Genomic DNA, 56,196 nt, shown 5'->3' with positions numbered 1-56,196 from the left:
GAGCTGACCAACCTCGTCGGCGTGCTGACCTTTCCCGAGGCCGTCAAACGGCTGAGCGCCCACAAGCTGCTCGCCATCGACGAGTTCGAGCTCGACGACCCCGGCGACACCATGCTGGTCACGCGGCTGATCAAGGAACTGATCGCGGCGGGCGTGTTCGTCGCCGCCACCTCGAACACGCTGCCGGACAAGCTCGGCGAGGGCCGGTTCGCCGCGGCCGACTTCCTGCGCGAGATCCAGTCGATGTCCTCGAAGTTCGACGTCGTGCGCGTCGACGGCCCCGACTACCGCCACCGCGGCCTGCCCGACGCCCCGCCGCCGATGTCCGACTCGGAACTGATGAACAAGGCCGCGAACACCCAGGGCTCGACCATCGACGACTTCGACGAGCTGTGCAAAGCGCTCGCCCGCATCCACCCGTCGAAGTACGGCAGGCTCGTCGACGGTGTTTCGGCGGTGCACCTCAAGGACGTCAAGCCCGCGCCGGACCAGTCGGTGGCGCTGCGGCTCGTGGCGTTCGGCGACCGCCTCTACGACCGTGACATCCCGGTGGCGGTGTCGGGGCAGCCGCTGTCGGACCTGTTCACCGAGGAGATGCTGCGCGGCGGGTACCGCAAGAAGTACCTGCGCGCGGTCTCCCGGCTGGTCGCGCTAAGCCGCTGACCAGGCGATGTCCCGTCCCGCACGGGCGTAGAAACGGTGCAGCTCGGCGTCGATCCTCGCCGAGTCGGCGTCGCTGAGGACGACGGACGGATCGGTGTACGGCCACGACTTCACGATCCGGGCGCGCAGCCCTGCCGGTGGATGGTCGTGCCACAACGAGGCCTTCTCCGTCACCGACCTGTCCAGCACGTCGGCGACGTCCGCCGAGGCCCGCCACGCGTCCGCGGCTTCCCGCCACCGCGCCGCACCGGGATGGTTGCGGCGGGCCGTCTCGGCGTTCGCCTGGGTGCCGCGTTCGACGGCCGCGATCGAGCCCATCAGCTGCTCGGCGGACGCGAGGTCGATCATCGACGCCTCGGTTGCCGCCGTGCCCGCCAGCCGGACGGCGAGGGCGTCGGCGCAGTACTCCGCCCGCTGGTGGTCCCGCGCCGCGACCGCGATGACACCGCTGCCGATCAGCAGGAACAACCGCTGCAACAGCATCTGGAACGGCCACATCGCCCGTTCGGCGAGCTGGCCCCACAGAGTGTCGCTGACGAACGCCTCCGACGGCCGCACCAGATCCGCCAGGATCAACGGTGTGCGCACCGCGGGCTGGGTGAGCAGGCCGCGCGCCGGGTCGCCGTTCACGAAGTGCCCGAACTCGTGCCCCAGCACTGCTACCCGCTGCTGGGGCGTGAGCACCCCGAACAACGGCAGGCCGATCGTCAGCGTCCGCTTCCGGAGCCACCCGTGGGTCCCTGCGGACGCGTTGAAGTCGGCGTCGAGCGCTACCCGGTCCGGCATCCGCGTACCTGCTGCCGTCGCGATCCGGTCGAGCAGCGCGAACAACACTGGTGCGTCGTCGCGGTGCAGCTCATGCCACACGTCTTCCGCACTCCACAGCCGGGGCCGCAACGCCCACGCGACCAGGAGTACCGGGATCCCCGCGACGATCGAGAAGAACGACGGGAAGTCCCGCACCACGAGCCATCCGCCCAACAGGGCGAGTCCCGACACGATCAGCACCAGCACCGCGGACAACGCGACCAGAGCGGCGCGGGCCGTCGTCCACTCGGGGCGGGTGGGCGGCGTGCCCTCGTACGCGGCGTACTGCTGAGCGTCGAGTCTGAGCGCGAGCTTCTTCGAATATCCCCCAGGCATGCGCGGGAGTATGACTGATTGGCCAAGTCCGAGTTTGACTACGGCGGCGTTCGAGTATCCACTGGGTGACGAGCGGGAATGATGACGTCCCGACGTCTTCCGGAGGCACCCATGCTGAGTGAAGCCGAACGCCGCTCGCTCGAGGAGATCGAGCAGCGGTTGTTAGCCGATGAACCGAGACTCGCTCGCACCATGAACCGCAAGGTGCGGCCGTGGTTGATTTACGCGCTCCTGCTCGTCTTCGGTGGCCTCACGGTGCTGCTGATGGTGATCGGTGCGTTCGGCCCCGCCTTTCAGTGCCTCCTGGTGACGGCCGGCGTGCTGGTGCTGCAGAGGTACCCGATCCGGTTTCGGTAACCGGAAACTCGCTGGCGCCTGAACGGCACAACCTCGACCATCTGCGGCGTGGGTTATCTGGAAGCGAACGGGCTCGCGTACGCCTTGCCGGACGGCAGAGAGCTGTTTCGGGACGTCTCGTTCAAGGTGAGCGGCGGCGCTGTTGTCGCGCTGGTGGGTGCCAACGGCGTGGGCAAGACGACGCTGCAGCGGATCCTGTCCGGCGAGCTCATCCCCAAGCAGGGCAGTGTGCACGTGCAGGGCGGGCTGGCGGTGATGCCGCAGTTCATCGGCTCGGTCCGGGACGAGTCACTCGTGCGCGACCTGTTGCTGTCCGTCGCTCCTGAAGCGCTGCGACGTGCGGCCGAGGAGCTTGACGACGCCGAGCTCGCGTTGATGGACACCGACGACGAAGCCGCCCAGATGCGGTACGCCAACGCCCTCACCAGCTACGGCGAGGCCGGCGGGTACGACGTCGAGGTCCTCTGGGACACCGTCACCGTCGCCGCACTCGGCCTGCCCTACGACCGGGCACGGTTCCGCGAGGTGCGCACGTTGTCGGGCGGCGAGCAGAAGCGGCTGGTTCTTGAGACGTTGTTGCGCGGCCACGAGCAGGTGCTGCTGCTCGACGAACCGGACAACTACCTCGACGTCCCCAGCAAGCGCTGGCTCGAAGAACGGCTGAAGGCCACCGACAAGGCCGTGTTCGTCATCAGCCACGATCGCGAGCTGCTGGCCAACGCCGCGACGCACGTTGTCACCGTTGAGGCGCACTCCGCGTGGACGCATCCGGGTTCGTTCGGCACCTGGCACGCCGCACGCCACAAGCGCATCGAGAAGCTCAAAGAAGATCATCGTCGCTGGAACGAGGAGCACGAGCGTCTGAAAGAGCTCGTCAGAACTCTCCAGCAGCAGGCGAAGTACTACGAGTCGATGGCGCCCAAGTACCGGGTCATGGCCGCCAGGCTGCAACGGTTCGAGGAGGCAGGGCCGCCGCCGGAGATCGCGCAGGACGAGCAGGTCAACCCGCGGCTCAAGGGCGGGCGCACCGGCATTCGCGCGATCACCTGCGAGGAGCTGGAGCTGACCGGGCTGATGCGGCCGTTCTCGCAGGAGATCTTCTTCGGCGACCGGGTGGCGGTGCTGGGCGCCAACGGGTCGGGCAAGAGCCACTTCCTGCGGCTGCTCGGCGGAGACGACGTGCGGACCAGCGGCGCGTGGAAGCTCGGCGCGCGCGTTGTGCCCGGACTGTTCGCGCAGACGCATCAGCACCCGGAGTGGCTCGGCCGCTCGCTCGTGGACATCCTCTGGCACGGCGAGGGCCGGCGTTCGGGCAAGGATCGGGGCGCGGCGATGTCCGTGCTGAGCCGCTACGGGCTCGACAAGGCGGGTGACCAGCGGTTCGAGAACCTCTCCGGAGGGCAGCAGGCGCGGTTCCAGATCCTGTTGCTGGAGCTGTCCGGGGCCACGTTGCTGCTGCTCGACGAGCCGACGGACAACCTCGACCTCGCGTCGGCGGAGGCGTTGCAGAACGCGCTGAACGACTTCGAGGGCACGGTCGTCGCGGTCACGCACGACAGGTGGTTCGCCAAGTCGTTCGACCGGTTCCTGCACTTCCGGGCGGACGGCAAGGTGTCCGAAGTAGACGAACCGGTCTGGACTTAGAGCTCCCAGGACACGAAGGCGCCGTCGTCGATCGCCCCGCCCGCCTTCTTGTAGGTGGCCTGCGCCGCCGTGTCACCCGCGGCGGTGCCGGTCCACATCGCGTAGCAACCCCGTTCCGTCGCAAGGGATCTCAGGGCCTCCACCAGCGCGGTACCGATGCCGCGGCGCAGGAACGCGTCGTCCACGCCCAGCTCGTAGAGGAACATCTCGGTGCCCTTGTCCGGATGTGTGGTCTCCACGCCGGACACGAAACCGGCCGGCTGGTCGCCGACGTAGGCGATCAGCAGGTGGCTGTGATCCTGCGCCAGGAACCGGGACGTCGCGTCGGGCCGCGGCGGCGCGTCGAACAGGTGCGCGGCGGCGAACACGTCGTCGGGGGAGGCGGCGCGGCGGATCTTCATGATCCCAGGCTAAGCGAAGTTCCCGGCTGCCCCCGGACGTGCGCGGGCCGTCGGCGCGTCAGCGGTCCTCGACGATCGCGGGCAGCTTGCCGTTCTTGACCAGCCTGGTCAGCTCCTCGTGGTCGGCCTCGGTCTGGTCGGCGTAGTCGAACGCGTACTTCGCGAACGCCTCGTCCAGGTCGTCGCCGCCGCCGTTCTGGAAGTACCCGGCGAGCAGGCGGGGATCGAGCGAACGCGTGTGCGCGCGGGCCAGCAAGGCACCTGCGAAGCGGCCGTAGTCGTCGAGGTCGTCGCGCTTCAACGTGGTCGCGTCGATCTCGCCCTTGCGGTTGCGGAACTGCCGCACGATGAACGGACGGCCCTCGATCGTCGTCCAGCCCAGCAGGATGTCCGTCTCGGCCTGCACGAGCCGCGCGCCGTGCACGATGCGCTTGCCCTCGTGCTTGGCGGGCTCGACGTCCAGGAACGGCTGCAGGGCGGACGGCCTGGCTTCCTTGGCCTGCAGCACCAACGCCTCGGAACCGTTGCCGTGCAACAGGATTAGGTAGTTGCGCAGGCCCACGCTGCCGGTGCCCACGACGCGGAACGCCACGTCCGACACGCCGTAGCGCATGATCAGGTTGGTCCGTGACTCGCGCAGAGTGTCCACGTAGGACGGCAGAGCGGCGATCACGGCCTCTTCGGTGGCAGGGGTGACGTCCGTGAAGGTCGGCGGGTTCGTGATGAACCGCCACTTCTCGCCGTCGTGCGCGGTCCACTTCGCGGCGAACCGGGCGCTGGTGTTCTTGCGCGACTTCTCGGCGGCCTTGGAGAAGTCGTTGAGCAGGTCGTCGGCCTTGACCTTCGACAGCGTGGACTCGTCGCCCAGGGCGGTCCACGAGTCCATGAACGGGATCTCGGCGAGGTGCCGGATCGTGCCCCGGTACGCGCGCACGGCGTCCTCGGCGGCGTCACGGCAGCCCTTGTCCGACACGCCACCGGTGCGGCCGGCCAGCACCAGCGAGGCGACGAGCCGCTTGAGGTCCCATTCCCACGGGCCGGGCAGCGTCTCGTCGAAGTCGTTGATGTCCATGACGATCTGGCCCTCGGGCGTGCCGTAGAGGCCGAAGTTCGCTGCGTGTGCATCACCGCACAACTGAGCGTGAAGCCCGGTCGCACATCCGGTCGCGAGGTCGCCGGCCTGGAGCCCGGCGGCACCGCGGAAGAACGCGAACGGGTTGGCGAGCATCCGGCCGACGCGCAACGGGATGAGGTGTTCGAGTCGCCCGGAGTTGCTGGCCCGCATGAACTCCAGCACCGAAGGCCGGTCAGGGGCCAGCGAGGCGGTGCGGTGCGACCTGAAGTCCACAGAGGACCGCAACGCGCGGCCCCGCGCGTAGACCTCGTCGGGCTCAGTCCAAGTGCCCAGCGCCGCGGCTGCCTCAGCTCTCACGCGTTCACCCATAAGAGTCATCATGCCTGCGGCGGACGAACCAGGTGGCTCGTCCGCCGCATTTGTGACCTGGACAGGCGTGAAATCATCCCAAATCGGGACGAACGACCTCCGCGATCGCCTGAACGCCCAAGTCGATCTCGTCGCGCGTGATCACCAGCGGCGGCGCGACCCGCAGCGTCGACGCGTGCGTCTCCTTGCACAGCACTCCTCGCGCGGACAGCGCCTCGGAGGCCGCCCGGCCGACCGGACCGCCCGGCGCGATCTCGACACCGGCCCACAGTCCGCGCCCGCGCACCTCGGCCACCCCGTGACCGACCAGCTTGTTCAGCTCGGCGTGCAGGTAGGCGCCCATCTCGCGCGAGCGCTCCTGGAACTCACCGGTCTCCAGCAGCCGCACGACGGCACGGCCGACCGCGCACGCGAGCGGGTTGCCGCCGAACGTCGACCCGTGCTCGCCGGGCTTCAGCACGCCCAGCACCGCCTTGGCGCCGACCACGGCGGACACCGGCAGGATGCCGCCGCCGAGCGCCTTGCCCAGCGTGTAGAGGTCGGCGCGCACGCCCTCGTGGTCGAGAGCGAACAACGTGCCGGTGCGGCCGAGCCCGGACTGGATCTCGTCGGCGATCATCAGGACGTTGTGCTCGTCGCACAGCCGGCGGATCGCGGCCAGGTAGCCGGCGGGCGGCACGACGACGCCGGCCTCGCCCTGGATCGGCTCGATCAGGATGGCGGCGGTGCGCGGCGAGATCGCGGACTCGACCTCGTCGAGGGCGCCGTACTTGACGACCTTGAAGCCCGGCGTGAACGGCCCGAAGTCGTTGCGCGCCGTCTCGTCGGTCGAGAACGACACGATGGTGGTGGTGCGGCCGTGGAAGTTGGAGCCGGCCACGATGATCTCGGCCGTGCCCTCGGGCACGCCCTTGACCTGGTAGGCCCACTTGCGCGCGACCTTGATCGCGGACTCCACGGCCTCGGCGCCGGAGTTCATCGCGAGCACCATCTCGGTGCCGGTGAGCTGGGCGAGCTCACGGCAGAACAGACCGAACTGGTCGTGGTGGAACGCGCGGCTGGTCAGCGTGACGCGGCCGAGCTGCTCGACGGCGGCGGCCACCAGGGCGGGGTGGCGGTGGCCGAAGTTCAGGGACGAGTAGCCGGACAGGAAGTCCAGGTAGCGGCGCCCTTCGACGTCGGTGACCCACGAACCCTCGCCGTGCGACAGGACCACCGGCAGCGGGTGGTAGTTGTGGGTGCTCCATTCCTCGTCGAGGGCGATGTAGTCAGCGCTAGCCGGATTCATGGTTCCCGCGGTGTGGTGGTCAGCGATGGCGGTCATCCTCCAAGGCTAGGGTCCGGAACAAGCGATTTCGACCGTGAAGCGTTGCGCACTGCCTCAGTTCGTTGCGTAGATTCACCAATCAGTGGTGAGTCCTTGCACAGCGGGCGGAATCGGCGGTGAATCGCTACGGTCTGTTGATGGCGAAGAAGTCGGTTCGTGCAGCCCTGCGCCTCGACGAGGTGGATCTCTCCACGCTCGACCCGGCCGGCCGGCCGATCGGTCCCAAGAGCAAGCGGGAGGCGGCCGAGGACCTCACCGACACCGGGACCGAGCTGGACGGCCTGCAGGAAGCGCTCTACGCGGAGAACTCTCGCGCGGTGCTGCTCGTGCTGCAAGGCATGGACACCTCGGGCAAGGGTGGCGTGGTCAGGCACGTCGTCGGCCTGGTGAACCCGCAGGGCGTGCGCATCGCGTCGTTCAAGAAACCGACGCCCGCCGAACGCCGCCAGCACTTCCTCACGCGGATCAAGAAGGTGCTGCCCGACAAGGGCCGCATCGGCGCGTTCGACCGTTCTCACTACGAGGACGTGCTCGTGCCCAAGGTGGAGCGCCTGCTGACGGCGGCGGAGATCCGGGGGCGCTACAAGGAGATCAACGCGTTCGAGCAGGAACTCGCGGACTCCGGCATCACGGTCGTCAAGTGCTTCCTGCACATCTCGCCAGAGGTGCAGAAGGAACGGCTGCTTGCCCGTTTGGACGATCCGCGCAAGCACTGGAAGTACAACCCGGCCGACATCGACGTGCGCTCGAAGTGGTCGAAGTATCAGGACGCGTACACGCAGGCGTTGAAGAACTGCGCTGACACGCCCTGGTACGCCGTTCCCGCTGATCGCAAGTGGTACCGGAACTGGGCTGTGAGCCGGTTGCTGCTGGAGACCATGCGCGAGATGGACCCGAAGTTCCCGCCGCCCGTCTACGACATCGAGGCCGAGAAGGCCCGGCTGATCTCCGCCGACCCATTGCGCTAGACGCAATCTTCATTGCACCTATTGCCTGACCGCGATGGTCTAGGCCACTGTGGGCTGCGCCGCCGACGAGAGATTCCCGGAGGTGCGGACGTGGGTGTGGACCGGCGACGATTTCTCGGAGCCATGGGCGTAGGAGCTGGACTGCTGATGACCAGAGGAACCGCTGAAGCGGCGCCTGCCACGCGGAGAGTGTTCTTCGGCGCGTACACGACGTGGAGCGGTGGCGCCAAGGGCATTGGCATCGGCACCTACGACACCGTGACCGGGCAGCTGAAGACGACAGGCGTGATCACGGGCGTGGTCAACCCGTCCTTCGTGATCGAGTCGCGCGACGGCCGGTTCCTCTACGCGGTCAACGAGAACACCAAGGGCGAGGTCACCGCGATCAACGCGGGCACGCTCAAGGTGGTCAACAAGCAGGCGACCGGCGGCGCGGACCCGTGCCACCTGACGCTGGACCCGTCCGGGAAGTTCCTGATCACCGCGGACTACTCGTCCGGCTCGCTCAGCGTGTTCCCGGTCAATCCGGACGGCAGCCTCGGCGCGCGCACGCAGAAGGTGCAGCACAAGGGTTCCGGGCCGGACAAGGAACGCCAGGAAGGTCCGCACGCGCACCACGTCGTGTTCGACCCGGCGGGCAAGTACGCGCTCGCGGTCGACCTCGGCGCGGACTCGGTGTTCGTCTACTCGTTCGTCAACGGCCAGCTCAAGCTCGTCTCGACGGCGAAGCTGAAGCCGGGCGCCGGACCGCGGCACATCGCGTTCCACCCGAACGGCAGGACGGCGTACGTCGCGAACGAGCTGGACTCGACGATCGTGTCCTGCGCGTATGCGGACGGGCGGCTGACGCCGGGCCAGGTGCTCAAGACCGCACCGTCCGGTGGCGTGCGCAACTACCCGGCCGAGGTGCTCGTCTCGGGCGACGGGAAGTACGTGTACCTGTCCAACCGCGGGCACGACAGCGTGGCGCACTTCGCGGTCAACGGCCCTGAGCTGTCGCTGGTCGGGCACACGCCGGTCGGCGGCAAGTACCCGAGGCACGTCACGTTCGACCCGTCCGGGGCGTTCCTGTTCGCGGCCAACCAGAACTCGAACAACGTGACGTCGTTCGCGGTGGACAAGGCGACCGGCAAGCTGACGCCCTCCGGGACGCCGCTGCAGACCGCGATCCCGGTCTGCGTGCTGCCCACACGACTGGGTTAATGCTCTTCTAGTCGACCGTCCACACTGGTACTCCAGGCCTCATGGGTCTTATGGCTGGAGTACTCGCAGTCGCTTTGCTGGCGCCCGCACCGATCGCGCCGGAGTACGTCGCACTCGGCGACTCCTACGCGTCCGGGGCGGGCGCTGGTTCTTATGTGGACGGTTCGTGTCGCCGAAGTTCGAACGCCTATCCGGCGTTGCAGAGCAAGGACTTCCCGTCCTTCAAGTTCGTCGCGTGCAGCGGGGCGACCACGAAGTCGCTGAGGTCGCAGTTCCGGGCCCTCACGCCGAACACCACGTTCGTCACGATCACCATCGGCGGCAACGACCTCGGGTTCGTCGACGTGCTGACGACCTGCACGCTCAAGGGCGACGGCGCCTGCTCTTCCCGCGTCGCCAAAGCGGTCGACTTCATCCACTCGCAGCTGCCCGGCCGGCTCGACGCCGCCTACACGACGATCAAGGAGGCGTCGCCGAACGCCCGGCTGGTCGTCCTCGGCTATCCGCGGCTGTTCACGCCGAACGATCAGTGCCGGACGCTGTCCGTCGTCAAACGTGCCGCGCTCAACGATGCCGCTGACCAGCTGTCCGGCGAGATCGCGGAGGCGGCTTCCCGCGCCGGTGCGCGGTACGTCGACGTCAGGGAAACGTTTGCGGACCACGGCGTTTGCTCGCGTGAGCCGTGGATCAACGCGCTGGTCAGTCCGACCGCCGACTCCTACCACCCGAACAGGGCCGGGCAGGCCGCGTACTTCGAGGCGTTGACTTCCGGCCGTAGGTAAGTTCAGACTTACCGTTCGTGGAGACTTACCAAACGGCGTTCGCGGCGCTCGGCGATCCGACCCGCCGCGAGATCTTCACGCTGCTCGTGGCCGGGCCGCGGGCGGTGGGGGAGATCGCCGCCGAGCTGCCAGTGTCGCGGCCGGCCGTGTCCCAGCACCTCAAGGTGCTCAAACAGGCCCGGCTGGTCCGCGTCCAGGCCGACGGCACTCGTCGACGGTATTCAGTCGACCACGTCGGGGTGGCCGCGCTGCGCGACTACCTCGACGACGTCTGGGGTCAGGCACTCGCGAACTTCGCTGCGGTGGTGGAGGAAGAATGACAGAGGTCAGGAGGTCGGTGCTGGTGAACGCCGGCGCGGACCACGCGTTCAAGGTGTTCACGGAGAAGTTCGTGAGGTGGTGGCCGCCGGCGCACCACATCGGCGAGGCGGACCTGAAGGACGTCGTCGTCGAACCGCGTGAGGGCGGTCGCTGGTACGAGATCGGCACCGACGGCGCGGAGTGCGAGTGGGGGTCGGTGAAGGTGTGGGAGCCGCCGTCACGGCTGTTGCTCGCCTGGCACCTCAACGGCGACTGGGACTACGACCCGGACCCGGCGCGCGCCTCCGTCGTGGAGATCACCTTCACACCTGAGGGCTCCGGCACGCGCGTCGAACTGGTGCACAGCGCGTTCGAGCGGCACTTCACCAAGCCGGAACGGGTCCGCGACGGCGTCAGCGGTGAGGGCGGCTGGGGCGCAATCCTGCTCGGCTTCCAGGCGGCCTTCGTGTGATCATGCCCCGGTGAATGTGGCAGGGAGTTCGTTGAGGGAGGTCACGGCCACCCGGTACGTGACGCCGTTCCGCGAGGGCGGGTCGATGCCGGGGCTGGTCGAGGCCGACGACCTGGGTATGTACGTGGTGAAGTTCCGCGGCGCGGGACAGGGCGTGAAGGTGCTCGTCGCCGAGATCGTCGTCGGCGAACTGGCCCGGCGGCTGGGCTTCCGCATACCGGAGATCGTCCTGGTGCACCTCGACCCGGAGCTGGCGCGCGCGGAACCCGACCAGGAGGTCCAGGAGCTGCTGCGGGCCAGTGGCGGCCTCAACATCGGCTTCGACTACCTGCCCGGCTCGTTCGACTTCAACCCGATCGTGCGCGACCCCGGTGTCGAGCTCGCGACGAAGCTGCTGTGGTTCGACGCGTTGGTGCTCAACGTGGACCGCAGCTGGCGCAACCCGAACATGCTGCTGTGGCACCGCGAACCGTGGCTGATCGACCACGGCGCCGCGCTCTACTTCCACTACTCGTGGAGCCAGGAACGCCCGGCCACCAAGGAATACCGGTACGACGCGTCGGATCACGCGATGCTGCCGAACGCGGCGTCGGTGTCCGAAGTGGACGCGGAGATGGCGGACCGGATCACGCCGGAGCTGCTCGCCGAGGTGCTGGCACTGGTGCCGGACGAGTGGCTGGAAGGCGATCCGGCCGAAGTGCGGCAGCGCTACCTGGACTTCTTCACCTACCGCCTCGCCAACCGCGGCTGGGTCGACTCGCTGGAGGCCGCGCGTGCCGCACGTGTTTGAGTACGCGCTGCTGCGGGCGGTGCCGCGGCAGGAGCGGGGCGAGTTCATGAACGTCGGCGTCATCGTTTACTGCGCCCCGTTGGACTTCCTGTGCGCGAAGACCTATGTGGACGGTGAGCGGTTGCGGGCGCTGGACCCGCTGCTGGACGTCGAAATGCTGGAAACCTCGCTGAAGCACCTCACGAACTCGTGCGACGGCACTGCCGACGCCGGTCCGGTGAGCAGGACAACGGTTGGGCAACGCTTCCGCTGGCTGACGGCGCCCCGCAGCACCATCGTCCAGACCTCACCTGCGCATACGGGTTTCACCGACGACCCGTATGCCGAGGTCACACGGCTCTTCGAAGCGTTGGTGCTGCCGCCCAGGTAGGTTCCTCGCAACCTGAACGGACGAACCGCGTCCCTAGGTGCAAAGCGAAACTAACGCGATCGGGGTTGGCGACACATGAGCGCTGGGTATCACCACGGCTACCAGCAGCCGCGGCGTCCCATGCCGCCGCAGCGGCCGATGAAGAAGAAGAGGCGTCCTGGACGCGTCATTCTGGTGCTGCTGCTCGTCCTGGTGCTGGGCACCGTCGGATTCGGTTTCTACGTCGACTCGTCGTTGAAGCGGATCGACGCGCTGCCGGACTACGAGGGCCGTCCCGCGGAGACGCCGGGCACCACGTGGCTGCTCGTCGGTTCGGACGCGCGAGAGGGCCTGACGCAGGAGCAGAAGGACGCGCTCGCCACCGGCGACGCGGCCGGTCGGCGCACCGACACCATCATGATGCTGCACCTGCCGGACAACAGCGCGGCCAAGCCGGTGCTGCTGTCGATCCCGCGTGACTCCTACGTCGCGATCGAGGGCAACGGCCGCAACAAGGTCAACGCGTCGTACGCGTTCGGCGGTCCGCAACTGCTCGTGAAGACCGTTGAAGGCGCGACCGGCGTGCGGATCGACCACTACATGGAGATCGGCTTCGGCGGGTTCTCCGACATGGTCGACGCGGTCGGCGGTGTCGACATCTGCATCGACCAGCCGATCAAGGACCCGCTGGCGGGCATCGACCTGGCAGCGGGCTGCCAGGAGCTCGACGGCCCGCAGGCGCTCGGGTTCGTGCGGACCCGCGCGTTCGCGACCGCTGACCTGCAGCGCGTGCAGAACCAGCGGCAGTTCCTGTCGGCGTTGTTCGAGAAGGTCAAGAGCCCGGCCACGCTCGCGAACCCGTTCCGCGTCATCCCGCTGATGAACGCGGCGGCCGGTTCGGTGTCGGTGAACACCGACGACCACGTGTGGCATCTGGCGAGCGTCGCCTTGAACATGAGCGATGCGACCAGCGGCACGGTGCCCGTCGGGGGAACCCCGACGATCGGCGGCCAGTCGGTCGTGCAGTGGAACAAGGAGAAGGCCTCGCAGCTCTTCGACCTGATCAGCAAGGACGAGCCGGTGCCCGCCGAACTGATCGCCCCTCCGAAGTGATCCCTACGACTTGACGGGCTCGGAAGTGGGCTCCGAGCTGGTCAAACCGGCCTCCTGCGCGATGCCTTCGAGCTCGCGCAGGAGGTCGTCGTAAATAGGCGTCGTTGACATGGTGTTGCCCCCTCTTGCTGATCTTCCCCCGTTCAGGTGACGGGAGCTTACGCCCCTGTACCCGTTCTTCCTGCCCGATATGCCTCAGCGACGCTAAATGTTGGCTAAAGCCACCTTGTGACCAGGCACTATGTGGGCCTGCCACATGTCGATCGCGCCATGTGACGCCTACCGTTTCCGGTCATGTCGAGTGTCACGGGTCACACCGCGCTGGTCACCGGAGCCGCGAGCGGCATCGGCCTGGCCTGCGCCCGCGCGCTGGCGTCGTCGGGTGCCAAGGTTCATCTGGTCGACCTCGATCCCCAGGTCCTCTCGTTCGCTGAAGAACTCGGCGGCGTCGGGCACGTGCTCGACCTGACCGGTTCGGTCGTCGCCTTGCCGGCCGAGATCGACGTCCTGGTCAACAACGCCGGCGTGCAGCACGTCGCGCCCATCCACGAGTTCCCCGCCGAGCGCTTCTCGGCGATGGTCGAGCTGATGCTGGGGGCGGCGTTCCGGCTGTCCCGGCACGTGCTGCCGCACATGTACTCACGCGGCTGGGGCCGGCTGGTCCACATCTCCAGCGTGCACGGGACGCGCGCGTCCGCGTTCAAATCCGCCTACGTCGCCGCGAAGCACGGCCTGGAGGGGTTCTCCAAGGTCGCGGCTCTGGAGGGCGCTCCGCACGGCGTGACCTCGAACTGCGTGGCGCCCGGTTACGTGCGGACTCCGTTGGTGGAGAAGCAGATCGCGGACCAGGCGCGCGTTCACGAGATCTCCGAGGGCGAGGTCTCGTCGCAGATCTTCCTGCAGCGCACCGCCATCAAACGGCTGATCGAGCCTTCCGAGGTTGCCGACGCCGTGTTGTGGTTGTGCGACAACAGTTTTGTCACAGGCACGTCGTTGGCCGTCGACGGCGGCTGGACTGCTCAATGAGGAGTTGTCGATGATCAAGAAAGTGGTAGGCGCATCGCTCATCGGGACAACTGTCGAGTGGTACGACTTCTTCCTCTACGGCTCGGCAGCCGCTCTGGTGTTCAACAAGCTCTTCTTCCCGACCGCGGACCCGTTGACCGGCACGCTGCTCGCGTTCACCACGTACGCGATCGGGTTCCTCGCCCGGCCGTTGGGTGGCCTGGTGTTCGGTCACTTCGGCGACCGGTTGGGGCGCAAGAAGTTGCTGGTGCTGTCGTTGCTGCTGATGGGTGGCGCGACGATGCTGATGGGTGTGCTGCCGACGTACGCGTCGGTGGGCGTGCTGGCGCCGGTGCTGCTGACGTTGTTGCGGCTGGTGCAGGGTTTCGCGCTCGGTGGCGAGTGGGGCGGGGCCGTGCTGATCGTGTCGGAGCACGGTGATCCGGCGCGGCGCGGGTTCTGGGCGTCGTGGCCGCAGGCCGGTGTGCCGTGCGGCAACCTGCTGGCGACCGGTGTGCTCGCGGTGCTGGCGGCGGTGCAGTCGGACGCGGACTTCCTCGCGTGGGGCTGGCGGATCCCGTTCCTGCTCTCCGGTGTGCTCGTGGTGATCGGCCTGTGGATCCGGCTGTCGGTGTCCGAGTCGCCGGTCTTCCTGGCCGCCCAGGAGAAGGCGGCGCAGCGCAAGGCCCCAGAGCCGGAGAAGGCGCCCGCGCTGGAGCTGCTGAAGCACAACTGGCGCGAGGTGCTGATCGCGATGGGCGCGCGGTTCGCCGAGAACGTGTCGTACTACGTGATCACGGCGTTCATCCTGGTCTACGTGGTGACCGGGCTCGGGCTGTCGAAGTCGGTGGGACTCAACGCGGTGCTGATCGCCTCCGCCGTGCACCTGGTCACGATCCCGGTGTGGGGCCACCTCTCGGACAGGTTCGGGCGGCGGTCGATCTACCTGGTCGGTGCGGTCGGCATGGCCGCGTGGATCTTCGCGTTCTTCGCGTTGCTCGACACGAAGGACCCGGTGCTGATCACGGTGGCGACGACGGTCGGCCTGGTGCTGCACGGCGCGATGTACGGGCCGCAGGCGGCGTTCTTCTCGGAGCTGTTCGGGACGCGGGTGCGGTACTCGGGCGCGTCGGTCGGCTACCAGCTGGCGTCGATCGTGGCCGGTGCGCTGGCACCGTTGATCGCGACGGCGTTGTTGCAGGCGTACAAGTCCTCGTTCCCCATCGCGGTGTACGTGTTGATCACGTGTGTGATCACCGTGGTCGCGATCGCATTCGCCCGTGAGACCCGTGGTGCGGATCTGGAGGAACATGACAGGGTTGGGGTGTGACACGACGGCGTGAGGCCGAACTGGCGGCGTTGTTCGAGACCGCGTCCGAGCTCGCGGGCATGCGCGACCCGGACGCGGTTCTCCGCTCGATCGTGCGCAGGGCGCGCAAGCTGCTCGGCACCGACGTGTCGTACCTGTCGATGAACGACCCGGCCGGCACCTACATGCGGGTGACGGACGGGTCGATCTCGCCGTTGTTCCAGAAGGTGCGGCTGGGCCTCGGCGAGGGCCTGGGCGGGCTGGTGGCGCAGACCGCGCGGCCGTACGCGACCTCCGACTACTTCGCGGACGCCCGGTTCAACCACACGAACCCGATCGACTCGGCGGTGCACGACGAGGGCCTGGTGGCGATCCTGGGCGTGCCGCTGAAGCTCGACTCGAAGGTCATCGGCGTGCTCTACGCGGCCGACCGGACCTCGCGGGAGTTCCCGCCGGAGGAAGTCGCTCTGCTGTCGTCGCTGGCCGACCACGCGGCGATCGCGATCGACACGGCGTCGTTGTTCGCGACGATCCAGTCGCACAACGAGGCCATGAAACGGGCAGAGGAGTCGCACGACCGGCTCACGGACCTGGTGCTGCGCGGTGGTTCCTCGGCTGAGGTGGCGGCGGCCGTGGGGGAGTTGCTCGGCGGACCGGTCGAGGTGCTGGAGACGGTGCCGTCGTTGGTCGTGCGGGCCAACGGGCGCGCGGTGCTGATCGACGACGTGTGGGTGTGCGCGGTGCTGGCGGGCTCGGAGTTGCTGGGCGGTATCGCGTTGGCAGGGCGCCCGGATCTGTCGGACGCGGACCGGCGCGTGTTCGAACGGTCGGCGGCCGTGACGGCGTTGTTGTTGCTGCTGCGGCGAACCGTGGCCGAGGCGGAGAACAAGGTCCGCGGTGAGCTCATCACCGACATCCTGGACGGGCGGGATCCGGTGGGCCTGGTGGCACGGGCGCGGAGGGTCGGCGTCGAGCTCTCCGACCCGCACGTGGTGCTGGTGGCGGACGGGAACCTTTCCGCCGCAACGCATTACGCGTCGGTCTGCAGAGGACTTGCCGGATCCCGCGACCGGGATGTCGTGCTGGCGCTGCCTTCGTCCTCCACGGACGTCGCTCGCGATGTCGCGAAGGCGCTGGACGCGACGGTGGGCGCCTGCGGCCCTGTCGTGGGGCCGGTGGCGATCGCGGCGGCGTACGAGGAAGCGCGGCGGTGCCTGAGAGCGTTGCGGCAGCTGGGGCGGGAGAAGGACGCCGCGACGATGGACGACCTGGGCTTCGTCGGCGTGCTGCTGGGCGATCGCGCGGACGTGTCCGGATACGTGCGGTCGGTGCTGGGACCGGTGATCGACTACGACTCCGAACGCGGCACGGAACTGGTGCACACGCTGGAGATCTACTTCCGGTGTGGTGCGAACCTGAGCCGCGCCAAAGCCGAGCTGCACCTCCACGTCAACACGGTCACGCAACGACTGGACAGAGTCACGTCGTTGCTCGGCGACTGGCAGTCGCCGGACCGCGTGCTGGAGGTGCAGCTCGCCCTGCGCCTACTTCGCCTGCAGGGATAGCGGTTCCCTGACCGGCACGGCGTCGCCCGCGGCAGCGTCGGAGTTGCCGAACGGCTTGGCGATCAGCATGTAGACCAGGCCGATGCCGACCACGAGCGCACCGCTGAGGATGACGACGTAGTTGTCGTACCAGGGCGCGTCCGGGGTGCGCGGCCAGACCATGTTGACCATCGCCGCGACGCCGTACGCGAGCGCCAGTACGTTGACGATCAGGCCCCAGCGGCCGAGCGTGAACTCGCCGGACGGCGTCCAGCCCTTGAGCCTGGCCCGCAGCGCCGCGAACACGACCATCTGGAAGCCCAGGTAGATGCCGAGCGTCGCGAACGACACGATCTTGTCCAGCGCGTTCGTCGACAGCATCGAGGCGAACACGATGACCACCGGGATGATGCCGGCGAGCGCCAGCGCGAACGGCGGGATGTGGCGCTTCTGGTTGAACTTCGCCAGCGCCCTGTGCCCGAAGATCATCTTGTCGCGGGCGTAGGAGTAGGTCAGCCGGGAAGCCGCCGCCTGCAACGACATCGTGCAGGACAGGAACGAGATCAGCACGACCGCGATCACGATCTTGTAGCCGACCGGGCCGAACGCAGTGGTCAGAATGCTCGTGACCGGGTCGGCGTCCTCGCCGCTGATGACCTTGCCGAAGTCCGGCACCGCGAGCAGCAGCGACAGGCACGCGAACGTGGCCGCAGCGCCGCCGATGTAGATGGTGCGGCGCATGGCCTTCGGGATGACGCGGCCGGGGTCCTTGACCTCTTCCGCGGTGTCACCGCACGCCTCGAAGCCGTAGTACTGGTAGAGGCCGATGATGCCCGCCGCGAAGAACGCGGGCAGGTAGCTGCCCGACCCACCGGCACCGAAGCTGTCGAAGAGCACTCCCAGACCGTGGATCCGGTTGTCCACCAACAGCCAGATGCCGACCGCGAGCGCACCGACGATCTCCGCGGCGAACCCGAAGATGGCGGCCCAGCTCAGCACCTTGGTGCCCGCGTAGTTGATCAGCGTGGACACCACGATGATCGCGATGGCGCACAGCACGGTGTTGCCGACGTTCGCGGTGTAGCCGAGAAGCGTGGCCAGGTAAGGACCCGCGCCGTAGCTGACGGACGCGATGGTGACCAGCAGGGCGATCATGTAGACCCAGCCGGTCATCCACGCCCAGCGCTTGCCCCACAGACGGCGTGCCCAGGGGTACACGCCGCCCGCGACCGGGTACTGCGCCACGAGTTCGCCGAAGATCAGCGCGACCAGGAACTGGCCGACGCCCGCGACGACGAAGCTCCAGATCATCGGCGGGCCGCCCAGTGCGAGGGCGACGCCGAACAACGTGTACGTGCTGACCACGGGGGAGAGGTAGGTGAAACCCAGCGAGAAGTTCGCCCAGGGACTCATGTCCCGCTTGAACTCCGAGGTGTAGCCGAGATCCTTGAGCCTGTCCTCCGCTGTGGGCGGGTCCTGGAGCGTCGTCATCACGCCTCCTTGATCAGGTCGGCGGCGCGTTCTCCAATCATGAGCACCGTGACCATGGGGTTCACGGTGGGCATGGTGGGGAACACGGACGCGTCGACAACTCGCAGGCCTTCGAGACCGATGACCTTGAGGTCACCGTCCACGACGGACCCGATGGCACAGGTGCCGGCCGGGTGGTAGACGGTGTGGGCCGCCCTGCGGCCGTACTCGGACAGAGCCTCGTCGCTCGTGACGTCCGGGCCGGGGGCGATCTCCCGCTTGAGCCACGACTTCAGCGGTTCCTGTTCCGCGATCTTCCGCGCGATCTTGAAGCCGTCGACCAGGGTCTGCTCGTCGTAGCCGTCGGGGTTGGTGAAGTACCCGAAGTCGAGCGCCGGCTTCTCCGCCGGGTCGCTGGACTTCAGCCACAGCCTGCCCTTGCTGTGCGGCCTGGGGATGTTCGGCGTCATGCAGACCCCGTGCTCCACCTTCGGGTAGCCGAGGCGTTCCGTGTTGGTGGTGAACGGGATCTGGTAGAAGTGGAACATCAGGTCCGGTCGCGGGTCGGACTCGTCGCGCCGGATGAACAGACCGGCGTCGGAGTCCATCACCGAGTTCTCCGGCAACGGTTTCGTGGTCTCCCAGACGATGACCGACTCCGGGTGGTCGAGCAGGTTCTCGCCGACGCCGGGCAGGTCGTGCTTCGGCTCGATACCGATGCCGCTGAGGTGCTCGGCGTCGCCGATGCCCGAGAGCATCATCAGTCGCGGGGTGTCGATGGCGCCCGCACAGAGGAGAACCTCCTTGTCGGCCTCGACGTAGCCCTTGTCGGTGTGCACGCCGATCGCGCGGTTGCCGTCGAACTCGATCCGGCCGGCCCAGGTGTCGAGCAGCAGGGTCAGGTTCCTGCGGCTGCCGAGGATCGGGTGGAGGTACGCGGTGCTCGCCGACGACCGCTGGTTGTTCTTCTCCGGATGGTAGGCGATGGAGAAGAAGCCGACGCCGTCCTCGAAGGGCCGCGCGTTGAAGTCGTCGATCTCCGGGACGTCGACGGCCTTTCGGGTGGCGGCCACGAAGTCCTTGGCGATCGGATTCCGGTCCTTCTCCTCGACCGGGATGATGTTGAGCTGGACCTTGTCGTAGTACGGCCCGAGCGCGTCCCAGGTCCAGCCGTGGCCCCAGTCGTCGAAGTCCTGCGGCAGCGGCTTGAACGAGATCAGCGTGTTGTGGCTGGAACACCCGCCGAGCACCTTCGCGCGGCTGTGCCGGATGTGCGAGTTGCCGCGGGGCTGCTCGACCGTGGGGTAGTCGTAGTCGTACTCGGTCTCGAGCAGGTTGATCCAGTTGCGCAGGGCGAGGATCTTCTCGTCACCGACGTCGGACGGCCCGCCCTCGATGACCGCGACCGTGACGTTCTCGTCTTCGGTGAGTCTCGCGGCGAGCACACAGCCCGCCGTTCCGCCGCCGACGATCACGTAGTCGTACGCGGTCACTGGGAGTCCTTTCGCGCGGAATCAGTACTGCGTGCAAACCAGTTCTGGGCTTGGGGCTTGAGGTTCTGGTAGACGTGCTTGGGCTCGGTGTACTCGTGCAGCCCGGCGGTGCCGAGCTCACGGCCGACACCGGAGCGCTTGAAGCCGCCCCACTCGGCCTGCGGCAGGTAGGGACCGAACTCGTTGATCCAGACCGTGCCGTGGCGGAGCTTCTTCGCGACGCGCTGCGCCTTGTCGAGGTCCTGGCTCCAGACACCGCCCGCGAGGCCGTACTCGGTGTCGTTGCCGAGCGCGATCGCCTCTTCCTCGGTCTCGAACCGTTCGGCGGTGATGATCGGGCCGAACGTCTCGTCCCTGACGAGCTTCATGTCCCTGGTGCAGTCCGCGTAGACGGTGGGGCGGAAGAAGAAACCGTTCCGCAGCTCGGGATCGTCCGGACGCTTGCCGCCCGCCTTGAGGGTCGCGCCCTCCTGCCTGGCGATCTCGACGTAGCTCTCGACCTTGGCGCGGTGCTCGGCACTCACCAGTGGCCCGGACTCGGTGTCCTCGTCGAAACCGTTGCCCAGCTTGATCCTGTCGGCCCGGCGCGCGACCTCGTTCACGAAGTCGTCGTAGATGCTCGTGTGCACGATGAGCCTGGTGCCGGACGAGCAGACCTGGCCGGCGTGGAAGAACGCCGCCGTGAGCGCGTAGTCGACCGCGGTGTCGAAGTCGGTGTCGGCGAAGACGATGTTCGGGTTCTTGCCGCCGAGTTCGAGGGCGACCTTCTTCACCGTCTTGGCCGCGCTCGCCATGATCCGCTGGCCGGTCGCGAGGCTGCCGGTGAACGAGATCAGGTCGACGTCCGGGTGTTCGGACAGCGGCGCGCCGACCTCGGGACCCGTGCCGAGGACGAGGTTCGCGACGCCGTCGGGCAGGCCTGCTTCCCGCAGCAGTTCGAACAGCTTGATGGTGGTGAGCGGGGTGATCTCGCTCGGCTTCGCCACCAGTGTGTTGCCGGCGAGCAGGGCCGGGGCGATCTTCCAGGACACCTGCAGCAGCGGGTAGTTCCAGGGCGCGATCATGCCGCACACGCCGACGGGTTCGTAGTCGACGCGGCTGATGACGTCCGGCGGCGCACCCTGGACGATCTTCGGGTGCAGCAGGCCGGCCAGGCCCCCGTAGTAGCGGAACACGGAGACGACGTCGTCCACGTCGATGCGGCTCTCCACCACCGTCTTGCCGGTGTCGAGCGTCTCGGTGCGGGCGATGTCCTCCTTGTCGCGCTCCAGGAGGTCCGCGACGCGGTTCAGCACGGCGGCGCGGTGTTCGGGGCTGGAGTGCTGCCAGTCGCCGTGGTCGAAGGCGTTTCTGGCCTTCGCGATCGCCTGGACGGCCTGTTCGCGGGTTTGGTCCTCGACCTCGGTGAGAACACTCTGGTCGAAGGGGTTGATGATCTGCCGCACCGGCGACACGCCTCCCTGTTTCGTGTGTCCACGTAGGACACTGGGGTGTAGCCGGTCGCCGGTGGCGGTAAACCGTGACGACCGTCTCTACTTCAAGTTCCTGCGCAGTCGGGTGAAAAGCCGAGCGTTGCTCATTGCCACAACGCCCACGACGTCGTCCGGGTTGTCACCGTCTCGATAGGTCGCGACGAACTTCCTGTCCTCGATGGACCCATCTTCGACGCGAACGTCGTTCGTCGCTCGCCCGATGAACTGAATTCGCACGCCGTATTGATCCGACCAGACGTAACCGCCGTTGGTGTGCGTCGCGACCGTCTCACCCGCGAGCAGGTTGCGGGTGGCGATCTGCGCCTGTTCGGTCGCGGACGTCCAGTGCTCGGCGCGGTGGCCGGCGCAGTTCGCGACGTCGCCGACGGCCACGACGTTCTTCAGGTTCGTGACGCCGCCCGCGTCGCACACGACGCCGTTGTCGACCTTGACCGGTCCGCCGGCGAGCCAGTCCGTCGCCGGGCGCACGCCCACGCCCGCGACGACGACGTCGGCGTTGACATGACGGCCGTCCGCGAGGTTGATTCCGCCATCAACGTTGACTGAATCAACATTGACTCCCGTAATCAACGTTGATCCGTGGTCGCCGTGCAGTTGTCCACATGCGGCACCCATCTCCGCGCCGAGCACGCGCATGAGCGGTGCCGGAAGCGCTTCGATGACGGTGACCTCCTTGCCGAGCGCGCGCGCACTGGACGCGATCTCCGCGCCGATGAAGCCCGCACCGATCACGCCGACGTGCTGTGCGTCGACGAACGCGTCGCGGAGCTTGATGGCGTCGTCGAGGGTGCGCAGGACGTGCGTGTTCGGAATTGTCCGCGGTATACCGCCGGTCGCGATGACGAAGCCGTCGGCCGCGACCGTCGTGCCGTCGCTGAGCGCCAGTTCGTGGGCGGAGAGCAGCCCGGTGGCCTGGACGCCGAGGCGCCAGTCCGCGTCGAGCGCGTCGAGGTCCTCCTGGTCCGCGAGCGGCACCGCCTCGACCTTGCCGAGGAGGAAGTCCTTCGACAGGGGAGGCCGGTCGTAGGGCAGATGCACCTCGTCGCCCACGACGACGAGCCGCCCGTCGAACCCCTGCCGGCGCAGTGCCTGCGCCGACCTCAAGCCGGCCAGTGATGCGCCGATGATCGCGATCGTCCTCACGCCACGTCCTCGTTCACTTCGACATCGACATAGACCTCTCCATCCTGCACAAGGACGGGATAGGTCTTCACCGGTCTTTTGGCGGGGAGACAAGTCGGCTCGCCGGTGCGAAGGTCGAAGCTCGCGGCGTGCAGAGGGCACTCCACGAAGCATCCCTCCAGCCATCCCTCGCTCAGGGAGGCGTCCTGGTGGGTGCACGTGTCGTCGACGGCATACAGAACACCGTCGGCGTTGAACACCGCGATCGGCGCATGAGGGCCGACGATGCGCACCGCCTCTCCCGGGGGCAGGTCCATGAGAGCGCAGGCGCGGATCATCGTCGGCCTCCGTTGCGTTACGCGGCACGCGTTCCGAATGACGCAACACAATGTGCGGCTCGAACGACGCGCCGTCAAGAGGCCAGCAGGTTGTTTTGCCTGCCGGTTACTGTTGCGCGATGAGCAACTCCGACTCGGCAGCTCAGGTGCAGTCCGTCGACAGAGCCATCAGCGTGCTCGAACTACTGGCGCAGGGTGAGGCCGGTATCACCGAAATCGCAGGTGAACTGGGTGTGCACAAGTCCACGGTGTCCAGACTCGTCTCCGTGCTGGAGGCGCGTGGCCTGGTCGAGCAGCTCGGGGAAAGAGGCAAATACGCCATCGGTTTCGGTGTCGTCCGCTTGGCGGGTGCCGCCACCGGCCGCATGGACCTGACCAAACTCGGCCAGCCCGTGTGCCAGACGCTCGCGGACTCCTTCGGCGAGACCGTCAACATCGCCGTGCACGACGCCGGCGTCGCCATCAACATCACCCAGGCCCGCGGCTCCGCGGCCGTCTCGGCCGTGAACTGGATCGGCCAGCGCACGCCCCTGCACGCCACGTCGTCGGGCAAGATCCTGCTCGCCCACCTCGACCTGGACGAACGCAAGCGTTTGGTCTCCTTGCCGCTCGACTCGTACACCGAGAACACCGTTGTGGACGCCGAGACATTGCTGGCCGAACTGGAGCAGGTCGCGGCGCAGGGGTTCGCGGCGTGCTTCGAGGAGCTGGAACTGGGGTTGCACGCGGTCGCCGTCCCGGTGCGGGGGCACCGAGGTGAGGTCGTGGCGGCGATGAGCGCCTCCGGGCCGTCGTACCGGTTGTCGCGGGAACGGGTCGAGCAGATCGTGCCGACGATGTCCTCGGCGGCCGCTGATCTCTCGGCCCAGCTCGGCTATTTCGCGGGCTGATCCCGCCTGGGCTGATCCCGCTGTGGGTGGCGTTCGGCGAGCGTGTCGCCGAACGCCACCGACGACTCGGCGTACTCGGCGTGCGGCTTGCCGTTGCTGCACCAACGTCCTGATTTGCCCGGTTTCACGGGCTTTCGAGCCTGGACGCGCCCGAACGCGGTATTGACACCGGGTCGCACTGGCCGCAACTTGTTGCAGATAGCGGAACAGGTTCTGTTGCGCGCAGCGGCGGCGAAGGGTGTGCGGATGCCTGGACAAGTGCCTCGCGTGGTGCTCGTGGGAGCGGGGATCGTCGGTTGCGCGCTCGCTGACGAGCTCACCGGACGCGGCTTCACCGACGTCACGGTGCTGGACCAGGCGCAGGGGCTCGCGGCCGGCGGGTCGAGCAGCCACGCGCCGGGCCTGGTGTTCCAGACGAACTCCTGCCGCAGCATGACCTCGTTCGCCCGCTACACGGTCGAGAAGTACACGGCTCTGGGCTGTTTCGACCAGATCGGTGGCTTGGAGATCGCCACCAGCCCCGAACGCCTCGCCGACCTCACGCGCCGCCACGGCTGGGCCACGTCGTGGGGTGTGGAGAGCCGGCTCGTCGGGCCGGACGAGGTGGCGGAGCTGCACCCGTTGCTGGATCGGGAGCTCATCCTCGGTGGGTTCCTGATTCCTGGCGACGGGCTCGCGAAACCCGTTGTCGCGGCGGAGGTTCAGGCGCAGCGGGCGGGTGAGCGCGGGGCCCGGTTCGTGTTCGGGCAGAAGGTCGTCGCGGTCGAGACGGCGGGGGACCGGGTCATCGGGGTGCGCACCGAGACGGACACCTTCCCCGCGGACATCGTCGTGTCGTGCGCCGGGATGTGGGGGCCGGTGCTGGGGGAGATGGTCGGGCTGAGCATCCCGCTCGTGCCGATGGCCCACCAGTACGTGTTCACCGGCGACGTGAACGCCAGTGCGGAAGCGCTTGCGCGGCAACCCATCCTGCGGCACCAGGAGGCGGACCTGTACTTCCGCTCGCACGGCCAGGCGCTGGGCATCGGGGCGTACGGGCACCGGCCCATGCCGATCGCGGCCAGGGACATCACCGGGTCGGAGCTGCCGTTCACCAAGGAGGACTTCGAGGCGTCGTGGGAGTCGGCCGTCGAGCTGATCCCGGCGCTGGCCGAGGCCGGGGTGGATCGCGGGTTCAACGGGCTGTTCTCGTTCACCAGCGACGGGATGCCGTTGCTGGGCGAACACCCGCGGCTGCAGGGCTTCTGGGTGGCCGAGGCGGTGTGGATCACGCACTCCGCCGGTGTCGCGAAGGCGATGGCCGAGTGGATCGTCGACGGGCAGCCGGAGCTGGACCTGCACTCCAGCGACCTCAACCGGTTCGAGCAGGTGCAGCTGGCGCCGGACTACGTGCTGGAACGCAGTTGCCAGAACTTCGTCGAGGTCTACGACCTGCTGCACCCGTTGCAGCCCATGGAGAGCCCGCGGCCGATCCGGACGAGTCCGTTCTACGGCCGGCAGCAGGAGCTCGGCGCGTTCTTCCTGGAGGCGTCCGGGTGGGAGCGGCCGCACTGGTACGAGGCCAACGCGGGCCTGCCCGAGGTCGCGGAGGTGCCGGAACGCAACGAATGGGCGAGCCGGTACTGGTCACCGATCTGCGGCGCCGAGGCGTTGGTGACGCGCAGGCGGGTCGCGCTGTTCGACATGACGCCGTTGAAGCGGCTGGAGGTCAGCGGGCCGGGTGCGCTGGAGTTCCTGCAGCGCATGACGACCAACAACCTGAACCGCAAGCCGGGCGCGGTGGTCTACACGCTGTTGCTCGACGAGCAGGGCGGGGTGCGGAGCGACCTCACGATCGCGCGCCTCGACGCGAACACCTTCCAGGTCGGCGCGAACGGCAACCTCGACCTGGAGTGGCTCGCGAAGCACGCGCCGAATGACGTCTACGTCAAGGACATCACGGCCGGCACGTGCTGCATCGGTTTGTGGGGACCGAAAGCACGCGACCTGCTCAACGAGATCTCGCACACGCTGGACGTGCAGAAGGGCTACTTCACCGCGCAGAAGGCGTTCATCAAGAACGTTCCGGTGACCGCGCTGCGACTGTCCTATGTGGGCGAATTCGGCTGGGAGCTCTACACCACCGCGGACATGGGCGCCAAGCTGTGGGACACGCTGTGGGAGGCCGGTCAGAAGCACGGTGTCATCGCGGCCGGGCGTGGTGCGTTCAACAGCTTGCGGCTGGAGAAGGGTTACCGGTCGTGGGGCACGGACGTGACGACCGAGCACGACCCGTTCGAGGCCGGGCTCGGGTTCGCGGTGCGCAAGGACAAGGAGTTCCTGGGCAAGGAAGCGCTGGAGCGCCGTACGTCCACCAAGAAGCTCACCTGCCTCACGATCGACGACCCGCGGCAGGTCGTGATGGGCAGCGAACCCGTTTTCCACCAGGGAGAACCGGTCGGCTACGTCACGAGCGCCGCCTACGGGTACACGACCGGGCTCAACATCGCGTACGCGTGGCTGCCCGCCGGCGTCGACGAGGTGGAGATCGAGTACTTCGGCCAGAAGGTGAAGGCACGCCCGGCTCAGGAGCCGTTGTTCGACCCCGAGATGAAGCGGCTCAGAGGCTGATATGGCCCCCGGGGTGGCCTACGACGCCATCGTCATCGGCCTCGGCGGCATGGGCAGTGCCGCCGCGTACCGGCTCGCCCAGCGCGGCAAGAGGGTGCTGGGACTGGAGAAGTTCACGCCCGCGCACGCGAACGGGTCGAGCCACGGCGGATCGCGCATCACCCGGCAGGCCTACTTCGAGGACCCCGCGTACGTGCCGTTGCTGCTGCGCGCCCACGAGATGTGGGACCAGATCGAGCGCGACAGCGGGCAGCGGATCTTCCACCGCGTCGGCGGGGTCCTGGTCGGCACGCCGGACAGCCGCACCATCAGCGGCAGCCGTGAGAGCGCCGAGCAGTACGGCCTCAAACACGAAATGCTGGACGCGCGACAGATCCGCGAGCGCTTCCCGACGATGCGCCCGGCACCAGACGAAGTCGGGCTCTACGAGGACGGTGCCGGACTCGTCGTGCCGGAGGCGTCCGTGAGGGCTCACCTCGACCTGGCCACCAGAGCCGGCGCCGAGCTGCACTTCGAGGAACCGGTGATCCACTGGGAAGGCGGCAGGGTCACCACGGCGCGTGCGACCTACGAGGCAGAGCACGTCGTGGTGTGTCCCGGACCGTGGGCGCCGGAACTGTTGCGGGACCTGCGAATCCCGTTCGGGATCGAACGTCAGGTCCAGTTCTTCTTCACCCCGGAGGAGAACCTCCGGGACCACCCGGTCTACATCTGGGAACGCGACGGCACCTTCTACGGCTTCCCCGAGCTGGACGGCGCCGTGAAGGTCGCGATCTTCGGCAACGGCGACATCTGCACGCCGGAGACCATCGACCGCACGGTCCACGACGACGAGATCCGGGCGATCGAGGACTTCATGCGAACGGTGATGCCCGGCATCGCGGGCACTTTCCAACGGGCCGCTACCTGCACGTTCACCAACACCGCGGACGGGCACTTCGTCATCGCGAAACACCCCGGACACGACAACGTGACTGTGGCGTGCGGCTTCTCCGGGCACGGCTTCAAGTTCGTGCCCGTCGTCGGCGAGATCCTGGCCGACCTCACGATCGACGGGGCCACGCGGCACCCGATCGCACTTTTCGACCCTGCTCGCTTGAGAGGCGGAGCATGACCGGCAGCCTGATCTCGACCCTTGAGGGCCGCTACTACACCGATCCCGCGATCTTCGAGCGGGAGCAGGCGAACATCTTCGAGAAGATGTGGTTCTGCGCGGTCAAGTCGGGCGACCTCGCCGGCCCCGGTGACTTCCGCACCGTGCAGGTCGGCCGCGAAAGCGTGCTCATCGCGCGGGACCGCGGCGGCAAGCTCAACGCGTTCCTCAACGTCTGCCGGCACCGCGGCGCGCGCATCTGCGTCGACGAGGCGGGCAGCGTGAAGCGTGCGTTCCAGTGCCCGTACCACGCGTGGACCTACGCGTTGGACGGCAAGCTGATCGCCGCGCCGAACCTCACGTCGATGCCGGACGTCGACCGCGTGGAGTACGGCCTGACGAAGGTGCATCTCCGCGAATGGCTCGGCTACGCATGGGTGAACCTCGCCGAGGACCCGCCCGGTTTCGAGGACGACGTGCTGAGCGCCGTGACGGAGCGTCTCGGCTCGCTGGAGGGCATCGACGGGTACGAGATCGACCAGTTGTCCGTGGGCAAACGAATCGTCTACGACGTCAAGGCCAACTGGAAGCTGATCATCGAGAACTTCATGGAGTGCTACCACTGCGCGACGATCCACCCCGAGCTGACCGAGGTGCTGCCCGAGTTCGCCGACGGCTACGCGGCGCAGTACTACGTCGGGCACGGGGCGGAGTTCGGTGACGACGTCAAAGGCTTCACCGTCGACGGCGGCGAGGGCTTCGGAAAACTTGCGTCGTTGGAAGAAGAACGCGACCGGAAGTATTACGCCATAACCGTCAAACCGCAGGTGTTCATCAACCTCGTGCCGGACCACGTGATCCTGCACCGCATGTACCCGGTGGCGGTCGACCGGACCGTCGTCGAGTGCGATTGGCTCTACGCCAAGGAAGTGGTCAACACCGGGCGTGACGTCTCTCGCTCGGTCGAGCTGTTCCACCGGGTGAACGAGCAGGACTTCGAAGCCTGTGAGCGTTGCCAGCCCGCGATGGCCTCCCGTGCTTACGCGCGCGGCGGAGTGCTGGTGCCCTCAGAGCATCACATCGGCGGGTTCCACGACTGGCTCGTCCAGAAACTGGAATCAGCCGACTAGGGGATCGACTGGTCACCCGTGCACGCGAAAGCTTGCACGGGTGATGGAGCAGACGGACTTCTTGCTCCCGGACGGGGAGCACGACCTTCTCCGCCGCATCCGGCAACTCGCCGAGCGCGCGGAACGGACGGCGCACAACCGGTCCAACTTCGTCGGACCGCCGCCGTCGCAGGAGCACCTGGACATCCTCGCGGAGATCAGAACGCTCTCCGAGGAGATGACCACGGGCACGTCCAGCACGGGAAGACGGGCCGAGGCATTGCCCCGGCCCGCCAGACCCGCGGACGATCTCATCGTCCCGGGGAAGATGTGACGGTCAGCGGCGCTGGCCGCGCACCATCTTGACGAGACCCTTCATGGTCTCCTCCAGCCCGGAACCGAACGGGTTGTCGTGCACCAGATAGGTCCAGGTCGAACTCGGGCGCTTCACCCCGGCGTCGGTGAGGTCGAAGCCGTCATCCGTGATCTTGGCGGCTTCGTAGGAGTCACCCGCCTGTTCCCACGACTCCGGCACGATCTTGTTGAACGCGGGAATCGCCTCGCGGTGGAACTCGTCCAACGGGTTCTGCCGCGCGAGCGCGCGCAGGTGGATGCCCTCACGCAGGTCTGACAGGAACGTCAGGTGGTGCGTCCACAGGTCGTCGAGGTAGAAGAGCGTGATCTTGCGCGCGGCCTCGGCGGCGACCTCGTCGGACGCGCCTTCCTTGGCGCCGAGCTTCTCGAACGCCGCGTCCGTGCGCAGCACCACGTCGCGGTGCTTGAGCAGCAGCTGCCGCTGGTGCTCGATCAGCTTGTTGTAGCGCCAGGTGTTGCGGTGGATCTCCAGGTTCACGCCCTCGGCCACGCGCTGCGCGTGCTCGAAGGTGTGGATCAGGCCCTTGTCGTTGACGCGGCCGTCGGAGTCCACATCGGACGGGTCCTCGGCGTCCGGCGCGTACTGGGTGATCAGCTCGTCCTGCATCGACGAGAAGAACACCGAGCCGCCGGGGTCGCCCTGACGTCCGGCACGGCCGCGCAGCTGGTCGTCCAGGCGCGACGACGAGTGGCGCCCGGTGCCGATCACGTACAGGCCGCCCAGCTCGGCGATCCGGTCGTGGTCCTCACCCTCGTGGCCACCGAGACGGATGTCCGTACCACGACCGGCCATCTGCGTGGAGACGGTGATGCGCTGGTACGAGCCGGCGTCGGCGATGATCGACGCTTCCTCGGCGTCGTTCTTCGCGTTCAGGACCACGCACTCGAGCCCGGCGTCGCGCAGCTTGGAGGAGATCCGCTCGGACTCCGCGACGTCCAGCGTGCCGACGAGGATCGGCCGCCCGGTCTCGTGAGCGGTCTTGATCTCCTCGACGATCGCGTCTTCCTTCTGCTCCAGCGTCGCGTAGAGGCGGAAGTGCTCGTCCTCGCGGATGTTCTCCTTGTTCGGCGGGATCACGAGCACCTCGAGCTCGTAGAACTCGCGCAGGGTCTCCGCGACGGCGACCGCGGTACCGGTCATGCCGCAGCGCGTCGGGTACCGCCCGAGCAGCGCCTGGACCGTCATCGAGTCGAGGATCTCGCCCGACTCGGTCGTCTGGACGTTCTCCTTGGCCTCGACCGCGGCCTGCAGGCCGTCCGGCCACCGCTGCAGCTTGGCGATGCGGCCGCGGGAGTCGTTGATCAGGTGCACCTTGCCGTCACGCACGATGTAGTCGACGTCTCGGTGCAGCAGCACCTGCGCGTGCAGGGCGACGTTCACCTTCGACAGCGTGGAGGTGACGTGCTCCTGCGAGTACAGGTCGATCTCGCCGAGAGCGCGCTCGACGGCCTCGGAGCCGGCGCCGGTGAGGAAGACGTTGCGCTCTTCGTCGTCGATCTCGTAGTGCAGGTTCTGCCGGAGTCGCTTCACGAGGTCCGCGATGACGGGGTCGGCGGCCTCGGAGCTGGTCGAACCGGCGAGCACGAGCGGCACGCGGGCCTCGTCGACGAGCACCGAGTCGGCCTCGTCGATGAGCGCGACCTGCTGCTCGGGCACGATCAGGTCCTCCGGCCGGGTGGCGATCCGGTCGCGCAGGACGTCGAAGCCGATCTCGCTGACCGGCGCGTACGTGACCTCGCACTGGTAGGCCTCGCGGCGCTCCTCGGCCTTGGAGCTGCCGTTGATCCAGCCGACCGTGACGCCGAGCAGCCGGTACAGCGGACCCATCCACTCCGCGTCGCGCTGGGCGAGGTAGTCGTTGACGCTGACCACGTGGACGCGCTTGCCCTTGATCGCGAACCCGGCCGCGGCCATGGCGCCCGCGAGCGTCTTGCCCTCACCGGTGGCCATCTCGACGACGAGCCCGCTGAGCATGCCCAGCGCACCCAGCACCTGCACGTCGAACGGACGCTGCCCGATGGCGCGCTCGGCGGCCTCACGCGTGAGGGCCACGAGCTCGGTGTCGTCGCTCTCCTCACGCAGCTTCTTGGCGTGTGCCGTCAGCTCCTCGTCGCTGAACGCTTTGAACGCGTCAGCGTGTTTCTCCACGTCCTTGAGCAGTGCCTGGAACGGGGCGAGGTCGACTGAGCCCGGTTTCTGCGCGAACCTGCGCATCCGCTGCTTGAAGCGCGCCATGAGAGTGGTCACGACGCAGCAACGTACGGCATCGCCTCAGGGTTCCGCAGAGGTCTTGACTGTGAAGGCCCGATTTGTCTCTTGGGTCGGGCCTTCACAGCCTCTGATCAGGCCCGTTCCGGCTGGTGCGTCTCCGGCAGCTTGATCACCGACACGAGCGTGCACAGGCCCATGACCAGCAGGAACGCCGAAACCGACATCGACGTCCCGGTCGCGCCCAGCAGTGCCGTCATCACGAACGGCGTGCCGCCGCTGACCAGGATCGACGCCAACTGGTACGCGAGAGAGGCGCCCGAGTACCGCACGTGCGGCTCGAACAGCTCACCCAGGTAGGCGGCGATGGGTCCGTACACAAGAGAGGACGCGATGCCTCCGACCGTGGAGGCGACGAACAGCAACAGCAGCGAACCGGTGTCCACGAGCAGGAAGTACGGGAACGCCCACACGATCAGGCCGATCGTGCCCGCGATGATCAGCGGACGGCGGCCCAGGCGGTCGGACAGGTGCCCGGCGTAGAGGATCACCGGGATGCTCACGAGCGACGACAGCAGGCTGACGACCAGCACCGACTCGCGGGACAGGCCGAGCGTGGTGGTGGCGTAGGACAGGACGCCCGCGATCGACACGTAGAAGATCGCGTTCGAGGCGAACATCAGGCCGGCGCCGAGCAGGATCGGCTTGCGGTGCGTGCGCAGGGCCTCCTTCAGCGGTGCCTGCACCACGGCGGGTCCTGACGCACGGCGTTCCTGCAACTCGCGGAAGACCGGACTGTCCTCGACCTTCAGTTGGATGAACAGCACCACGGGGAAGAGGAGCGCGCTCGCCAGGAACGGGATGCGCCAGCCCCACGCCGCGAACGCCTCCGGCGAGAGAGAGGTGGTGGCGCTGATGAAGGCGACGTTGCCCAGCAGCACGCCGATCGGAACACCGGCCTGGCCGAACGTGCCCGCGAAGCCGCGCTTCTTCGGGCCCGCGGACTCGGTCAGCAGCAGCACGACGCCACCCCACTGCCCGCCGACCGCGATGCCCTGCAGGAAGCGCAGCAGCACCAGCAGCAGGGGAGCGCCGACGCCGAGGGACGCCGTGGTGGGCAGCAGACCGATGAGGAACGTCGCCGCCGCCATCAGCCCGAGGCAGATGACCAGCGCCGGCTTGCGGCCGACCTTGTCGCCGACGTGACCGAAGACCAGGCCGCCGATCGGGCGGGCGATGAAGCCCGCCCAGAACGTGCTGAACGACAGAAGCAGCGCCACGATCGGCGTTGCCTCGGGGAAGAACAGTTTGGGGAACACCAGTGCCGCGGCTGTCGCGTAGATGAAGAAGTCGTACCACTCAAGACTCGAACCAACGAGTCCGGCTGCCATCAGCCTGCGTAAGGTCTTCTGCTCCGTAGGGGCGACGCTGACCACGGATTCTCCTCACCACGTGTCGATGAACGGGCGTTTCTTCCCTTGGGGGCGGGAAGTTGCAGGGGCCAGCGCCGTGGCGATCCAACGGCGGGTGTCGGCCGGGTCGATCACGTCGTCGATCTCGAAGACCGAGGCGACGTTCAGGGCTTTGCCGTGCTCGTAGGCCATCGCGACCATCTGGTCGTAGCGCTGCTTGCGCTCGTCCGGGTCTTCGATGGCGTCGAGCTCGCGCTTGAACCCGAGCTTGACGGCGCCTTCCAGGCCCATCGGGCCGAACTCGCCGGTGGGCCAGGAGATGGCGAACTGCGGGACTTTGAGGCTGCCCGCCGCCATCGCCTGGGCGCCCAGGCCGTACGCCTTGCGGAGCACGACGAGTCCGAACGGGACGGTGATGTTGGCGCCCGTCACGACCATGCGGGTCAGGTGGCGGACGGTGGCGGTGCGTTCGGCGTCGGGGCCGACCATGAAGCCCGGGGTGTCGCACAGGGAGACGATCGGGATGTCGAACGCGTCCGCGAGCTGGAGGAAGCGGGCGCACTTGTCGGCGGCGTCGGCGTCGATCGCGCCGCCAAGGACGGTGGGGTCGTTGGCGATCAGGGCGATGGGGCGGCCCTCGACGCGGATGAGGGCGGTGACGACGGCCTTGCCGAAGCCGCCGCGGAGTTCGAGGACCGAGTCGGTGTCGGCGAGGGTGGTGATGAGGGCTCGGATGTCGTAGGCGCGGAGGCGGTTTTCGGGGATGGCGTGGCGGAGGAGGCGTTGGTCCGCGCACGACCACTCCTCCGCAGGCCCTTGGAAGTAGGCGAGGTACTTCTTGGCGACCTCGACGGCTTCCTCCTCCGATGCCACCGCGATGTCCACCACGCCGTTGGGCACCTGCACGTCCATCGGGCCGATGTCCTCGGGCCGGAACACGCCCAGCCCGCCGCCCTCGATCATCGCCGGGCCGCCCATGCCGATGTTCGCGCCCTCGACGGCGATGATCACGTCGCACGTGCCGAGCAGCACCGCGTTGCCCGCGAAGCAGCGTCCCGCCACGACGCCCACCAGCGGCACCTGGCCGCTGAGCCGCGCGAACGCGTGGAACGAGCCGCAGTCGAGGCCGCTGACCATGCTGTGGTCGGTGTCGCCGGGCCGTCCGCCGCCACCTTCGGCGAACAGCACCACCGGCAGGTTCTCCTGCTGTGCCAGGGCGAACAACCTGTCCTTCTTCTGGTGGTTGCGCATGCCCTGTGTGCCGGCGAGCACGGCGTAGTCGTAGGACATCGCCACGATCCGTTGGCCGTTCACGACGCCGATGCCGGCCACCATGCCGTCGGCGGGCGTGCGTTCGATCAGCTCTTCGAGAGACCGGCGCTGACGCTGGGCGGCGATCGCGAGGCCGCCGTACTCGACGAACTCGGAGCACAGATCCGCGATGTTCTCCCGTGCGGTCCGGCCACCCAGGGCGTGCCTCTTCGCGGCGGCGTCGGGCCGGGAGAAGTCGTGTCGCGTCAGCACTTCCGCCAGGTCCGGGCGAACGTGCCCCGGATCCACCCGAACAGCCTCCTCAGTGGACTCGCCAACTCCGGAAGCGAGTACCTGGCCCTCGGCGACCGTGTCACCGACGGACACCAGCACCTCCCCGGACACCCGGACGACGTGCTGCATCTTCATCGCTTCCAGCACCACGGAGTCCGCGGACACCGCGACCACCGTGCCCGCCAGAGGCGCCCGCATGCCCTCGGAGGGCTCCTCGACCACGAAATCCGTCGTCGCACCCACGATGTCCCTGGTCAGCAACGTCCGAAGGAATTCCAGGTTCGTCGAGACACCCTCGACCCGGAACTCGCCCAACGCCCGCCGCGCCCGGTTCAGCGCGACGTCCAGGTCCTCGCCGTGCACCACGAGCTTCGCGAGCAACCCGTCGTACCGCGTCCCGACCCGATAGCCGACGTACCCGTGCGTGTCGACGCGAACACCAGGCCCCGAGGGCAGCCCGAAGGCCGACAGCGTGCCGCCAGAGGTCTGGTTCAGGCGCACCTGCACGGCCGCACCGCGGTCAACGGGCGTGTAGTCCACGTCGCCGCCCCACGCGAGCAGCAGTTGAGTGCGCACGAGGTCCACACCGGACACCATCTCGGTCACGGTGTGCTCGACCTGAAGCCGCGGGTTGACCTCCAGGAACGCGAACGAGTCGCCGGACACCAGGAACTCCACCGTGCCGACGCCGGTGTAGCCGACGGCGGAGGCGATGGCGGCGGCCGCCTCGTGCAGAGCCTTGCGCATCAACGGTTCCAGCAAAGGTGCGGGAGCGATCTCCACGACCTTCTGGTGCCGCAGTTGCAGCGAGCAGTCGCGGTCGCCGATCACCGAGGTCCCGACCAGCTGCACCTCGATGTGCCGGGCGGAGGGCATCAGTCGTTCGAAGTAGACGTCGCCTGCGCCGAACGCCGCCAGCGCCTCCGCCCGGCACGCCTCGACGGCGCTGTCGAGGTCCTCTGGCGCGTACACCGCCCGCATGCCCTTGCCGCCACCACCGGAGACCGCCTTCACCATCACGGGGAACTCGCCCGGCCGTGCGTCCAGCACCGGGATCCCCAGCGACGCCGCCAACTCCCGTGCTCGCCGCTTGTCACCGAGCAGTTCCAGAACGTCAGCGGAAGGTCCGACGAACGCGAGCCCGCGCTCCGAACACGCCCGTGCGAACGAGGCGTTCTCGGACAGGAATCCCCACCCCGGATGCACGGCCTGGCACCCCTCGGCGGCGTCCAGGAGCTGCGGAATGTCCAGGTAGGGCGAGTCTCCGCGCAGTGCGACGGCACGGTCCGCGAGCGTCACGTGCAGGGCGGAAGCGTCGTCCTCCGCGTACACCGCCACGGTGCGAATTCCCAGGTCAGCCGCAGCGCGCAGGACGCGGACAGCCACCTCACCCCGGTTGGCGACGAGCAGCACGGCGAACCTCCTGAGCGACCGCTTAGTATGTGACGGCGGTCGCATGTTGCCATCTGGAGTGAACGGAAGTCCATACGGAACCGATCGTGGGGTTGAGGCGTCAACGGAACGCTTCGCCGCATTCGGGCGATTCAGTTGGCAGACTTCCCCGCAAACATGCGAAGGGCTTCAGGAGGCCGCAGTGGTGTTCAAGAGGATGATGCGCGCGTTCGGCGTGGGCGGGCCGACTGTCGACACGGTGCTGACGAACCCGAACGTCAGGCCGGGCGAGGTGCTGTCCGGTGAGGTGCGCATCGCCGGTGGCGACCACCCCGCCGAGATCGACCACGTCACGCTGGCGCTGCTCACCCGCGTCGAGGTCGAGAGCGGCGACAACGAGTACAACACCAACATGGAGTTCCACAAGTTCTCCGTGGGACAGCGGATCATGGCGCAGCCGCACCAGAACCTCTCGCTGCCGTTCCAGATCCCGGTGCCGTTCGAGTGCCCGCTCAACGTCGTGGGCGGGCAGCAGCTCGCCGGCATGCAGCTCGGCCTGCGCACCGAGCTCGAGGTCCGCGGCGCCGTCGACCCCGGTGACCTCGACCCGATCTGGGTGCACCCGCTGCCGTCGCAGGACGCCGTGCTCCAGGCGTTCGGGCAGATGGGCTTCCGCTTCACCAAGGCGGACAACGAGCGCGGCCGCATCCACGGCGTACCGCAGCAGCTGCCGTTCTACCAGGAGATCGAGTTCTACCCGCCGCCGCAGTTCGCGGGCCGCGTCAAGCAGGTAGAGCTGACCTTCGTGACGACGCCGGGCGAGCTGCACGTGATCCTGGAGGCCGACAAGCGCGCGGGTCTGCTGCGCGCGGGTGGCGACGCCTACGGCCGTTTCGCCGTGTCGCACCAGCAGGCCGCCGGCACCGACTGGACCGCGACGATCAACCAGTGGATGAGCCAGGTCTCCGGCAGCCGCTGGTAGTCATCGGCACACGGGCGTACCACTCGGCGATCTCGAGCTGCGGATCTTGCCGAGTGCCGGGATGATTTTCCGTGAGATCCCCGAGCGCATCGGGGTGTAGCGGGAGGAGGCGTCCGTGACCATCGAGAGCATTGTCGGCGCACTCATCATCGGTCTGATCCTGGGCTTGCTCGGCAAGTTGTTCGCACCTGGCAAGCAGGCCATCCCGATCTGGCTGACCTTGCTGGTCGGCATCGCGGCGGCGTTCATCGGGTCGTGGATCGCCAGGCTGCTCGGCGTGCAGGACACGCCGGGCATCGACTGGATCGAGGTGATCGTGCAGATCATCGTCGCGGCGGTCGGTGTTTCGCTCGTGGCGGGGATGTACGGCCGCAAGTCGGTCCGTTAGCCGGCGGGTCGCACCATCCTCAGGACGAGGTCGGCGTACAACGCGCCGATCTCGTCCGGGGTGCGCTTCCCGTCCGGCCGGTACCAGCGCGCGACGTCGATGCACAGCGACAGCACGGCGAGGGTCGCGCCCTTCAGGTCCGGCACGTCGAACACGCCCTCCGCGACGCCGTCCGCGATGTAGGACCGCATCCGCTGCTCGATCTGCCTGCGCAGCTCCGCCACCTCCGCGTGGTGTTCCGCCGAGAGCGCGCCGAGCTCGTACTGCACCACCCGCGCCGTCGTGTGGAACTCCGCGTGCCATCCCGCGAACCCCGCCACCGCGTTCCTCAGCCGGTCCGTCGCGTCGCTGCCCTCGATGCCGGACAACAGCGTGAGCGAGGTCTGGTGACCGACGAGCGAGATGTTGAAGAGGAGCTCCTCTTTGGACCGGTAGTGGATGTACACGGCCGCCGGTGACATTCCGGCCAGAGAGGCGATGTCCCGCGTCGTCGTGGCGTGGTATCCCTTGCCTGCGAACGCGTGCACGGCGGCGATGAGCATGCGGCGGGCGGCGTCCGGGGTGACGGTGCGCCACATCTCGTCGAGCAGCGCGAACTCGTCCAGTCCGGTCGTCGTCATGGTGCCGCTCCTCGCGTGTTGACAGGTGATGGATCGTACTGCACGCTAAGCGGGCGCTTAGCGCTAAGCAACCGCTTAGTATGGAGGTAAGTCGTGCAGCGGACGCTGTTCAACGAGGATCACGCCGCGTTCCGGGAGTCGGCGAAAGCGTTCGTCGAGCGCACGATCACGCCGAACGTCGAGAAGTTCATCGAGGAGCGGGTGATCGACCGCGACGTCTGGCTGGAGGCCGGTCGTCAGGGCCTGCTGGGCCTCGAGATCCCCGAGGAGTACGGCGGCAGCGGCGCGAACGACTACCGGTTCAACACGGTGTTCGCCGAAGAGCTGTGCCGGGTCAACGCCGCGGTCGCGTCGTCGCTGGGCATCCACGGCGACGTCGTGGCGCCCTACCTCGTCGACCTGTGCACCGAGGAGCAGAAGCAGCGCTGGCTGCCCGGCATGTGCACCGGTGAGATCAAGACCGGCATCGCGATGACCGAGCCCTCCGGTGGCTCCGATCTCGCCGCGCTGAAGACCAACGCCGTGCGTGCCGGTGACGACTGGATCCTCAACGGCTCCAAGACGTTCATCACCAACGGCTACACCGCCGACATGATCGTCGTGGCGGCGCGCACCGACCCCTCGAAGGGCGCCCGCGGCATCACGCTGTTCGCCGTCGAGACCGGCATGCCCGGCTTCGAGCGCGGCCGCAAGCTCGACAAGGTCGGCCAGCACCCGTCCGACACCGCGGAGCTGTTCTTCTCCGACGTGCGGCTCTCCGCCGAGCACATGATCGGCGAGGAGGGCCAGGGCTTCATCTACATGATGGAACGCCTGCCGCAGGAGCGGATCGGCGGCGCCATCTCGAACCTGGCGCACGCGCAGGGCGTCTTCGACGAGACGCTGGAGTACGTCAAGGAGCGCAAGGCCTTCGGTCAGGCGATCGGCAAGTTCCAGCACAACAAGTTCCTGCTCGCCGAACTGCGCACCAAGCTGGACGTCTCGCAGGCGTTCATCGACAACCTGACCATGCAGCACGTCAACGGCGAGCTGACCGCGGTCGAGGCGGCGCAGGCGAAGTACTGGAGCGCCGACGTCGAGAACGAGGTCATCGACGCCTGCGTGCAGCTGCACGGCGGCTACGGCTACATGACCGAGTACCGCGTCGCCCGCGCCTGGATGGACGCCAGGGTCACGAAGATCTGGGCCGGCTCCAACGAGATCATGAAGGAACTCATCGGCCGCGACCTGGGCCTGTAAGGGGTGTTTTGTGGCTGAAGCAGTCATCGTCTCGACCGCCCGCTCGCCGATCGGCCGTGCGCGCAAGGGTTCTCTAGTGTCCTTGCGGCCGGACGACCTGGCCGCGCAGGTGATCTCCGCCGCGTTGAAGGACGTTCCGGCGTCCGAGATCACCGACCTGCACCTCGGATGTGCCGAGCCGCAGGACGAGCACGGCCAGAACATCGCGCGCCGCGTCGCCGTGCAGCTGGGTTACGACAACCTGCCCGGCACGACCGTGAACCGGTTCTGCGCGTCTTCCGTCCAGACCGCGCGGATGGCCTTCCACGCGATCAAGGCGGGGGAGGGGCACGCGTTCATCTCGGCCGGTGTCGAGTGCGTTTCCCGCTACATGCACTCCGGTGCGCCGTCGTTCAACCCGTTGTTCGACGAGGCCCAGCAACGGACTCAGGACACGGCCGCGTCCAACGCGCCGTGGACCGACCCGCGGCTGGACGGCAAGCTGCCGGACTACTACATCGCGATGGGGCAGACGGCCGAGAACGTCGCCACGCAGATGGGCATCTCGCGGCACGACCAGGACGAGTTCGGCGTGCGGTCGCACAACCTCGCGGAGAAGGCGATCGCGGACGGGTTCTTCGCCCGCGAGATCACTCCCGTCGTGCTGGCTGACGGAACCGTCGTGTCGGCTGACGACGGTCCCCGTGCCGGCGTCACGTACGAGGCTGTTTCCGCCCTGAAGCCGTCGTTCCGGCCCGAGGGCACGATCACGGCCGGCAACTGCTGCCCGCTGAACGACGGCGCTGCCGCTGTCGTGATCATGAGCGACGTGCGGGCGCGGGAGCTCGGGCTGACTCCGTTGGCGCGCATCGTTTCCACTGGCGTTTCCGGGCTGTCGCCGGAGATCATGGGTCTTGGGCCCGTGGACGCGACACGTCAGGCGCTGGGTCACGCCGGTCTGTCCATTTCGGACATCGACCTGGTGGAGATCAACGAGGCGTTCGCGGTCCAGGTGCTCGGCAGCCAGCGTGCGCTGGGCATCGACATCGACCGGGTCAACGTGCACGGTGGTGCGATCGCGCTGGGCCACCCGTTCGGCTCGACCGGTGCGCGGATCATGACGACGTTGATCAACGGCATGCAGGCCCGTGACGCGCAGTTCGGCCTCGAGACGATGTGCGTCGGCGGCGGTCAGGGCATGGCGATCATCCTGGAAAGGCTTTCGTAGTGGGCATCCTCGACAAGTTCAGGCTCGACGGGAAGGTCGCGATCGTCACCGGGGCCTCGTCCGGCCTGGGTGTGGCGTTCGCGAAGGGTCTCGCAGAGGCGGGCGCTGATGTCGTGCTGGCCGCTCGTCGTGCGGACAAGCTGAAGGAGACGGCCGCGCTGGTCGAGGCCGCCGGACGTCGTGCGCTGGTCGTGCAGGCCGATGTCTCGCAGCCCGACGACTGCCGTGAGGTGGCGCGTGCCGCCGCCGAGTTCGGTGTCGTGTCGGTGCTGGTGAACAACGCCGGTGTGGCGTCGGCGGTGCCGGCGTCGCGGGAGACGCCGGAGGAGTTCCTCGGCGTCATGGACGTGAACCTCAACGGCGCGTACTGGATGGCTCAGGCCGCTGCCGCGGTCATGAAGTCCGGTGGCTCGATCATCAACATCTCCAGCGTGCTGGGGCTGGTCACCGGCGGTATCCCGCAGGCCGCGTACTCGGCGTCGAAGGCCGGTCTGCTGGGTCTGACGCGGGATCTGGCGCAGCAGTGGACCGGGCGCAAGGGCATCCGCGTCAACGCGATCTGCCCTGGGTTCTTCGAGTCGGAGATGACCGACCAGTACCCGCCCGGCTATCTGGAGAAGATGCGGGCCGCATTGCCCGCCGGGCGCATCGGCGACCCGGAGGAGCTGGCCGCGGCCGTCGTCTTCCTGGCCTCGCCCGCCGGTGGGTACGTGACCGGCGAGACGCTCGTCGTCGACGGTGGCGCGATCATCGTCTGATCATGCGGATTTAGTCGTTGGACACGTCCGGGACGATCAGCACGTGATTTCGCTGGACCACGTGCTGGTCGTCGACGTGGAGTCGACGTGTTGGGAAGGATCGCCGCCGCCCGGTGAGGTGTCGGAGATCATCGAGATCGGGATCTGCCCGGTCGAGGTGAGCTCCGGGGTCCGGGGCGAGCGGCGCAGTGTGCTGGTGCGGCCCACGCGGTCGTCCGTGAGTCCGTTCTGCACTCAGCTGACCACGCTGACGGCGGCCGATGTCGTCGGCGGTGTCTCGTTCGCCGAGGCGTGCGCGGTGCTGCGCAAGGAGTTCCGGTCGGACCGCCGGGTGTGGGCTTCCTACGGCGACTACGACCGCAAGATGTTCGAGCGGCAGTGCAAGGACCTCGGCGTGGGCTATCCGTTCGGGCCGCGGCACGTCAACGTCAAGACGTTGTTCGCGCTGGTGCACGCGTTGCCGCGCGAGGTCGGCATGGCCGAGGCGGTGCGGCTCGCCGGGAAGAAGATCGACGGCACGCACCACCGCGGCCACGACGACGCCTACAACATCGCGGGCCTGTTCGCCGACCTGATCAGAAAGTGATCACGTCGGCCGTGTCCGGGTTCGCCCTGCCCCGCAGCACGGCCTGCCACACGTCGATCAGCTCGTCCGGGCCGCTGTGCCGGGCGATGCCGACCCAGTCGCCCGCCTGGGCGGTGAAGCCCCGCCACGCCTCGCCGAAGCGCTCAGCGAGCCCGGCGGAGCCCCAGTCGGCGGTGCGCTTGCGGAGCTGGTCGGGTGCGAAGAAGAACTGCGAGCGCGCGTCCTGCGAGGCCGCCTGGTGGGTGAGGCCGATCGAGATGTCCTTCACCAGCGCCTCGCCGAGGCGGTCGTGCAGGGCCGAGCGCACGTCCGCCGAGCCGCTGAAGTCCAGGTACACGGTCGGTTCGACGTCCACGGCGGCGTCGTAGGGGAGCACGGTGTCGTAGAGGCCCAGGCTCTTCGTGAATTCCACGTTGCGCGGCGAGGTCAGGCCGACCAGCCGCACGCCCTTGTCCCGCAGGCATTGCGCGGTGCCGAAGGCGGTCTTGCTGGAGGCGGAGGAGATCACGACGGTCCTGGCGCCGTAGCAGTCGTTGTCCACCAGTTGGTCGGCCAGCAGGAACGACGTCATGAACAGCGGCCGGTACAGCACCTGCAGGTCTTCCAGCCGCGGGTCGTACGCGGGGTCGCTGGTGGTGATCAGGTAGCTGTTGTAGACGGACGGCAGGTCGGTGCGGTGCTCGGCGGCGTCGACGAAGCCGGACGAGGTCAGCTTCGGCCGCACCACGAGGTGGCTGGACATCGGCAGGTAGCCGTAGACGCGGGTGCCGGCGGGCAAAGCGTCCACAGTGGACTCGACCACGTCGGCGAAGCCCCACAGCGGGATGACGCCGCGGCCCTCGGCGGTGGTGGGGAAGAAGCGCCAGTAGCCGATGACGTCGCCGATCACGCCGTAGGTGACGTTGTTGGCGGTGAGGCCGACGCGGTCCACGCGGAGCAGCACCTCGCAGTCGTCCAGCTCTGGCAGCCCCGGCAGTTCGTCGTGCAGCACATCGGTTTTGGTGAGGTCGTCGCGGTCGACGACCACGGTCCAGCGACTGATCATTGCCTGGATTCTCCTTGGTCGGGAGGTACGCTCCGGTCGTGACCGTGCCTGAAAGACTGATCGACGCCGCCACCCGCCTGTTCGCGGACAAGGGGTACGAGCGGGTCGCCGTGCAGGAGATCGTGGAGCGCGCCGGTGTCACCAAAGGCGCGATGTACCACTACTTCGGGTCGAAGGACGACCTGCTGCACGAGATCTACGGGCGGTTGCTGCGCTTGCAGACCGAGCACCTGGAGAAGATCGCCTCGGCGGACGGGCCGGTCACCACGCGGCTGCGCGAGGCGGCCATCGACGTGATCGTCACGAGCATCGACGACTTCGACGCCGCCAAGGTGTTCTTCCGCTCGATGAACCACCTCTCGGCCGAGAAGCAGCGGGAGGTGCGCGCGGAACGGCGGCGCTACCACGAGATGTTCCGCGGCCTGGTCGAGGAGGGCCAGCAGGACGGGACCTTCCGCGCCGACGTGCCGGCCGACGTCGCCACGTACTACTTCTTCGGGTCGCTGCACCAGCTGGGCACGTGGTACCGCCCGGACGGGGAGATCCCGGCCGGGCGGCTGGCGGAGCACTACGCGGACCTGCTGATCCACAGCCTCAAAACCTGATCCACTCGGGCCTGCTCCACTAGGGAACGATCACGCTGACGATCTCGGCGACGCACGCGGGCTTGTCGTTGCCCTCGATCTCGACGACGACCTTGGTCACCAGCTGCTTGCCCAGCGAGATGTCCGTGATGTCCAGCAGCTCGACGCCCGCGCGCACCCTGGCGCCGACGAGCACCGGCTGCGGGAAGCGGACCTTGTTGCTGCCGTAGTTCACGCCCATCTTGATGTTCTTGACGGTGTAGACGTCCCGCACCAGGAACGGCACCAGCGACAACGTCAGGTAGCCGTGCGCCACCGGACCGCCGAACGGGCCCTTCTTCGCTTTTTCGACGTCGATGTGGATCCACTGGTGGTCCAGCGTCGCGTCGGCGAACAGGTTGACCTGCTCCTGCGTGACCTCGTGCCACTCGCCGAACCCGAGGTGCTCGCCCTTCGCGGCGACCAGCTCGTCGATGTTCTCGAAAGTGCGCATGGTCCTCAGTCCTTCGGTCCGCCGGCGACGTAGATGACCTGGCCGGACACGAACCCGGCACCCTCGCTGACGAGGAACGACGCGGTGTGCGCGATGTCCTCCGGCTGGCCGACGCGCGCGACCGGGATCGCCTGCGCCGCACCGGTGAGGAAGTCCTCGAACGGGATCTTCATGCGCTCGGCGGTCGCCTTGGTCATCTCGGTGGCGATGAAGCCGGGCGCGATCGCGTTGACCGTGACGCCGAACTTGCCGAGCTCGATCGCGAGGGTCTTGGTGAAGCCCTGCAGACCGGCCTTGGCGGCGGAGTAGTTGGCCTGGCCGCGGTTGCCGAGCGCGGACGTGGAGCTGAGGTTGACGATCCGGCCGAAGCCTTCCTTCGTCTGGTGCGCCTGCACCGCCTTGCTCATCAGGAACGCACCGCGCAGGTGCACGTTCATGACCGTGTCCCAGTCCGCGGCGGACATCTTGAACAGCAGGTTGTCGCGCAGCACGCCGGCGTTGTTGATCAGCACGGTCGGCGCGCCGAGCTGCTCGGCGACCTTCTCGACCGCGGCGTTGACCTGCTCCTCGTCGGCGACGTCGACCTTGAGGCCGATGGCGCGCCCACCGCTCGCGACGATCTTGTCCGCGCCGTCGAGCACGCCCTGCTCGTCGAGGTCGAGCAACGCGACGGCCAGGCCGTCCGCGGCGAGACGCTGCGCGACCGCGGCACCGATGCCACGTGCCGCGCCGGTGACGATGGCAACCCTGTCGGCCACGGGTCCTCCTTCGATGGGGGATGGTGAGCTAAGCAAGCGCTTAGTAACGTACCTATCAGTCCGCTTGACGTCCAGCGCTGCGCGGACGACCATACCGACTGGTCGGAATGTTGCCTAGAAGTTGCCCCAGATGGTGTTACCGCAAGGAGGCAGGTGCCCGTGGAACTCACCGGCAAGGTCGCGCTCATCACCGGCGGATCGAACGGCATCGGTGCCGCGTCCGCCCGGCGCCTGGCTTCGCTGGGCGTACGTGTCGTGGTCGCGGACGTAGACGCTGACCAGGGCAAAGTCGTGGCCGAAGAGGTCGGTGGCGTGTTCGTGCGCTGCGACGTGACCCAGCCTTCGGACTCCGCCGACGCGGTCGCACTGGCCGTGCGCGAGTTCGGCGGGCTGGACATCGCCTTCCTGAACGCCGGCATCGGCACCGGGTGCTCGTTGGGCGACGACTTCGACGTGGAGACCTACCGTCGTGCGATGGCCATCAACCTCGATGGCGTTGTCTACGGCGCGCACGCCGCACTGCCCGCGTTGCGGGCTTCCGGCGGCCAGATCATCGCCACGGCCTCGATGGCCGGCCTCATGCCGATGCCCGGCGACCCCGTCTACGGCGCCAACAAGGCCGCCGTCGTCGGCCTGGTCCGGTCATTGGCAGGGGCCTGCTCGGATGTCCGGGTGAACGCGCTGTGTCCCGCGTTCGCGGACACCAACATCATCACGCCGCTGCGGTCGACGCTGGAGGACATCGGCATGCCGATCCTGCCGGTGTCCGCCGTGGTGGACACGTTCATGTCCATTGTGGAGGGTTCGGGCACGGGCGAGGCGTGGTTCGTGCAGTCCGGACGCGCCTCTGAGCCGTTCGGCTTCCGGAACCCGCCCGGGCCGCGCGCGGCCGACGGCTCGCGCATCGACGCGGCCAAGAAGGACCCCATTTCCATCGCGCTCAAGGAGAGCTGACGTGCGTGCCATCCAGATCACCGAGTTCGGTGGACCCGAGGTGCTCCAGCAGGTGGAGCTGCCTGACCCCGTGGCGGGCGAGGGCGAGGTGCTGATCAACGTTTCGCGGGCAGGCCTCAACTACGCGGACACGCACCAGGCGGAGAACTCCTACCTGGCGAAGATGGAGTTGCCGCTCGTTCCCGGCGGCGAGGTCGTCGGCACCACCGCTGATGGTCGTCGTGTGGTGGCGCTGACGAAGAACTCCGGTGGGTATGCGGAGAAGGCTGTCGCGCCCGCGTTGACGACGTTCGAGGTGCCGGACGGCGTTGACGACCTGACCGCGCTGTCGTTGGTGGTGCAGGGGGCCACGGCTTGGTTGTTGCTGCGCAAGTCCACTCATCAGGAGCCTGGTGAGTCCGTTGTGGTGCACGCCGCCGCTGGTGGTGTGGGGACGATCGCCGTTCAGCTGGCCAAGTTGTGGGGGGCTGGGCGGGTCATCGCTACCGCTTCTTCTGATGACAAGCGGAAGCTGGCGTTGGATCTCGGGGCTGATGTCGCGATCGACTCGCGTGCGTCGGACATGACTGCGGCGTTGATCGAGGCCAACGGTGGACGGCGGGTCGATGTCGTGCTGGACATGACTGGAGGGGCTACCACTGATCAGTCGTTGGTGGCGTTGGCTCCGTTTGGGCGGCTTGCGTTTTATGGGATGGCCTCGCGGGAAAGGCCGAAGCCGGTTGACCTCGGGGCGTTGCTGGTGCACTCCACGACCGTTGCGGGTATGTGGCTGCCGCACGCTTTGAGGGTTCGGGATGCGGAGCACGGGACGATTGCGCATCGGGCCATGGCTGAGTTGTTCGGGCTTGTGGTGGATGGGAAGTTGAAGGCTGTTCCCGGTGGGGAGTACGGGATGGGGGAGATTCGGCAGGCGCACGAGGACCTGCGGTCTCGTCGGACTGCTGGGAAGTTGGTGCTTGATCCGTCTCGGTGACGTCGAGGCTCCGCCCCGGACCCCGCCAATCTGATCAAGGGCCGGTCCCGCGCCGTCAGCGGGTTGATGGCACGCCTGTCGCGTTGGGTGGCGGCACGTTGCGCAGGTGCAGCGGGACCGCCCCCACCGGAACCTCGCGTTTCAAGCGTTAAAGACGCCTCGGCTTCGCCGTCGGGCATGCGAAAGGGGCGGTCCGCTGTGCGGGCCGCCCCTTTCGGGTGGTGCTGGTGCTACTCGGAAAGCTCTGCCAGCTGGGCCTTCACCTTGGCCAGCTCGGCTTCCAGCTCCTCCATGCGGGTGCGGTGCTGGTCGCGCGCCGCCTCCAGCACGGACTCGATGCCTTCCGCGATGTCCTCGTGCAGCTCCTTGGCCGCCTTGGCCACGGCGATGGCCGGGATGACGAGGCCCGACACGACGCGTTGCGTGCCGTGGACCAGGTCTGCCTGCCACTCGCCTTCGGCGGTACCGGTCACCGTGAGCGTGAGCTCCACGGTGCGGGTCTTCTTCGCCGTGCTCTTGGCGCGGGCGGCCGGCTTCGGCTTTTCGGCCTTGGGCGCCTCGGCGGCCGGAGCCTGCTTCGGAGCCTCTGCGGGCTTCGTTGCCTCGGCCTCGGGGGCCGACGCCGGAGTTGCCTCCACGACGGTCTCCTCGACTGCCTGCACCTCGGTGAGCGTGTCCGACACGATCAGGTTTCCTCTCTGCGCAACGACGTGACCCCGCGCACAATCCTAGAACACATGTTCGATCACGCGTGAATGGGGTCGACGCAGAGCCTAGTCAGTACGGCGGGAGCTGCACGCGCCACTGCCGTTCGACGTCCAGGACGCCGGGCACGGAAAGCAAGGTCGGGATGGCCCGGACCTCCACTGTGCCGGTCACCACGCCCAGGGCCTCCAGGACCGTGTCCACGACCAGGCCTGCCTCCCGCAGGTCGTTCAGGACGCGCGGGAGGCTGCCTTCGGTCACGGAGACCATCACCTGGTCCACCGAACCTGTCATGGCGCCTGGACGAGCCCGGTGCCGATGTCGGTGGAGGACAGGGGGAGGCGCAGAGCGGTGCCGGCCAGGCGGGCCCAGAGTTCGAAGCCGCGGGCGCCGGTGCGTTCGGCGATCAGGACTGCCACGCCTGCCACGTGCGGGGTCGCCATGGAGGTGCCGCGCAGGCGGGAGTACTTCTGGGGGAGCTTGAACGACGAGTAGACGTCCACGCCGGGGGCGCAGATGTCGATCTGGCCGATCCTGTCCACCGAGCCGGACGAGAACGACGCGATGGCGCGGTTCACGTCGATCGCGGCCACCGCGATGATGGAGGGGCAGCGGGCGGGGTGACCCACCGGTGCCACGCGGACCGGACGCGTGGAGGCGTTGCCCGCGGCGGCGATGATCAGGGTGCCCTTGGCCATGGCTCGCTGGGCCACGGTCTCGTAGATCTGCGAGTACGGCGTGCCGGCGGGGACGTCGGCGCCCAGGGACATCGAGATGATCGCGCAGCCGTTGGCGACGGCCCAGTCGATGCCCGCGAGGATGCCGCCGTCGGAGCCGGAGCCCGCGTTCGACAGCACCTTGCCGGCGAAGATCTCGGCCTCGTACGCGACGCCGTAGCCGGGCAGGGTGGCGGGCTTGCGCGGGCCCGCCGACGTGCCGATGCAGTGCGTGCCGTGGCCGTGGCCGTCCTGCACGTCCTCGCCGGTGATGAACGACTTCACGGTGATGGCGCGGCCCGCGAAGTCCGGGTGGTTCTGCTCGAAGCCGGTGTCCAGCACGGCGATCTTGACGCCCTTGCCGGTGGCCGTGCTGACGTCCGCGCCGACCGCCTGCAGGCCCCAGGTCGTCACGGACTCGTCGGCCGCGGCCTCTGGTTCGTCCTCGGCTGGTGCGGCGAACGCGTGCACGACGCGCTCCGGTTCGACGATCTGCACCGGGCCAGGGCGCTCGGCGGCGCCGTTCAGCTCGGCCAGCAGGTTCGGGTCGGCGGACACGACCGCGACGCCGAGTTCCGGGAAGACCTGCACGGCCTCCGGGTCCAGATCGCCGCTGTTCGGGTCGAACCCGGCGATCGCGCCGAGCTCGGCCATCCCCTCTTCGATGGCGTCTTCCTGCAACAGCACCAGGAACCGGCCGGTGGTCTCCACTTCCGCGGGTTCGGTCATGACGATTCGCCCCTACTCTCCGTCTAGCCCTACTAGAGAGTCGTCATCCGGCGGCACTTGTTTCAGGCCATTTGCCGTCTGCGCTGAAAGAATTCACCGATTGGCTCAACGTACTTGGCCGCGATGGGCCCCAGGATCGCCATCAGCAGCACGTACGCGGTGGCCAGCGCGGCGAGCCGGCCGTCCACCTGACCAGACGCGACGGCCAGGCCGGCGATGACGATGGAGAACTCGCCGCGCGCCACGAGCGCCACGCCCGCGCGCATGCGGCCCATCTTGCCGATGCCCTGCCTGCGCGCCGCCCACCAGCCGGTGATGATCTTCGTGAGGGTGGTGACGGCGGCCAGCGCCACGGCGATTCCAAGAACAGGTGGAATCGACCTCGGGTCGGTGTTCAGCCCGAACACGACGAAGAACATCGCGGCGAACAGATCGCGCAGCGGTTCCAGCAGACGCGTCGCGTTCTCGGCGGTCGACCCGGAGATCGCGATGCCGAGCAGGAACGCGCCGACCGCGGCGGACACCTGCAGCTGCGAGGCGATGCCGGCGACGAGCAACGCCGAGCCGAGCAGCTTGAGCAGGAACACCTCGTGGTCCGGACTGTCCACAATGGCCGAGATGAACCGGCCGTACTTCAACGCCACCACCAGAACCACGGTGATCGCCAGCAACGAGATGCCGACCGACGTGAGCCCGCCGACGAAGCTCACCCCCGCCAGCACCGCCGTGAGCACCGGCAGGTAGACCGCCATCGCCAGGTCCTCGAACACCAGCACCGACAGCACGACCGGCGTCTCGCGGTTGCCGAGACGGCCCAGGTCGCCGAGCACCTTCGCGACGATGCCGGACGACGAGATGTAGGTGACGCCCGCCATCGCCAGCGCGCCGACCGTGCCCCAGCCCAGCAGCAACGCCGCGATCGCGCCCGGCGCGGCGTTCAGGACGAGGTCCAGCACGCCCGCCATCCAGGACTTCTTCAGGCCGGTCGTGAGCTCGGACGCCGAGTACTCGAGGCCCAGCAGCAACAGCAGCAGCACCACGCCGATCTCGCTGGCGATGTGCGTGAACTCCTCGATCCCGTGTAACGGCACGAAACCGCCGGAGCCGAACGCGAGACCACCGATCAGGTACAGCGGGATGGGCGAGATGCCGATCCGACGGGCGACGCGGCCTAGCAGTCCGAGGCCGAAGAACACCGCGCCGAGCTGGATCATGGCCATAGTTGTCTCGTGCACTGTGCTTAACCGCCGTGGAGGATCTCAGCGGCGGCGTCGAGGCCCTCCGCGGTGCCGACGACGACAGCGAGGTCACCGTTCTCGAAGATGAAGTCGGGGCCGGGCGACGGATGCACGTTGCCCGAGCGCACGACGGCCACGATGGACGCACCGGTCCTCGTGCGCAGGGCGGTCTCACCGAGCGAGTGGTTCGCGAACGCGGTGACCGGCAGCTGACGGGTCGTGACGCCCGTGATGTCGCGGTGCTCCTCCCGCAGGTGGGCGACGAGCTGCGGCGCGCCGAGCAGGCCCGCGAGCGTGTTCGCCTCCTCCGGGGAGAGGGGTATCGAGGCGGCGCAGGAGTCGGGATCGCTCGCTTTGGAGAGGATCAGCTCGAACCTGCCGTCCCGGTAGGTGATCACACCGACGCGGCGTCCGGCGCGGATCATGAAGTCCTGGCGCGTCCCGATACCCGGCAAGGGCGTGATCTCTACGTTCACAGGGATCATGATACGTGGATGTCTCTGCCAGTACGCCCAGTGCGACGCGGGTGGGTGGTGCGCGACCGCGTGCCCGGCCCGGACGTCGACGAGTTCGCCGAACCCGGTCAGGTGATCGGAGCGCTCGCCAGAGCCCCGCACGGCACGTTGCTGGCCGTTCAGCACCCCCATCGCACGCCTGCCGCGCTGGCTGCGGGCACCGGGCTGCTCGACGCGCTGCCGCACGCCCGTGCCGAGCTCGCGGCGTTGATCCGGCGGGCGTACCGCGAGGTGGCCGACGTCGTCGCGCCGTACCGGGTGGACGGACCGGACGGGACGGCGTGCGGGCTGCTGTGCCTGGTCGACCCGGACGCGATCGCGCACACCGAGGACGTCTACCCGGACGTGGTCGCCGAACGCGGGCAGGTGCTGGCCTCGCTCGGCATCGCCACGAGCGCCGCCATGCTGATCCCGATCACGGAGTTGAACTCTTCTGGCTACGACGGCCTGACGTCCTTGGTGCTCGGGATCGACGACGAGCCGGCGGTGTCGCTTGTGGACTCCGGCGGGCGCAGGCACTGGGTGTGGCTCGTCGGGCCGGGCGCCCGACAGGACGCGTTCCTCGAAGCGGCGGGCGCGCATCCGTTGCTCGTGGCGGACGGCAACCACCGGGTCGCCGCGGCGCGTTCGGCCGGGCTGTCCGGGTTGCTCGCGCTCGTCACGTCCGGGCCGGGGTTGCGGGTCGGGCCGATCCACCGCGCGATCGTCGGCACCGGGTTGGGTGCGTCCGATCTGGTGACGGCGTGGGAACGGGTCGGGCTGACGGTGTCGTCGTTGCCGTACGTCGTCGACCCGGAACCGGGCGTGGTCGTGGTGCGCTGCGCCGACGAGGTGCTGCGGGTCGAACTTCCTGCGGGGCAAGGGATCGACCACGCCGTCGTGGAGTCGTTGCTGCTGGGGGAGGCGCTCGGGCTGGATCCGGAGAGCCCGTGCGTGCGGCCGGTCACCGATCCGTCGGCCGAGGCCGAAGCGGTGCTGCTCATCGCACCGGTACCGCTGAAAGAAGTGTTCGAGGGTTCGAAAATGCCGCGCAAGAGCACTTATTTCACGCCGAAACCGCGCAGCGGGCTGCTGCTCGCGGACCTGACACCGTAGGACCCTGTCAGGCGGGTTCGTTCGGCCCTGTCGAACGAACAAACCCGGGAACAGACTTCGGGAACACGGTCACCCCGAGGCCCCTGGAGAACTGCATATGCGCTACGAGCCGTCACCCTCGTTGCCGCCCCCTCAATCCAAGATCGGGCTTGTGCACGTCAAGCACCTGAGGGCGATGACGGCTGCGTTGCGTGCTGTCGACTACCGCTACGGAGGCGGGGCTTGCCGCACTCAGGTGCAGGCCCTGTTGTCGTGGTGTGACAAGGCGTTCGCGCACTCGGCCAGTGCCGTGGTGCGCAGCGAGTTCCGTTGCGCCATCGCGGAACTGCACGCGCTCGCCGGCTGGACCGCTTTCGACGCCGGGCTCGGTGGGTCCGCGCATCGCCACTTCCATCTCGCCCTGAACTTCGCCCAGGACGGTGATCTGGTGGCGAACATCCGCTATCGGATGGGGCGGGTCCACCTGCACCACGGTGGACCCGCCGAAGCGCTCGGCATGTTCCGGCTCGCCGGGCTTGTCGCGAACAGTCATCACACGAACGCGATCCTGGCCGCGAACCAGGCGTGGTGCTACGCCGAACTGGGGCAGCGGGTGCCCGCGCTGGCGTTGCTGGGACGTGCGCACGACGAGTTCACACGCGCGCATGTGGACGATGCCGCGCCCTGGGCGGCCTTCTTCGACGTGAACGATCTCGCGGGCATCACCGGCACCGTTTACACGGCTCTCGCGCGCACGGTCGACGAGAGCTTCGCGCGGCCGGCGATCACGTCGTTGCGTCAGGCGGTGACCGGGTATCGCGACGACATGGCTCGCAGCCGGACGTTCGCCCTCATCGCGTTGTCGCTCAACCATCTCGTGGAGGGCGATGCGGACGAAGCGGCGGCCGTCGCGGGGCTCGCCGTGGCGCAGACCGGCGACATGATGTCCGCACGCACGCGCAAGAAGCTCGAACCGTTGCACGCGGAAGCGGGCAGACGCAGAGCGACCACGCTGAGAGAACTCATCACGCCGTTGCTGGCGGCTCCGGAGTACGCGGCGTGATGAGCGCACAGACCCGGTGGTTTCCGGCGATCCCGGGTTCGTTGCCCGAGATCCGGGCCTTCGTGCGCAGTCTCGCCGGGGAGTCAGGCCTGCACGGTGACGACGCGCGTGACGTGTTGCTGGCGGTGTCCGAGGCGGCGGACAACGCGGTGCAACGCGCGGGTGCGTCCATCGTCGGGGTGACGTGGGAGCCGCGGGATCACGCGGTGTTGCTGACCATCGAGGACGACGGCGTGTTCGACCACGGCGGCGGCACCTCCGCCCGTCCGCTCGGGCTGCGGCTGCTGTTCGGCATCGCCGACGAGGTGCAGGTGCGGCCCGGTAAACCGACCTGGCCGGGCACGGTCGTGCGAGCGCTCGTGCGGGTCTGGTCGCGTGCGGGCGTCCCGGATCTGCCCGCGCCTCCGGGGCGTCCGCGCGTGCTGCTCGTGGACGGCGACCGGTTCTCCGGCCAGTCGCTGGCCGCGTTCCTGCAGGCCGAGGGCTACGACGTGACGCTCGTGACGACGGTCGGGGCGGCCGGGGCGGCGTTGGACAGCCCACCCGCACTGGCGATCGTGGACCTGCTGACGTCTCATGGCGAGGGGACCAGGTTCGCGGCCGTCGCGCGGACGTTCGGAGTGCCGGTCGTAGCCGTTTCGGCGATCGAGCCGGCCACGCATCTTGCCGATGCTTACCTGCCGAAACCGGCGCACCCGCTCCGCGTGCTCGCGGCGGTGCGGGACCTGCTGTCTCCAGATCCGTGAGGCACCCACGATGGATCCCGAATCAGGCTTGCTGGAGGTGCGGCGCCGGGGCGCGGTGGTGACGCTCACCGGCGAGGTCGATCTGACCACCAGCGATCTGCTGCGGTCGGAACTGGCCCTGGCCTGCGCCTTCGGGGATGCCGCGGGGGACGTGGTGATCGACTTCAGCGACCTGACGTTCATCGGGTCGAGCGGCCTGCACGTGCTGATCGAGACGGCGACGCTGCTCGGGCCGCGGCGGCTCGTGCTGCTCGGCGGCGGGTGGGCGGCCTACGTCGTGAACCTGCTCGGCCTCACCCTGCGGTACCCCAACATCGTGGTCGACCACTGATGTCCACTGAGGACGCTGCGGTGTGCGACGCGGTATCGCGCTAATGTCGATCGCATGGCGGTACGAGCGATCAGGGGAGCCACGCAGATCGACGCGGACTCGCGCGACCTGCTGCTGGAAGCGACGGCCGAGCTGGTGCGGGAGGTCCTGTCCGGCAACAGTCTCACCACCGACGACCTGATCAGCGTCGTCCTCACCGCGACACCCGACCTGACATCCGAGTTCCCCGCCTACGCGGCACGCCAGGCGGGCCTCTCGGACGTGCCGCTGCTCTCCGCCACGGAGATCGCGGTCCCCGGCGCCATGCCCCGCGTGATCCGGCTGCTGGCGCACGTCGAAACAGACCTGCCGCGGTCCTCGATCAAACACGTCTACCTGCGCGGGGCGGCGGCGTTGAGGACCGACCTCAACCACTGAACGCGGCGCTGATCGCCTCGATGTGCCGGTGGTCGGTGCCGCAACAGCCACCGAGCACCGTCAGCTGGGGGAACCGGCTGTTCAGACTTCGGCAGTCGGCCGCGAGTTCCCCGGGATCGCCCCGGTCGAGGACCTCCGCCTCGTCGAGCTCCGCGTGGCTGAGCTTCGACGCGTTGGCCCTGATCCCGCGCACCCGCCCGATCCACGGTGCGGCGGGGTCCAGGGCCGGCGCGATGTGCGTGGGATGCACGCAGTTGACCATGTAGTAGGCCGGATAACCGCCGGTGTCGCGGTCGACCGCCTCGATCGCGGCGCCCAGCGGTACGCCGGTGGGCAGCCTGCCGTCGGTCTCCAGCGTGAACGAGATGACCACGGGCACTTCCGCCTCGCGTGCGGCGTCGGTGATGCCGGTGGCCTCCGGGACGTTGGTCATGGTGAGGGCGCTGACCAGGTCGGCGTTGGTGTCGGCGAAGGCGCTGATCTGGTGGGCGTGGTAGGCGCGGGCCTCCTCGCGGCTCATGACCGTCTCGGGGTGGTAGCCGTCGTGACGCGGTCCGACGCACCCGCTGATGACGACGGTCGCGGCGAACCGGCGCCGGACGTCGAGCAGCAGGTCGACAGCGGCCCGGTCGACCGCGGCCAGGCGCTCCAGGTCGTACCCGCTTCTGGCGCCCCAGTCCGGGTTCGCCCGCCACGTGACGGTCTCGAGCACGATGCCCACGCCGTCACGCTCGGCGATGCCCGCGTACCGGTCGAAGTAGCGCGTCAGCAGCGACCGGCCGTCGGGGTCGTCGAGCAGCGGGAACGCGGCGAAGTCGGGCAGGTCGACGCCGTCGTCGAAGACGAGCGTGGTCTCGATGCCGCCGTCGGTGAGGAACAGATCGGCGCTGAGCTGGGGCAAGGTCATCGCACGGCCTCCGGTTCCCGGCCACACAGTGTGCGCCAGGAACCGGAGCAGCGCGCGTCGTCAGGCGCTGAAGTCCTTGCCGGGCAGCCACCCGTTGGCGATGTCGGTGACGCGCCACCGCGGCACGGTCAGCCTGATCGTGCGAATCGGCGTGGCGAGGAACGGCCCCACCTCGGGCACCTTGGTCACGAGCAGCCGCCGCGCGGCCTCGTCCTCGGCCCCCTCGACGATCTCGGCCGTGGCCCGCGCCTGCAGGAACGGCTCCATCGGCGACCCGGTCGACACGACCAGCGCGACCTCCGGGTTCTCCTTGATCGCCTTGAGCGTTCTGCCGCGCTCTTCGAGGACGAGCACGAGCGTGTGCGGGCCGTCCTCGGCGAAGTAGACGCCGCCCACCCACGGGCCGTCCGAGCCGGCCGTGGCGAGGAACATCGACTTGTGCGCGGCGAGCGTGCTGCGCAGCAACGCCTCGACGGCGGGGTCACGTTCGATGGTGGTCATGGTGCCTCCAGGGGGATCGGGTGATGCGCACACCAGATCGGCCGCGGTGACGCACGCCTGTTGGGGATTCCACCGATCGATACCGCCGCCGAGTCGTGGACGGTCAGTCTAGGCGCTGGGTGACGACGAAGTTCGTGCCGTGGAGCGGTTGTCCGACAGGCGTTTTGGCCCACGCGGCGATTCGTTCGGCATTGCCACCGCTGAGGTCGAACAGCGCGACGATCTCAGGCACCTGTGGCCGGGGGATTGCGCATGTCAGAACCGTCTCACCTGTTGCGGTTTCGTCCTCGTTCCCCGGAATGTTGGGGTTGATGTCCCACCGCCCGATCGCAACGACCCAGTCTTCGTCCGGCGAGGTGCTTTCGGGCCAGGACGCCTCGACGGTCAGGTAGTAGCGGATCTCCTCCAACCCATGCGGGTCGTCCTCGATCGTGAACTCGTCATAGAGGTAGGCGTTGCTGCCGCAGAGCGCATATGCGTCAAGCAACATCCGCATGTCCTTGATGACCTCGGCTCGTTCAAGTGAACTGAGGCCGCGCTCCTGCGTGTTCATGTGTTCACGAGAGTCGCGGTTCAGCTTGTCCGCGTGGCCTCCGATGGCGACAAGCGGGTTTCCCCACTCAACGAGCCGTCGATGCTCATGCTTGGTGGGCTCGACCTCTCCAAACCCCTCGGCCACTGCCGCGCGGAGTTCATGGGCCTCCGTGGCGAGCTCGGCAGCGACGGCCGTTCGAACTGGCGCCGGCACGGCTGACAGGGCGTTGTCCAGATCGCAGAGTGCTTCGTGGAGGAGCAGCTTCACGCGCTCATACCAAATACTGTGCGTGCCGCTCAACAGACCTGCGCGGGCCTCCACAGCCGCCAGTGCATCGAGATGAGCGGTTGGGTAGTGGTCGGTCGAGAAGTCACCGTCTTTTCTGGTGTCCCACACGCTGACGGGGACCGTCGCACAGGCTGAGACGCGGTTGAGCGCGTCCACGATCGGATTGGCGAGTTCCGCGGTTTCGACGCTGGTCACAGTGGACGACGACACGCCTTCCGGTGCTTGGTGGGTAGCGAGGATCTGCACTTTGCCGCGGTTCGGGTGCTGCGAGTAGATCGTCACGAGGATGCCCATTCAGCCCGCGTCCCAGAACGAAGGCACGGGTGATCGCAAAGCTCGACAGGATTGGAGGCGGTGGCGAGGGCGCAGTCCGACGCTCCGTGCCTCGTGAGAGTTCAGCGGTGGTTCAGGTCCGATCCCGAACTCCGTGCTGCGCTGGCAGCTTACGTCGACTCTGGCGCGCTGATCAGCGCTGCGAA

The 56,196-nt window shown here is 68.1% G+C and carries 57 protein-coding genes (1 of these 57 cut by a window edge); 33 read left to right on the top strand and 24 right to left on the bottom strand.

Annotated features, from left to right (window positions below):
- On the top strand, positions 1-663 hold the 3' portion of the coding sequence (gene zapE / locus SK803_RS16435) for a cell division protein ZapE (RefSeq protein ID WP_319966868.1). The gene continues 324 nt to the left of window position 1, outside the view; the window shows 663 of its 987 coding nt (coding positions 325-987); its start codon lies off the left edge, out of view; it ends in the stop codon at positions 661-663.
- On the opposite strand, the gene SK803_RS16430 is transcribed toward zapE, so the two are convergent.
- The gene (locus SK803_RS16430; protein WP_319966867.1) at positions 652-1,806 is read right to left on the bottom strand and encodes a M48 family metallopeptidase; all 1,155 of its coding nucleotides are present in this window, start codon (positions 1,804-1,806) and stop codon (positions 652-654) included. The two genes, zapE and SK803_RS16430, sit on opposite strands and share 12 nt — an antisense overlap.
- Positions 1,807-1,917: 111 nt before the next feature.
- On the opposite strand from SK803_RS16430, the gene SK803_RS16425 reads away from it, so the two are divergent.
- Both SK803_RS16425 and SK803_RS16420 read left to right on the top strand, forming a co-directional pair.
- Positions 1,918-2,163, top strand: a complete 246-nt coding sequence (locus SK803_RS16425) for a DUF3040 domain-containing protein (RefSeq protein WP_319966866.1) — start codon at positions 1,918-1,920, stop codon at positions 2,161-2,163.
- A gap of 48 nt (positions 2,164-2,211) precedes the next feature.
- A complete protein-coding gene (locus SK803_RS16420) occupies positions 2,212-3,807 on the top strand; it encodes an ABC-F family ATP-binding cassette domain-containing protein (RefSeq protein ID WP_319966865.1) in 1,596 nt (531 codons plus the stop codon).
- On the opposite strand, the gene SK803_RS16415 is transcribed toward SK803_RS16420, so the two are convergent.
- From SK803_RS16415 to rocD, 3 genes are all read right to left on the bottom strand, one after another.
- Positions 3,804-4,208, bottom strand: a complete 405-nt coding sequence (locus SK803_RS16415) for a GNAT family N-acetyltransferase (RefSeq protein WP_319966864.1) — start codon at positions 4,206-4,208, stop codon at positions 3,804-3,806. The two genes, SK803_RS16420 and SK803_RS16415, sit on opposite strands and share 4 nt — an antisense overlap.
- Positions 4,209-4,266: 58 nt before the next feature.
- Positions 4,267-5,652 (bottom strand): DUF2252 domain-containing protein, encoded by a 1,386-nt coding sequence (locus SK803_RS16410; RefSeq protein WP_319966863.1) that lies wholly within the window; start codon positions 5,650-5,652, stop codon positions 4,267-4,269.
- 73 nt (positions 5,653-5,725) lie between these two features.
- The gene (gene rocD, locus SK803_RS16405) at positions 5,726-6,976 is read right to left on the bottom strand and encodes an ornithine--oxo-acid transaminase (protein ID WP_319966862.1); all 1,251 of its coding nucleotides are present in this window, start codon (positions 6,974-6,976) and stop codon (positions 5,726-5,728) included.
- A 140-nt stretch (positions 6,977-7,116) separates the two neighbouring features.
- Between rocD and SK803_RS16400 the strand changes: the two genes are divergently transcribed.
- The 11 genes from SK803_RS16400 to SK803_RS16350 all read left to right on the top strand — a co-directional run bounded on the left by SK803_RS16400 (position 7,117) and on the right by SK803_RS16350 (position 16,835).
- Complete coding sequence (locus tag SK803_RS16400) at positions 7,117-7,947, top strand: PPK2 family polyphosphate kinase (RefSeq protein ID WP_319966861.1); 831 nt, start codon at positions 7,117-7,119, stop codon at positions 7,945-7,947.
- 147 nt (positions 7,948-8,094) lie between these two features.
- Positions 8,095-9,150, top strand: a complete 1,056-nt coding sequence (locus SK803_RS16395) for a lactonase family protein (protein ID WP_319966860.1) — start codon at positions 8,095-8,097, stop codon at positions 9,148-9,150.
- 50 nt (positions 9,151-9,200) lie between these two features.
- Positions 9,201-9,932 (top strand): SGNH/GDSL hydrolase family protein, encoded by a 732-nt coding sequence (locus SK803_RS16390; protein WP_319966859.1) that lies wholly within the window; start codon positions 9,201-9,203, stop codon positions 9,930-9,932.
- Between the two features lie 17 nt (positions 9,933-9,949).
- Positions 9,950-10,252, top strand: a complete 303-nt coding sequence (locus SK803_RS16385) for an ArsR/SmtB family transcription factor (protein ID WP_319966858.1) — start codon at positions 9,950-9,952, stop codon at positions 10,250-10,252.
- The gene (locus tag SK803_RS16380; protein WP_319966857.1) at positions 10,249-10,704 is read left to right on the top strand and encodes an SRPBCC family protein; all 456 of its coding nucleotides are present in this window, start codon (positions 10,249-10,251) and stop codon (positions 10,702-10,704) included. The genes SK803_RS16385 and SK803_RS16380 overlap by 4 nt, the downstream gene beginning before the upstream one ends.
- 31 nt (positions 10,705-10,735) lie before the next feature.
- Positions 10,736-11,494, top strand: a complete 759-nt coding sequence (locus SK803_RS16375) for a HipA family kinase (RefSeq protein ID WP_319966856.1) — start codon at positions 10,736-10,738, stop codon at positions 11,492-11,494.
- Positions 11,478-11,864, top strand: a complete 387-nt coding sequence (locus SK803_RS16370) for a DUF3037 domain-containing protein (RefSeq protein ID WP_319966855.1) — start codon at positions 11,478-11,480, stop codon at positions 11,862-11,864. The genes SK803_RS16375 and SK803_RS16370 overlap by 17 nt, the downstream gene beginning before the upstream one ends.
- Before the next feature lie 75 nt (positions 11,865-11,939).
- Complete coding sequence (locus SK803_RS16365) at positions 11,940-12,956, top strand: LCP family protein (protein ID WP_319966854.1); 1,017 nt, start codon at positions 11,940-11,942, stop codon at positions 12,954-12,956.
- Positions 12,957-13,250: 294 nt separating this feature from the next.
- Complete coding sequence (locus SK803_RS16360; RefSeq protein WP_319966853.1) at positions 13,251-13,982, top strand: 3-hydroxybutyrate dehydrogenase; 732 nt, start codon at positions 13,251-13,253, stop codon at positions 13,980-13,982.
- A gap of 10 nt (positions 13,983-13,992) precedes the next feature.
- Positions 13,993-15,291: an MFS transporter gene (locus tag SK803_RS16355; protein WP_319966852.1), complete on the top strand. Its 1,299-nt coding sequence runs from the start codon at positions 13,993-13,995 to the stop codon at positions 15,289-15,291.
- On the top strand, positions 15,288-16,835 hold the full coding sequence (locus SK803_RS16350) for a helix-turn-helix domain-containing protein (RefSeq protein ID WP_319966851.1): 1,548 nt from the start codon (positions 15,288-15,290) through the stop codon (positions 16,833-16,835). Before SK803_RS16355 ends, SK803_RS16350 begins: the two co-directional genes overlap by 4 nt.
- Here SK803_RS16350 and SK803_RS16345 read toward each other — a convergent pair.
- The 5 genes from SK803_RS16345 to SK803_RS16325 form a co-directional block, all read right to left on the bottom strand.
- Entirely contained in the window at positions 16,815-18,305 is a 1,491-nt protein-coding gene (locus SK803_RS16345; protein WP_319966850.1) for an APC family permease, read from the bottom strand. The genes SK803_RS16350 and SK803_RS16345 overlap by 21 nt on opposite strands.
- Positions 18,305-19,777, bottom strand: a complete 1,473-nt coding sequence (locus SK803_RS16340; protein WP_319966849.1) for a GMC family oxidoreductase — start codon at positions 19,775-19,777, stop codon at positions 18,305-18,307. The genes SK803_RS16345 and SK803_RS16340 overlap by 1 nt, the downstream gene beginning before the upstream one ends.
- Positions 19,774-21,231 (bottom strand): aldehyde dehydrogenase family protein, encoded by a 1,458-nt coding sequence (locus SK803_RS16335; protein WP_319966848.1) that lies wholly within the window; start codon positions 21,229-21,231, stop codon positions 19,774-19,776. Before SK803_RS16335 ends, SK803_RS16340 begins: the two co-directional genes overlap by 4 nt.
- Positions 21,232-21,309: 78 nt before the next feature.
- Positions 21,310-22,413 carry an NAD(P)/FAD-dependent oxidoreductase gene (locus tag SK803_RS16330; RefSeq protein ID WP_319966847.1) on the bottom strand — a complete coding sequence of 368 codons (1,104 nt, stop codon included), beginning with the start codon at positions 22,411-22,413 and terminating at the stop codon, positions 21,310-21,312.
- Complete coding sequence (locus tag SK803_RS16325) at positions 22,410-22,730, bottom strand: bifunctional 3-phenylpropionate/cinnamic acid dioxygenase ferredoxin subunit (RefSeq protein WP_319966846.1); 321 nt, start codon at positions 22,728-22,730, stop codon at positions 22,410-22,412. The genes SK803_RS16330 and SK803_RS16325 overlap by 4 nt, the downstream gene beginning before the upstream one ends.
- Before the next feature lie 119 nt (positions 22,731-22,849).
- Here SK803_RS16325 and SK803_RS16320 point away from each other — a divergent pair, with 119 nt between their 5' ends.
- The 5 genes from SK803_RS16320 (at position 22,850) to SK803_RS16300 (ending at position 28,766) form a co-directional block, all read left to right on the top strand.
- Positions 22,850-23,620 (top strand): IclR family transcriptional regulator, encoded by a 771-nt coding sequence (locus tag SK803_RS16320; protein ID WP_319966845.1) that lies wholly within the window; start codon positions 22,850-22,852, stop codon positions 23,618-23,620.
- 246 nt (positions 23,621-23,866) lie between these two features.
- The gene (locus SK803_RS16315; protein ID WP_319966844.1) at positions 23,867-26,230 is read left to right on the top strand and encodes a GcvT family protein; all 2,364 of its coding nucleotides are present in this window, start codon (positions 23,867-23,869) and stop codon (positions 26,228-26,230) included.
- A gap of 13 nt (positions 26,231-26,243) precedes the next feature.
- A complete protein-coding gene (gene solA, locus SK803_RS16310) occupies positions 26,244-27,344 on the top strand; it encodes an N-methyl-L-tryptophan oxidase (protein WP_319966843.1) in 1,101 nt (366 codons plus the stop codon).
- Positions 27,341-28,453 carry an aromatic ring-hydroxylating oxygenase subunit alpha gene (locus SK803_RS16305; protein ID WP_319966842.1) on the top strand — a complete coding sequence of 371 codons (1,113 nt, stop codon included), beginning with the start codon at positions 27,341-27,343 and terminating at the stop codon, positions 28,451-28,453. Before solA ends, SK803_RS16305 begins: the two co-directional genes overlap by 4 nt.
- Before the next feature lie 43 nt (positions 28,454-28,496).
- Positions 28,497-28,766, top strand: a complete 270-nt coding sequence (locus SK803_RS16300; protein WP_319966940.1) for a hypothetical protein — start codon at positions 28,497-28,499, stop codon at positions 28,764-28,766.
- Positions 28,767-28,769: 3 nt separating this feature from the next.
- Here the strand turns inward: SK803_RS16300 and secA2 are convergent, their stop codons facing one another.
- From secA2 to SK803_RS16285, 3 genes are all read right to left on the bottom strand, one after another.
- Positions 28,770-31,055 (bottom strand): accessory Sec system translocase SecA2, encoded by a 2,286-nt coding sequence (secA2, locus tag SK803_RS16295; protein WP_319966841.1) that lies wholly within the window; start codon positions 31,053-31,055, stop codon positions 28,770-28,772.
- A gap of 95 nt (positions 31,056-31,150) precedes the next feature.
- Positions 31,151-32,452, bottom strand: coding sequence for an MFS transporter (locus tag SK803_RS16290; RefSeq protein ID WP_319966840.1), 1,302 nt, complete (start codon positions 32,450-32,452; stop codon positions 31,151-31,153).
- A 9-nt stretch (positions 32,453-32,461) separates the two neighbouring features.
- Entirely contained in the window at positions 32,462-35,386 is a 2,925-nt protein-coding gene (locus SK803_RS16285) for a carboxyl transferase domain-containing protein (RefSeq protein ID WP_319966839.1), read from the bottom strand.
- Positions 35,387-35,567: 181 nt separating this feature from the next.
- On the opposite strand from SK803_RS16285, the gene SK803_RS16280 reads away from it, so the two are divergent.
- The gene (locus SK803_RS16280; RefSeq protein WP_319966838.1) at positions 35,568-36,347 is read left to right on the top strand and encodes a sporulation protein; all 780 of its coding nucleotides are present in this window, start codon (positions 35,568-35,570) and stop codon (positions 36,345-36,347) included.
- A 115-nt stretch (positions 36,348-36,462) separates the two neighbouring features.
- Positions 36,463-36,735, top strand: coding sequence for a GlsB/YeaQ/YmgE family stress response membrane protein (locus SK803_RS16275; protein WP_319966837.1), 273 nt, complete (start codon positions 36,463-36,465; stop codon positions 36,733-36,735).
- Here SK803_RS16275 and SK803_RS16270 read toward each other — a convergent pair.
- Positions 36,732-37,355: a TetR/AcrR family transcriptional regulator gene (locus tag SK803_RS16270; RefSeq protein ID WP_319966836.1), complete on the bottom strand. Its 624-nt coding sequence runs from the start codon at positions 37,353-37,355 to the stop codon at positions 36,732-36,734. The two genes, SK803_RS16275 and SK803_RS16270, sit on opposite strands and share 4 nt — an antisense overlap.
- A gap of 93 nt (positions 37,356-37,448) precedes the next feature.
- Between SK803_RS16270 and SK803_RS16265 the strand changes: the two genes are divergently transcribed.
- Genes SK803_RS16265 through SK803_RS16250 form a run of 4 tightly spaced genes read left to right on the top strand, consistent with a single transcriptional unit; the run spans position 37,449 to position 41,145 of the window.
- Positions 37,449-38,594, top strand: a complete 1,146-nt coding sequence (locus tag SK803_RS16265; RefSeq protein WP_319966835.1) for an acyl-CoA dehydrogenase family protein — start codon at positions 37,449-37,451, stop codon at positions 38,592-38,594.
- 10 nt (positions 38,595-38,604) lie between these two features.
- Positions 38,605-39,801 (top strand): acetyl-CoA C-acetyltransferase, encoded by a 1,197-nt coding sequence (locus tag SK803_RS16260; protein ID WP_319966834.1) that lies wholly within the window; start codon positions 38,605-38,607, stop codon positions 39,799-39,801.
- Entirely contained in the window at positions 39,801-40,559 is a 759-nt protein-coding gene (locus SK803_RS16255; protein ID WP_319966833.1) for an SDR family NAD(P)-dependent oxidoreductase, read from the top strand. The genes SK803_RS16260 and SK803_RS16255 overlap by 1 nt, the downstream gene beginning before the upstream one ends.
- A gap of 43 nt (positions 40,560-40,602) precedes the next feature.
- Positions 40,603-41,145: a 3'-5' exonuclease gene (locus SK803_RS16250; RefSeq protein WP_319966832.1), complete on the top strand. Its 543-nt coding sequence runs from the start codon at positions 40,603-40,605 to the stop codon at positions 41,143-41,145.
- Here SK803_RS16250 and SK803_RS16245 read toward each other — a convergent pair.
- Entirely contained in the window at positions 41,135-42,190 is a 1,056-nt protein-coding gene (locus SK803_RS16245; RefSeq protein WP_319966831.1) for a DUF2855 family protein, read from the bottom strand. The two genes, SK803_RS16250 and SK803_RS16245, sit on opposite strands and share 11 nt — an antisense overlap.
- A 38-nt stretch (positions 42,191-42,228) precedes the next feature.
- Here SK803_RS16245 and SK803_RS16240 point away from each other — a divergent pair, with 38 nt between their 5' ends.
- On the top strand, positions 42,229-42,795 hold the full coding sequence (locus tag SK803_RS16240) for a TetR/AcrR family transcriptional regulator (RefSeq protein WP_319966830.1): 567 nt from the start codon (positions 42,229-42,231) through the stop codon (positions 42,793-42,795).
- Positions 42,796-42,814: 19 nt separating this feature from the next.
- Here SK803_RS16240 and SK803_RS16235 read toward each other — a convergent pair whose 3' ends face one another.
- Both SK803_RS16235 and SK803_RS16230 read right to left on the bottom strand, forming a co-directional pair.
- Positions 42,815-43,267 (bottom strand): MaoC family dehydratase, encoded by a 453-nt coding sequence (locus SK803_RS16235; protein WP_319966829.1) that lies wholly within the window; start codon positions 43,265-43,267, stop codon positions 42,815-42,817.
- Positions 43,268-43,272: 5 nt separating this feature from the next.
- On the bottom strand, positions 43,273-44,025 hold the full coding sequence (locus SK803_RS16230; RefSeq protein WP_319966828.1) for an SDR family oxidoreductase: 753 nt from the start codon (positions 44,023-44,025) through the stop codon (positions 43,273-43,275).
- A gap of 153 nt (positions 44,026-44,178) precedes the next feature.
- Here SK803_RS16230 and SK803_RS16225 point away from each other — a divergent pair, with 153 nt between their 5' ends.
- On the top strand, positions 44,179-44,979 hold the full coding sequence (locus SK803_RS16225; protein ID WP_319966827.1) for an SDR family NAD(P)-dependent oxidoreductase: 801 nt from the start codon (positions 44,179-44,181) through the stop codon (positions 44,977-44,979).
- A gap of 1 nt (position 44,980) precedes the next feature.
- A complete protein-coding gene (locus SK803_RS16220; RefSeq protein WP_319966826.1) occupies positions 44,981-45,952 on the top strand; it encodes a quinone oxidoreductase family protein in 972 nt (323 codons plus the stop codon).
- Between the two features lie 230 nt (positions 45,953-46,182).
- On the opposite strand, the gene SK803_RS16215 is transcribed toward SK803_RS16220, so the two are convergent.
- The 5 genes from SK803_RS16215 to SK803_RS16195 all read right to left on the bottom strand — a co-directional run bounded on the left by SK803_RS16215 (position 46,183) and on the right by SK803_RS16195 (position 49,816).
- Positions 46,183-46,635, bottom strand: coding sequence for a DUF6319 family protein (locus tag SK803_RS16215; protein ID WP_319966825.1), 453 nt, complete (start codon positions 46,633-46,635; stop codon positions 46,183-46,185).
- A gap of 94 nt (positions 46,636-46,729) precedes the next feature.
- On the bottom strand, positions 46,730-46,951 hold the full coding sequence (locus tag SK803_RS16210) for a hypothetical protein (protein ID WP_319966824.1): 222 nt from the start codon (positions 46,949-46,951) through the stop codon (positions 46,730-46,732).
- Positions 46,948-48,102: a S8 family serine peptidase gene (locus tag SK803_RS16205; RefSeq protein ID WP_319966823.1), complete on the bottom strand. Its 1,155-nt coding sequence runs from the start codon at positions 48,100-48,102 to the stop codon at positions 46,948-46,950. The genes SK803_RS16210 and SK803_RS16205 overlap by 4 nt, the downstream gene beginning before the upstream one ends.
- A 62-nt stretch (positions 48,103-48,164) precedes the next feature.
- Complete coding sequence (locus tag SK803_RS16200; RefSeq protein ID WP_406601541.1) at positions 48,165-49,322, bottom strand: cation:proton antiporter; 1,158 nt, start codon at positions 49,320-49,322, stop codon at positions 48,165-48,167.
- Positions 49,323-49,342: 20 nt separating this feature from the next.
- Positions 49,343-49,816 carry a cation:proton antiporter regulatory subunit gene (locus tag SK803_RS16195; RefSeq protein WP_319966821.1) on the bottom strand — a complete coding sequence of 158 codons (474 nt, stop codon included), beginning with the start codon at positions 49,814-49,816 and terminating at the stop codon, positions 49,343-49,345.
- 18 nt (positions 49,817-49,834) lie between these two features.
- Here SK803_RS16195 and SK803_RS16190 point away from each other — a divergent pair, with 18 nt between their 5' ends.
- The 5 genes from SK803_RS16190 to aroH all read left to right on the top strand — a co-directional run bounded on the left by SK803_RS16190 (position 49,835) and on the right by aroH (position 53,486).
- Positions 49,835-50,950, top strand: a complete 1,116-nt coding sequence (locus tag SK803_RS16190; RefSeq protein ID WP_319966820.1) for a DUF1015 family protein — start codon at positions 49,835-49,837, stop codon at positions 50,948-50,950.
- A 151-nt stretch (positions 50,951-51,101) separates the two neighbouring features.
- Entirely contained in the window at positions 51,102-51,992 is an 891-nt protein-coding gene (locus tag SK803_RS16185; RefSeq protein WP_319966819.1) for a hypothetical protein, read from the top strand.
- Entirely contained in the window at positions 51,992-52,738 is a 747-nt protein-coding gene (locus SK803_RS16180; RefSeq protein ID WP_319966818.1) for an ATP-binding protein, read from the top strand. Before SK803_RS16185 ends, SK803_RS16180 begins: the two co-directional genes overlap by 1 nt.
- 10 nt (positions 52,739-52,748) lie before the next feature.
- The gene (locus SK803_RS16175; protein ID WP_319966817.1) at positions 52,749-53,069 is read left to right on the top strand and encodes an STAS domain-containing protein; all 321 of its coding nucleotides are present in this window, start codon (positions 52,749-52,751) and stop codon (positions 53,067-53,069) included.
- A gap of 54 nt (positions 53,070-53,123) precedes the next feature.
- Positions 53,124-53,486 (top strand): chorismate mutase, encoded by a 363-nt coding sequence (gene aroH / locus SK803_RS16170; protein ID WP_319966816.1) that lies wholly within the window; start codon positions 53,124-53,126, stop codon positions 53,484-53,486.
- On the opposite strand, the gene SK803_RS16165 is transcribed toward aroH, so the two are convergent.
- The 3 genes from SK803_RS16165 to SK803_RS16155 all read right to left on the bottom strand — a co-directional run bounded on the left by SK803_RS16165 (position 53,476) and on the right by SK803_RS16155 (position 56,011).
- Positions 53,476-54,393, bottom strand: coding sequence for a homocysteine S-methyltransferase family protein (locus tag SK803_RS16165; RefSeq protein ID WP_319966815.1), 918 nt, complete (start codon positions 54,391-54,393; stop codon positions 53,476-53,478). The two genes, aroH and SK803_RS16165, sit on opposite strands and share 11 nt — an antisense overlap.
- A 60-nt stretch (positions 54,394-54,453) precedes the next feature.
- Entirely contained in the window at positions 54,454-54,894 is a 441-nt protein-coding gene (locus tag SK803_RS16160; RefSeq protein WP_319966814.1) for a pyridoxamine 5'-phosphate oxidase family protein, read from the bottom strand.
- 103 nt (positions 54,895-54,997) lie between these two features.
- Positions 54,998-56,011, bottom strand: coding sequence for a hypothetical protein (locus tag SK803_RS16155; RefSeq protein WP_319966813.1), 1,014 nt, complete (start codon positions 56,009-56,011; stop codon positions 54,998-55,000).
- Between the last annotated feature and the right edge of the window lie 185 nt (positions 56,012-56,196).

The organism is Lentzea miocenica (assembly GCF_033949945.1).
Taxonomy (GTDB): domain Bacteria; phylum Actinomycetota; class Actinomycetes; order Mycobacteriales; family Pseudonocardiaceae; genus Lentzea; species Lentzea miocenica.
Note: the sequence above shows the minus strand (reverse complement) of the source record. Positions and strands in the feature narration are given on the sequence as shown.

Bases quoted from the DNA above. Each gene is read 5' to 3' on its own strand.
- SK803_RS16430 (WP_319966867.1), bottom strand. From the start codon at position 1,806: ATGCCTGGGGGATATTCGAAGAAGCTCGCGCTCAGACTCGACGCTCAG.
- SK803_RS16425 (WP_319966866.1), top strand. From the start codon at position 1,918: ATGCTGAGTGAAGCCGAACGCCGCTCGCTCGAGGAGATCGAGCAGCGG.
- SK803_RS16415 (WP_319966864.1), bottom strand. From the start codon at position 4,208: ATGAAGATCCGCCGCGCCGCCTCCCCCGACGACGTGTTCGCCGCCGCG.
- SK803_RS16410 (WP_319966863.1), bottom strand. From the start codon at position 5,652: ATGGGTGAACGCGTGAGAGCTGAGGCAGCCGCGGCGCTGGGCACTTGG.
- rocD (WP_319966862.1), bottom strand. From the start codon at position 6,976: ATGACCGCCATCGCTGACCACCACACCGCGGGAACCATGAATCCGGCT.
- SK803_RS16400 (WP_319966861.1), top strand. From the start codon at position 7,117: ATGGCGAAGAAGTCGGTTCGTGCAGCCCTGCGCCTCGACGAGGTGGAT.
- SK803_RS16395 (WP_319966860.1), top strand. From the start codon at position 8,095: ATGACCAGAGGAACCGCTGAAGCGGCGCCTGCCACGCGGAGAGTGTTC.
- SK803_RS16390 (WP_319966859.1), top strand. From the start codon at position 9,201: ATGGCTGGAGTACTCGCAGTCGCTTTGCTGGCGCCCGCACCGATCGCG.
- SK803_RS16380 (WP_319966857.1), top strand. From the start codon at position 10,249: ATGACAGAGGTCAGGAGGTCGGTGCTGGTGAACGCCGGCGCGGACCAC.
- SK803_RS16365 (WP_319966854.1), top strand. From the start codon at position 11,940: ATGAGCGCTGGGTATCACCACGGCTACCAGCAGCCGCGGCGTCCCATG.
- SK803_RS16360 (WP_319966853.1), top strand. From the start codon at position 13,251: ATGTCGAGTGTCACGGGTCACACCGCGCTGGTCACCGGAGCCGCGAGC.
- SK803_RS16355 (WP_319966852.1), top strand. From the start codon at position 13,993: ATGATCAAGAAAGTGGTAGGCGCATCGCTCATCGGGACAACTGTCGAG.
- SK803_RS16345 (WP_319966850.1), bottom strand. From the start codon at position 18,305: ATGACGACGCTCCAGGACCCGCCCACAGCGGAGGACAGGCTCAAGGAT.
- SK803_RS16325 (WP_319966846.1), bottom strand. From the start codon at position 22,730: ATGATCCGCGCCTGCGCTCTCATGGACCTGCCCCCGGGAGAGGCGGTG.
- SK803_RS16320 (WP_319966845.1), top strand. From the start codon at position 22,850: ATGAGCAACTCCGACTCGGCAGCTCAGGTGCAGTCCGTCGACAGAGCC.
- SK803_RS16315 (WP_319966844.1), top strand. From the start codon at position 23,867: ATGCCTGGACAAGTGCCTCGCGTGGTGCTCGTGGGAGCGGGGATCGTC.
- SK803_RS16305 (WP_319966842.1), top strand. From the start codon at position 27,341: ATGACCGGCAGCCTGATCTCGACCCTTGAGGGCCGCTACTACACCGAT.
- SK803_RS16300 (WP_319966940.1), top strand. From the start codon at position 28,497: ATGGAGCAGACGGACTTCTTGCTCCCGGACGGGGAGCACGACCTTCTC.
- SK803_RS16270 (WP_319966836.1), bottom strand. From the start codon at position 37,355: ATGACGACGACCGGACTGGACGAGTTCGCGCTGCTCGACGAGATGTGG.
- SK803_RS16245 (WP_319966831.1), bottom strand. From the start codon at position 42,190: ATGATCAGTCGCTGGACCGTGGTCGTCGACCGCGACGACCTCACCAAA.
- SK803_RS16235 (WP_319966829.1), bottom strand. From the start codon at position 43,267: ATGCGCACTTTCGAGAACATCGACGAGCTGGTCGCCGCGAAGGGCGAG.
- SK803_RS16210 (WP_319966824.1), bottom strand. From the start codon at position 46,951: ATGACAGGTTCGGTGGACCAGGTGATGGTCTCCGTGACCGAAGGCAGC.
- SK803_RS16205 (WP_319966823.1), bottom strand. From the start codon at position 48,102: ATGACCGAACCCGCGGAAGTGGAGACCACCGGCCGGTTCCTGGTGCTG.
- SK803_RS16200 (WP_406601541.1), bottom strand. From the start codon at position 49,322: ATGGCCATGATCCAGCTCGGCGCGGTGTTCTTCGGCCTCGGACTGCTA.
- SK803_RS16190 (WP_319966820.1), top strand. From the start codon at position 49,835: ATGTCTCTGCCAGTACGCCCAGTGCGACGCGGGTGGGTGGTGCGCGAC.
- SK803_RS16180 (WP_319966818.1), top strand. From the start codon at position 51,992: ATGAGCGCACAGACCCGGTGGTTTCCGGCGATCCCGGGTTCGTTGCCC.
- SK803_RS16175 (WP_319966817.1), top strand. From the start codon at position 52,749: ATGGATCCCGAATCAGGCTTGCTGGAGGTGCGGCGCCGGGGCGCGGTG.
- aroH (WP_319966816.1), top strand. From the start codon at position 53,124: ATGGCGGTACGAGCGATCAGGGGAGCCACGCAGATCGACGCGGACTCG.
- SK803_RS16165 (WP_319966815.1), bottom strand. From the start codon at position 54,393: ATGACCTTGCCCCAGCTCAGCGCCGATCTGTTCCTCACCGACGGCGGC.
- SK803_RS16160 (WP_319966814.1), bottom strand. From the start codon at position 54,894: ATGACCACCATCGAACGTGACCCCGCCGTCGAGGCGTTGCTGCGCAGC.
- SK803_RS16155 (WP_319966813.1), bottom strand. From the start codon at position 56,011: ATGGGCATCCTCGTGACGATCTACTCGCAGCACCCGAACCGCGGCAAA.